We start from the raw sequence: 56,851 nt of genomic DNA, 5'->3' as shown, positions 1-56,851 counted from the left end.
TCAGCCTCACGCGTAGCGTCACGACCATCGCCATCGGCACCGCGACCGACGTCCCGGGCCCCGGCGCGCTCACCCTGTACAGGCTCGGCGGGCGCGCGGTCGGGTTCGTCCTCGTCTACGGGCTGCTCCTCGGCGTCGCGTACCGCGTCGGTCGACGCGGCGACGCGCTCGATGTCGGCCCCACGACGCTCGCCACCGGCCTCGTCGGGGGCGTCGCGTTCCTCCTCGGGACGGGCGCGATCCTCGCGTGGATCGGGCCTCAAAACGTGATCGTCGCCGTCGGAACGGTCGGCGCCGCCGTCGGCGTCGGGGTCGAACTGGCGGTCGTCGCGCTCGCGGGGCTCTCGCTCGGGCGGCTGCGAACGACCGGGTGAGCGCCGTGTTCGGACGGTTCCGCACGGAGCCGTCACTCTCCGAGTCGCGGTCGCGTCGAGAAGTTTTGCGAGGGAAGAACGCTCCGAGAGCGTCTTCCGCATCACGGGGGTGGACCCCGGCGATGCGAGGGGAGGGATTTGAACCCACGGACCTCTACAGGAGCGGAGCTTGAATCCGCCGCCGTTTCCGGGCTTGGCTACCCTCGCACGCAGTCGGCACCAAGCCCTCCGGGTGGTTTAACTCACCGGTTTCCGCGGCCGCGGCCCTTTCCGCGACCGCCGCCCTTCCCGCGTCCGCCCCCGTTTCCAGAGGATCCGGGCTTCACCGCGATGTCCGCCCACACGAGGCGGTGGTCCGAGGCGGTCGCGACGTCGTCCGCGAGCCCGCGCTTGTTCGCGTTCGGATTCGGCCACACGACCGACGAGGCGCGCTTCGAGAGGTCGGGCGAGGGGAGGACCCAGTCGACCTTCGACCCGTCGCCGCCGAAGTCCGCCGTCGCGTACTGGTTCCCCAGCGTGGCGCCGCCCGGACTCGTCGGGAGGCTGCGGCTGTTGAAGTCGTCGTTGTCGACGAAGTACTTCGTCGCCGGGTCGAGGGGCTCGTCGCCCGGGCCGGCGTTCATGTCGCCGATCAGCACGTAGGAGGCCTCGTCGTCGAGGCCGCCGTGCGTTCCGGAGTCGTCGTAGATGTAGTCGGCTCCGTCGACGTAGTCGGCCCAGAACCGATTCTCGTCGTGGTTCCAGCGGCCGTTGAAGTTATTGACTCCGTCGAACCCGGTCGGCGTCGGATGGGAGAACAGCCCGTGGACGGTCTCGCCGTCGACGTCGAACGGCACGTCGATGTGCGTCTTCGAGGAGAGCCGAAAGGCGTCGAGCTCCTCGTCCGCCTCGGTCAGGTAGATCGCGGTCTCGTCTTCGCCCGGGTCGGTCACGACCCCTTCGTCGCCCGCGACGGGAATGAGGTTGCCCGGCATGTCCGCCCAGAGGAACTCTTGGAACGAGCGGATCGCGTCCTCGTCGAACGGGAACTTGCTCGCGATGCCGAACGCGTACTGGCCGGGATAGAACCCGAACCCGAACGCGTCGCCCGGCCGCGCGCCCGCGACGCCGTCCTTGTTGAAGTCGTAGTCCTCCTCGGGGAGGAGCCCGGTGTTGCTCTCCGGCTGGAGCGTGTACTCGTAGTCGGTTCCCTCGAGATGCGGGGCCTGCGGATCGCTGAGGTAGTTGTCGACGAACGCCTCGATGTTCGTCTGCTCTGTGGGAACGGTGTCGTCGACGGTCTCCTCCTGAATGTTGTTCGCGAGCTCGTTGACCACGAGCACGTCCGGATCGACCTCCTGTATCACGCGGGCGGCGGCCGCCGGCTGCGCGTTGTCCGGATTCTGTACCTGCTGCGTTTCGAGGTTGACGACGTTGAACGCCGCGTACCGCGGCGTCGGGGCGTTCCCGCGTCCCGCCGCGGTGCCGACGATCCCCGGCACCGCCGCCGTCGCGCCGATCGCCTTCAGTACGCTTCGTCGCGAGGTATCATGCGCCATGCGAATCCGAATATTGAGCACTATATATTAAATCTGAACAAATGTAATTTTATATATGATTCTCATCAGTAGTATGAAACTCGACGCCGGTGCCGATCCGTCGCGGTTCGTCCGCACAGAGAGGTCGCTACCGCGTCTCGGTCCGCCCGGCACCGACCAGCGTCGCCCGGAACCCGCCCTCGGCCGACTCGCCGATCTCGAGCGTCCAGTCGTGCGCGGCCGCGACGCGCTCGACGATGGCGAGCCCGATCCCGGTGCCGCCGCCGTGAGAGACGCCGAAGTCGGTCAGTTCCGCGCGCGCCTGCTCGTCGTTCGGAAGCCCCGGACCGTCGTCGGCCACGTACACCCCGCGGTCGTCGACGCCGACCCGGACCGTGGGCTCGTCGCCGCCGTGGTCGAAGGCGTTGCCGATGAGGTTCCCGACGGCGCGCCGGAGGAGGGTCGGATCGCCGGTTACCGGCCCGGGGTCCTCGACGACGAGGTCGGCGCCGGCCGGGCAGTCGCCGAAGTCGCCCGACTCCAAGCAGTCGGCGGCGAGCTCCGCGAGGTCGACCGCGGCGTCCGCGGTCTCGACGGCGTCCGGGTCGCGGGCCATCACCAGCGCCTCGTCGATCATCGCCTCGATCCGGTCGAGCGCCTCCTCGGCGGCCGCCAGCCGCTCGGTGTCGCCCGTCTCGCGGGCGAGGTCGACGTAGCCGCTGACGACCGACAGGGGATTCCGGAGGTCGTGCGAGAGGAAGCCGGCGAGCCGTTCGAGCCGCTCGTTGAGCCGCTCCAGCTCGCGTTCGCGCTCGACGCGGTCCGTGACGTCGCGGATGACGCCGACCGCGCCGACGACCGCGCCGTCGCGCTCGATCGGCGTCAGCCGGGTCTCGGTGGTCACCTCGCCGCCGTCCGCGAGCGTCGTCGTGAGCTGGACGCGCTCGTCGTCGGCCTCGCCTGCGAGGACGCGCTCGACGGCCGCCCGGTGGCGGTCTCCCGCCTCCTCGCTCCAGTACCCCTCCTCGACGAGTCGCTCGGGGTGTTTCGCGTGGAGCACGTCCTCGTCGAAGCCGGTCACCTCGCGGAGCCGGTCGTTGACGAACACGCGGTTCCGGTCGGCGTCGAGGACGTACGCGCCGTCGCCGAGGGCGTTCACGATCGACTCGGCGTGGTCGATCGCGCTTGACTCCGGCGAGGAGTTCATACGAATGGTACGGGCCGAACGGTCAAGTGTCTCTCGGGTAGCGGCAGACGTGACGGGGGAGGCGGGGGGCGGCTCGTCCCGCGCACCGCCTCGTCTCGCGCGCCGCCTCGTCTCACGCACCGTCTCCCCTCACGTGCGGTCTCCCCTCATGCGCCGTCTCCCCTCACGCGCCGTCCGCCCCACGCGCCGCCTCAGCCCGCGATCATCGCGACGCCGACGACCGCGAGGACGGCCGCGACGAGCCGGAGCCGGAAGTGGCGCTCGCCGAGCAGCACGCCCCCGAGGACGACCGCGACGATCGCCTGCGTGTTGATCACCGGGGAGGCGACGCTCGCGGGCAGCGCCGCGAACGCGACCGTCGTCAGGTGCTCGCCCAGCGCGACGAGCGCGCCGGCCGCGAGGAACTTCGGGACGTCGTCGCGGCTCGCCTCGATCGGACTCCGGACCGCCGCGGGGAGCAGCACGACCGCGACGCCCGCGAGCAGCAGCGGCACCCAGAGCGTGCCGGGAATCGCGAGCTCCTGAAGCGCGACCCGCTTGCCCACGTCGGCGACCGCGTAGCAGGCCGCGCTCGCGAGCGCCAGCTGCGCGGGTCGCGATCGGGCGGCCCGCGCGAGCGGCGCGAAGAAGCTGCCCGGCTCGTAGTTCGCGACGTACACGGCGAGCGTGGTGACGACGACGCCGGCGACCTGGATCGGCGCTAACACCTGCCCGAGCAGCCCGACCTCCAGCGGGAGGACGAACATCGGGACGACCTTGTTGATCGGCGCGACGTACGACACCGCCCCGTTCTCGATGGCGCGCAGGAAGAGCACGAACGCCGCGGCCGTCGCGAGGCTCGTGACGGCGACGACGGCGAACCGCCGCGGGACGACGAGCCCGGCCAGCCCGGCCGCGGCGTCGCCGAAGCCGACCGTGAGCCCGGTCGCAGCGAGGAACCACCCGAGCGCCGCGGCGTTTATCGCCACCGTCAGCGCGGCGGGGGGATAGTCGGCGAAGGCGCGCTTCAGGACGAAGAGGTACGCCCCCCAGACGACGGCGGCGCCGAGCGCGGCGAGGAGTCCGGCGTCCATTCGTTCTCCCCGAGCGCGACCGGGGGAAAGAAGGGTTCGATCCGGTCCCGAGCCGGTTCGTCCCCCGCTCCCGCGAAACGGTTAGGTCGCTCCCGCGTGAACGGCCCGCACATGGACGACCACACCCGCGACCCGGGCGTCGCCCCGCCGCTCGGGAACCCGACCGGGTGGCACGCGGGCGACGCCGGCCCCGACGAGTCCGGGGCGGGCGACGAGGACGAGTCGTCGGGCGGGCCGCCCGACGCGCACGCAGTCGGCGGCTACTGGGAGCACGCGACGCTGCGGCGCGCGACCGAACACGGCGTGCGGCTGTTCAACGACGGCGCCTACCACGAGAGCCACGACTGCTTCGAGAGCGAGTGGTACAACTACGGCAGCGGCACGGTCGAGAGCGCCTTCCTCCACGGGATGGTCCAGGTCGCGGCCGGCGCGTACAAGCGCGTCGACTTCGAGAACGACGCCGGGATGCGGTCGCTGTTCGAGACCGCGCTCCAGTACCTCGACGGCGTCCCCGGCGACTTCTACGGCGTCGACGTCGACGACGTCCGGGAGACCCTCCGCGCCGCGCTCGACGATCCGAGCGCGGTCGACGGCTGGCGGATCGCCCTCGACGACGCGCGGCCCCCCGCCTACCCCGCGGACTACGAGTACGCGGAGCGGGTGGACGAGGGGCACTGAGATCCCTCGGTGCGGGCGGCGGGGTCGCCTCCGGGGCGTCGCGGATCCGAACGCCACTTATCCGCCGCCCGCCTGGAAGTCGTATGGAAGTTTACGATCTGGGCGACGGGGAGCCCGAGGTCGCCGTGGTCGGCGCCATTCACGGCGACGAGCCCTGCGGCGCCCGCGCCGTCGAGCGCCTGCTCGACGCCGACCTCGCCCCCGAGCGCCCGGTGCGGCTGATCGTCGCCAACGAGGAGGCGCTCGCGGCCGGCGAGCGGTACCTCGACGCCGACCTGAATCGGGTGTTCCCGGGCAACCGCGACGCGGCGGCCCACGAGGTGCGGCTCGCGGCCGAGCTCGTCGACGCGCTGGAGGGGTGTACGACCCTCGCGATCCACTCGACGCAGTCGTACGCCGAGCCGTTCGCCGTCATCGACTCGATGGACGAGGTGACGCGCGCCGTCGCGCCGCACCTCCCCGTCGACGCCGTGATCCAGACGGACGCGTTCACCGAGGGCCGGCTCATCGAACACCCGCACACGCTCGAAGTGGAGGCGGGGCTCCAGGGCTCCGACGCCGCCGCCGACAACGCCTACTGGCTCGCCCGCGCGTTCCTCGCCGCGACCGGGGCCGTCTCCGCGCCCGGCGCCGACGACGTACTCGACGTCGGCGGCCGCGAGGACGTCCCGGTGTTCCGGCTCCGCGAGCGGATCCCGAAGCCCGCGGCAGACACCTACGAGGTGTTCGCGCGCAACTTCGAGCGCGTCGAGGCCGGCGAGCGGTTCGCGGCCGCCGACGGCGAGCCGCTGCTGGCCGACGAGGCGTTCTACCCCGTGCTGCTGTCGCCGAACGGCTACCGCGACCAGTTCGGCTACGTCGCCGACCGCGTCGGGACGCTGGAGTAGCCGGCGCGCCTCCCGCTCCGACCCCGGCGAGCGCGGTCGGCCTCGGCTTCCTACTCGACGAGCTCGATGGTGTCGTCGCCGTTCGGCACCGCGCAGATGAACGCGCCGGGCTCGTCGCCCTCGTTGCGGTACCAGTGTTCGACGCCCGCGGGGATGAGGAGCGCGTCGCCGGGAGACACCCGACGCTCCTCGTCGCCGATCCCGACGACGTACTCGCCGGCGAGGACGTACTGCTCGTGTTCGACCGCGTTGGTATGGCGGGGGACCGCGGCGCCCGGCGCGAGCTCGAACCGGCGCATCGCGAAGGTCGGGGCGCCGTCGGACTCGTCGAGGAGGACGCCCTTCGAGAGCCCCTCGGCGGCGTCGACGGGCTCGTAGTCGACGTCTTCGCCGCGCTTCACGACCGGACCGGAACCGCGTGCGTCGGTCATGGCCGACACTGAGGGGAGCCGTGTATTTAACCGATCACCGACCGAACGCCGTGGTATGCGTGGAATCAAGGTCGGGAGCGCGTTCGGCATCCCCATCCGGCTCAACTGGACCTTTCTGATCGTCTTACCGCTGTTCGCGTACCTCATCGGCGGGCAGGTGGGAGAGATCGCCGAGGTGATGAACGAGGTCGCCGGACTCGGGATCGACGCGGGCGCGGTCGCGGCCGGGAACACCCCGTGGCTGCTCGGGCTGGCGGCCGCGGTGGGGCTGTTCGTCGGCGTGTTGCTCCACGAGTTCGGGCACTCGCTGGTCGCGATGCGCTACGGGTACGAGATCGAGTCGATCACCCTGTGGCTGCTCGGCGGGCTGGCCAGCTTCAAGGAGTTCCCCGAGGACTGGAAACACGAGTTCTGGATCGCGATCGCCGGCCCGCTCGTCAGCGTCGCGGTCGGGGTCGCCTGCTACGGGGTCGTCCTCGTCGGCGCTGGCGGCTCCGACGCCCTCCGCTTCGTGTTCGGCTACCTCGCGCTGCTGAACGTCGTCCTCGCCGGCTTCAACATGCTCCCTGCGTTCCCGATGGACGGCGGCCGAGTCCTCCGGGCGCTGCTCGCGCGGAACCAGCCGCACGCGCAGGCGACCCAGCGAGCCGCCGCCGTCGGGAAGGTGTTCGCGTTCCTGATGGGGATTATCGGCCTGTTCACGTTCCAGCTGCTGCTCATCGTCCTCGCCTTCTTCGTCTACATCGCCGCCTCGGGCGAGGCGCAGCAGACGACCCTGAAGGCCGCCTTCGAGGGCGTCACCGTCACCGACATCATGACGCCTCGCGGGGACCTCCACACGGTGTCGGAGGACACCTCCGTCGCCGACCTGATGGGCCGGATGTTCGAGGAGCGCCACACGGGCTACCCCGTCCTCGACGGCGGCGAGCTCGTCGGGATGGTCACCTTAGAGGACGCCCGCTCGGTCCGCGAGGTCGAGCGCGACGCCTACCGCGTCGACGACGTGATGGCGACGGACATCGTCGCCGCCGACCCGAACGCCGACGCCCTGACCGCGCTCCAGACGATGCAGGAGCACGGCGTCGGGCGGCTCCCCGTGGTCGACGCCGACGGCGAGCTCGTCGGCCTCATCTCCCGGTCGGACCTGATGACCGCGTTCAACATCATCCAGACCGGCGGCACGCCCGGGATCATCAGCGGGCGGCAGCAGGGGGCGGGCGACGAGCCGCGAATCCTCTGAGGACTCGGCGGCTCGGCGCCGAGCGGTCGTCTCCCCCGGCGTGGGGTATATACGCGGCAACGACCTACCTCGGCCCGTGACAACCCGGACCATCCGCGCCCGCGACCGGCCGGTGTTCGGCGTCGACGTCCACAGCGGCGACGTCCGCGGCGACAGCCCCTCCTACGCGCTCGTTATCCTCGATCCCGTCGACGAGGACGACCCGGACGCGCCCGACGCCGAGGGCCCGATGGCCCGGGTCACCCGCGACGTGGTCTCCTTCCGAAAGCTCTGCCGCCTGATCGACGACCGCGAACCGCTCTACGTCGCCACGGACAACGCCTACGAGCTGGCGGCGGACAAGGGAGAGCTCGTCAACTTCCTCCGGTCGCTCCCGGACGGCACCAGGCTCGTCCAGGTGACCGGCGCGGAGCGCCCGGAGCCGCTCTCGCGGGTCGCCTCCCGGCACGGGATCCCCTACGGGAAGGAACCGATGAAGGAGGCGGAAGCGTCGGCGCGGCTCGCCGCGGCCAACGTCGGCCACGAGGTGACCGCGTTCACCGACGAGACGCGGGTGAAGGTGTCTCGCGGGCGCTCGACGGGCAAAGGCGGGTGGAGCCAGGACCGCTACACCCGGCGCATCCACGGCAACGTGAAGAAGCGGACGCGGCAGGTCCAGTCGAAGCTACAGGAGGCGAACCTCTCGTTCGAGCGGGACGTGACCGAGAAGTACGGCGGCTACGCGAACGCGACGTTCACCGTCGAGGCGCGCCCCGAGGACATTCCGGTCTCGGACTCGCGGGCCGGCGACGTGCGCGTCGAGGTCGAGCGCGAGCGCCGCGACGGCATCGAGTACGAGCCCCTCGTGAAGCGGCGCGACCGCGTCATCGTCGGGATCGATCCCGGCACCACCACCGCGGCCGCGGTCGTCGGGCTCGACGGCACCGTCCACGCCCTCTACTCCTCGCGGACCGGCGACACCGCCGCGGTGACCGAGTGGATCGTCGAGCAGGGCCGACCGATCATCGTCGCGGCCGACGTCGAGCCGATGCCGGAGACCGTCGAGAAGTTCCGGCGATCGTTCGACGCCGCCGGCTGGCGCCCCACCACCGACCTCCCGGTCGACGAGAAGCTCCACCGCACCCGCGAGGCGAGCTACGACAACGACCACGAGCGCGACGCGCTCGCGGCCGCGCTGTACGCCTACGACGACCACGAGGACCAGTTCGAGCGGATCGCGGCGAAGACCCCGCCGCGGCTCGACCGCGGGGCGGTGATCGCCGGCGTCGTCGCGGGCGGTTCGTCGGTCGAGGCCGTCATCGACGACCTGAGCGAGGACGACGGGAGCGGCGGTGGCGGGAGCGGCGACGGCGACGGCGACGAGGCGGACCCCACCGAGCCCGAGCGCACCGAGGAGGAGGAGACGATCCGCCGGCTCCGCGAGCGCGTCGACCGGCTGGAGTCGCACGCCGAGTCGCTGGAGGAGGACCTCGACGAGCGCGACGATCGGATCGCGGAGCTGGAGTCGGAGCTGGAGGAGGCGAAACGCGAGGAGCGCATCGAGGCGCGCGAGCGGCGGGCGGTCTCGCGGCTGGAGCGCGAGACGGACCGGTTGGAGCGCGAGCGCGACGAGGCCCAAGAGCGCGTCGAGGATCTCGAACGGAAGGTGGAGACGTTAAAGGAGCTGTGGCGGCTCGACCACTCGAACTTCGGCGACGTCGCGGAGGGACGGGGGCTCGTGAGCGTGAAGGTCGTCGAGCAGTTCACGCTCGACGCGCTCGACGCCGCCGACGAGGCGTACGGGCTCGTCGCCGGCGACGTGGTGTTCCTCCGGGACGCGTCGGGAGCCGGGCGTCGAACCGCCGAGCGGCTCGCGGAGACGGAGCCGCGGGCGGTGATCCGCGGCGAGGGGAACCTCTCGGACGTCGCGGACGCGGTGCTGTTCGACCGAGGGGTTCCGGTGGTGCCCGCGGACGCGGTGCCGGTCCGCGAGGTGGACGAGCTGGCGGTCGCGAGCGAGGAGGCACTCGCTGACGCCGTCGACGACTGGGAGGAGCGCGCCGAGGAGCGCCGGCGCGACGAGAAGGCCGAGCGGATCGACCGGATCATCTCCGAACACCGGGCGGGGCGGACGCTGCCCGAGACCGAGGAGAGCGACTGAGGCGCACCGCCGCCTCGTTCGGGACGCGATCGCACGCATCCAGAAGTCATATGTCCGGGAACGCACACTCGGAGGTATGGACGCTCACGAGCTGATCACCCGGAACGCGGCCGAGGTGGTCACCGAAGAGGAGATCGAGGCGCTGGCCGACGACCCCGAGGGCAAGCGGGCGTACGTCGGCTACGAGCCCTCGGGAGTCCTCCACATCGGTCACATGCTCACCGCGAACAAGCTGATCGACCTCCAGAAGGCGGGATTCGAGGTGACGGTCCTTTTGGCCGACGTACACGCCTACCTCAACGACAAGGGGTCGTTCGAGGAGATCCGCCACACCGCCGAGCGCATGCGCGACCAGTTCATCGCCTACGGGCTCGACGAGTCGAACACCCAGTTCGTCCTCGGCTCCGATTTCCAGCTCGACGACGACTACACCCTCGACCTCCACGCCTTAGAGCTGGAGACGACGCTCGCCCGCGCCGAGCGGGCGATGGCCGAGATCACCTCCGGCGACTCCGTGAAGGTGTCGCAGGCCGTCTACCCGCTGATGCAGGCGCTCGACATCCCGTACCTCGGCGTCGACCTCGCGGTCGGCGGGATGGAGCAGCGCAAGGTCCACATGCTCGCGCGCGACGTGCTGCCGAGCATCGACCGCGAGCCGCCGACGAGCCTCCACACGCCACTCATCGCCGACCTCGGGACCGGCCGCGGGAAGATGTCCTCCAGCGAGGGCGTCACCATCTCGATGGAGGACTCCCGCGAGGACATCGAGTCGAAGGTGAACGACGCCTACTGCCCGCCGACGGCCGACCCCGAGCCGACCGACGAGGGGGAGTCGCGCGAGAACCCCGTCCTCCAGGTGTTCGAGTACCACGTGTTCCCGCGCTTCGACGCGGTGACCGTCGAGCGCCCGGAGGAGTACGGCGGCGACTTGGAGTACGACGCCTACGACGACCTGGAGGCCGACTTGGAGTCCGGCGAGCTCCACCCCGCGGACGCGAAGGGCGCGCTCGCGGAGTACCTCGACCGCCTCATCGCGCCGGGCCGCCAGCAGCTCGCGGAGTAGTCGACGCGACGCTATCCGGTGTTCGGATCCGGCGTTTCCGCCGTTCCGTTCTCCGTCTTTTCGCCGTCTATCGTGTGCCCGTCGAGCGGACAGGTGCCGTCCAGACAGCCCAGCCCGGCCGCCGTCTCGAAGACGGGGAGCCCGCAGTCGCACTCGTCGACGACGACGCCCGCCGGGAACGAGAAGGTGGTCTCGCAGTCGGGGTCGTTCTCGCAGGCGAGGTAGACGCGGCCGGGCGCGAATCGGACGCGGAGGTCGCCATCGCAGTCGGGACAGTCCCAAACTCCGTCGAACCGGTCGCTGACGGCGTCCTCCATCGGGTCGCAGGCGGGGTCGAGACAGAGGTGGAACGGCTCGCCGCGCTCGACCCGGATCTTCGGGAGCCCGCAGTCGTCGCAGGTCGCGTCCGTCACGCTCGCGCCGGCCGGGAGCCCCCAGCGTTCCTCGCAGTCGAGGCACACCACATCGCCCCGCGAGCGGACGAGCGGCCCGCCGTCCTCGGGGCAGGTCCCGACCGGAACGCCCGCCTCGGTGACCGGGAGCGCGCGGCTCGCGGTCGCCTCCTCCGCGACCACCCGGAGTCGGCGGGAGCCGTCGCGGGCGGTGACGGTGAACCCGTCGCCGTCGCCCTCGACGACGACGCTCTCGGGGCGGGTGAGCCACGCGACGGGCTGGTAGCCGTCGGCGTCGTGGACGAGCGTCGTGTCGTCCGGTTTGATCAGGACGACGACGCGCCCGCGGTGGGTGCGGGTGCGGTCGCCGCGGTCGGTCACTACGCAGTCGCCGGCCAGCACGCGGAGTCGTTGCGGCATGGGGCGGGTGGCCGCGGTATGGGTGAAAAGCGCTCGTTGCGGGGGTTTATGTGGGATACGTGGCGGGTCGCGGTGAACACTAATGGAGGGACGAGGTGGCGAATCGCTCTGACGCTCCGGTCGTTTATTTATAAATGGCTGATACCAGAGTAACGGTGGACACCACCAAAGCCCCAGCCGCTCGTTTATAAGTAGATGACTGCGGATCGGCGCCGAACACCGCCAAAGCCCCAGCCGTGAGGGCTCGCGCGCCTTGCTGCGCGCCTCACTCGGTCGCTGGCGCTCCCTCGTTGCGGTGCTTACTGCGGCGTGCTTCGCCCTCACGGCTGCCCCTTTGAGCCCCGCCCCGCAAGCACCGCCGGAAGACGCGGCGCCTCGCTTCGCTTGGCGCCGCGTCTTCCGTGCTCCCGCTCGCTCCCTCCGGTCGCTCGCGGGACCGCAGCCTCACGCCTCCCCAGCCTCGTCGCTGGCGCCGTCGGCGCCAGCGACTCCCTCGCGCGTGCTCCTCGCGCCCAAGGGGCGCTCGGAGGCGCACGCCACCGCCTCGTTTATTTATAAACTATCGACGCCACCGGTGGTGGTATTTAAATACCCGATTGCTGGTGACAGTTCGCAAAATCGGGGTCAGACGCCGGCTCGCCTACGCCACCCGAACCGTCCGGGTCGCGGTGACGGGCAGCAGCGGCAGGTCCGGGAAGACGACCTCGACGACGAACTCCAGTTCGTCGGCGTCCGGTGGGCCGAACACGCCCACCGGGACCGTCGCCTCGCCGTCGAGGTACGTCGTCGTCGCGGTCATCTCCACGTCGTTGACGGTGACCCGGATCCCGGCGCGAGCGCTCCCGGAGACGGCGGTCACGGCGACCTCGCACATCTCGTTTTCGCCGACCGCGATGGCCTCCGGGAACTCTCCCCAGTCGACGTCGATCCGGGGGCAGTCGCGCGCGGCGTCGACGATGCGCTCCGCGACGGAGCCGCTCATCCCGGCGTTTTCGAGGTCTTTCGCGCCGGCGTCGACCACGTCGGCGGGCGAGGTGAGACCGGCGTCCGCGAGGCGCTCGGCGCGGCCGGAGCCGACGCCCTCGATCGCCGTGAGCGCGACCGCCTCGCGGGAGACGCCGTGCTCGACGCGCGCCTCGACGCGGCGGGCGAGGTTGGCGGCGCGCGGGCCGGCGAAGCGGTCGAGGAACTCCGCGAGCGCGGCGAGCAGGCGCAGCGCGTTCTGCCGGATCACCCACGCGTCCGACCGGAGGTCCGAGGGGATCGAGTCCGCCATCCCGGCGAGCAGGATGGCGAACACCTTGCGGTGGCCGTCCTCCAAGTCCGTGTCGCGCCCGTCGAGAATTCGGTCGATCGCGTCCGACTCGGCCGAGCGCGCCGAGACGGAGTCGAACTCGCCGGCCGAGGCGACGGTCTCCAACACGGAGTCGACCGTCAGCGTCTCGCGGTCGGCGAGGCGCCGGAAGCGGCGCGCGGTGTCCAGGCGGAGGTAGTACTTCGAGGCGAGGCGCCCGAGTCCGGTCGGCTCGATCGCGAGGTCGTCGTCGGCCGCGACGAACCCGTCGTCGACGAGCGATTCGAGCGTGTCGCGCACGCGGTCCCGGAGCGTCGGGAAGTCGTACGCCTCGGGCTCGGACTGCGCGCGGACGTAGTAGAAGGTGGTCTCCAGCCACGCCATCACGTCCTCCAGCCCGCGGATCGTCCCCATCGCGATCTCGGCGTTGAGGTGCGACTCGAGGTCGGCCGCGAGCCGCGACTCGATCTCTTTGCCCTCGCGCAGCAGCTTCCGGTACTTGTCCGCGTCGGCGCGGTCGCAGACCACCCAGCCGTACCCCACGTCGTCGTACTCCGGGCGCCCGGCGCGGCCGAGCATCTGGAGCACGTCGAGCGGCGAGATGTCCGTCTCCCCCTCCAGCGGGTCGTGGTACTTCGTGTCCCGGATGACGACGCAGCGGGCGGGGAGGTTCACCCCCCACGCGAGCGTCGACGTCGAGAAGAGGAACTTGATCTTCCCCCGCTTGAACCACTCCTCGACGCGGTCGCGGTCCGCTTTCCCGAGCCCGGCGTGGTGGAAGCCGACGCCGTCGGTGACCGACTGGCGGAGCGTGTCGTTGGTCAGCTCCTTGGCCTCGTTGTGGAAGTCGTAGTCGTCCCGCGAGTCGATCGGGATGTCGCGCTCGGTGATCTCGTCGCGCGCCTTCTTGGCCGCCTGGACCGTGTCCTGCCGCGAGGAGACGAACACCAAGGCCTGCCCGTCCTCGCGGACGTGCGGCTCGGCTAAGTCGAGCGCGCGGTAGAGCCGGCGGTACTTGTCGGCGAACGCGTTCGACCCGTGCGAGTACGTCTTCACCCCGGTCTCTAAGTCGACCGGGCGGTACTCGTCGCCGAACGCGTACGTCGTCTCCGCGGGGGCGTCGAGCCACTCCGCGACGTCGTCGATGTTCGGCATCGTCGCCGACAGCGCGACGACGCGCGGGTCCTGGAGCCGGCGGAGCCGCGAGACGGTGACTTCGAGGACCGCGCCGCGCTTCTCGGAGTCGAGCAGGTGGACCTCGTCGATGACGACGCAGTCCACGTCGGTGATGAACGAGTAGCGCGCGGAGTCGTGCTTCCGCGTCGCGCTGTCGGCCTTCTCGGGCGTCGTCACCAGCACGTCCGCGCGCTCGGCGCGCCGGGGGTTGAGGTCGCGCTCGCCCGAGACGACGTAGACGGAGTAGCCGAGTTCCTCGAACCGCTCCCACTCGCTCTCCTTCTCGTTGGTGAGCGCCCGCAGCGGCGCGATGAAGAGAGCGGTCCCGCCCGCCGCGAGGGTCCGGCAGATCGCGAGCTCGGCGAGCGCCGTCTTTCCGGAGGCCGTCGGCGCCGACGCGACGACGTTGTGGTCGGTCTCCAGGATGCCCGGGAGCGCCTCCCGTTGCATCCGGTTGAACTCGTCGAACCCGAAGGCGTCGGCGAACTCCGGCACCGCGTCCGCGACCTTCACGGCACACCACACCCGTGCGCGAGCCGTCGGGAACCGCGGCTGTGTCGCATCGGATCGAGAGGGGGGCTTCGAGGGCAAAGGCGTTTCTCATGCGGGCGCGGCGGGACCGGGCCGGTCGCGAGTGGGCGGCGACGGCGTCGCGAGGTACCGCCATCGACCGTCGAAACGTCGCCGCCGACCCACACCGTTTAGGTGGTCCCGGTCGACCGCCCGGGTATGATTCCCACCTCGCCGCTCGTCGTCGGCCTCGCCGTCGCGGTCGCGCTGATCGCGCTGTTCGTGCTCGCCCGACGGCTCCGCGGCCCCTCCGCCGACGCGCGCGAGTCCAAGCGCGCCCACGACGCGGCTCAGGAGCGCGACCCGCCGGTCGAGATCGGCGAGACGTACGAGTTCGGCGTCACCGAGCTCACCGACCACCACTCCGGCGAGGAGGTCGCCGTCGGCAAGGTCGAGGGGTTCGTTCTCTTCACCGAGGACATCCCGGGCGGGCTCGAAACGGGCGACGTGATCCGCGCGAAGGTACTCTCGTTCAACGAGGGGCGCACCTCCGCCGACGCGACGTTCGTCGGGCGCGCGTAATCGGAGGCGCGGCGAGAGCGTGCCGTGGCTTCCCACCCCCGCCACGCGACCACGTCCGCCCCGAACCGGAGGTTCATACGTGATGCCGACGAAGTGGTGTCGCAATGGCTCAGGCCGGCACCCAGGACCTCACGGAGCGGTTCATTCAGTTCTATCGCAACTACTATCGGGAGGAGATCGGGCAGCTCGCGCAGCGGTACCCCAACGAGCAGCGCTCGCTGTACGTCTCCTACGACGACCTCTTCCAGTTCGACCGCGACCTCGCCGAGGACTTCCTGAACAAGCCGGAGCAGATGCGCGAGTACGCCGAGGAGGCGCTGCGGCTCTACGACCTCCCCGCCGACGTCAGCCTCGGCCGCGCGCACGTCCGCATCGAGGACCTCCCCGAGAGCGTCGATATCCGGGGAATTCGCGTTCACGACGACCACATCGGCAAGCTCGTCTCGATCCAGGGCATCGTCCGCAAGGCCACGGACGTCCGCCCCAAGGTGACCGAGGCCGCCTTCGAGTGCCAGCGCTGCGGCACCATGACGTACATCCCCCAGAGCGACGGCGGCTTCCAAGAGCCCCACGAGTGCCAGGGCTGCGAGCGGCAGGGCCCGTTCCGCGTCAACTTCGACCAGTCCGAGTTCGTCGACTCCCAGAAGCTCCGCATCCAGGAGTCGCCCGAGGGGCTCCGCGGCGGCGAGACCCCCCAGTCGCTCGACGTCGACATCGTCGACGACATCACCGGCGAGGTGAGCCCCGGCGACCACGTCACCTGCGTCGGCGTCCTCCACATCGAGCAGGTCGAGCAGGGCAACGAGAAGTCCGCCATCTTCGACCTGTACATGGACGGCGTCTCCATCGCCATCGAGGACGAGGAGTTCGAGGACATGGACATCACCGAGGCGGACAAACGCGACATCATCGAGCTCTCCGAGCGCGACGACATCTACGAGGCGATGGTCGGCTCCATCGCCCCCGCCATCTACGGCTACGAGGAGGAGAAGCTCGCGATGATCCTCCAGCTGTTCTCCGGCGTGACGAAGCACCTCCCCGACGGGTCGCGGATCCGGGGCGACCTCCACATGCTCCTGATCGGTGACCCGGGTACTGGTAAGTGTTTGAAATATAACACAAAAGTGACACTTACAGACGGACGAGAGGTTCCGATAGGCGATCTCGTCGAGGAAAACCTCGATGATCCGAAACCGGTCGACGACGGCGTCTTCGACGAGGTCAATTTCGAGGTTCCATCGCTACAGTCGGACGGAACGATCGGATCCGCGCGAGCGACTAAAGTCTGGAAGCGCGAGGCTCCCGAAACGATGTATCGTATCGAGACTACCTCCGGCACGGAACTGGAGGTGACACCGTCGCATCCGCTTTTCGTCCAAGATGGTGCCAGACACGTTCCTCGGCGTGCGGATGAACTCAACGTCGGCGACTGTGTGGCCGTCGCACCGCGCGCTGCCACAGATGGTGGCGTCGCCGCGTCTGGTGGTCAGAACACCTCGGTCGTGGAAGAAGTTCGATTGGAGTCGATTGCGTCCATCAAGCAGGTCAAATCCGAGGATGACTGGGTCTACGACCTCGAAGTAGCGGAAACGCACAACTACGTCTCGAACGGGGTCGTCTCGCATAACTCCCAGATGATCTCGTACGTCGAGAACATCGCACCGCGGTCCGTCTACACGTCCGGGAAAGGCAGTTCTGCAGCCGGCCTTACTGCTGCAGCCGTAAGAGACGACTTCGGCGACGGGCAGCAGTGGTCGCTCGAAGCCGGCGCGCTCGTGCTCGCAGACAAGGGGATCGCAGCGGTCGACGAGCTCGACAAGATGGACTGCGTCACCGGCGACGCGCTGGTGACGCTCGCGGACGGCCGCGTCGAGCGCATCGACGAACTAGCGCGTGAAGCGGCCGAGGACGGCGACGTCGAGGAGCTCTCGAACGGGCGCCGCGTCCGCGACGTCGACCTCGACGTCTGGTCGATGGACGAGGACGGGAACCTCGTCGAGCGCCCCGTCTCCGCAGTCCACGAGTACGACGCGCCGTCGGAGCTGACCCGGGTGACGACCGAGACCGGCGAGTCATTGACCGCGACCGCCGACCACCCGTTCTTCGTCCTCGACGACGGGGAGCGCGTCGAGCGCGAGGCGGCCGCGCTCGACGACGGCGACTGGGTGTACGTGCCCCGAGAGATTCCGACGAAGGCCGCCGACGGCGCCGGAGCGGCAGCAATGGCGGGCGGCGTCGGGAGCGTCGAACCGCTCGACGATGGATCCGTCGACGCTGACGGCGTTGACGCCGCGATGGCGAGCGTCCTCGGATACCTCTCGGGCGACGGCAACGTCTTCTACGACCGCGACGAGGGCGTCTACGGCGTCCGGTTCACCAACGCGGACGACGAACTCTTAGACGACTTCGAGCGCGCGGCGCGGGCGGCGTTCGACGCGGAGCCGGTTCGACCGCCGAGCGAGAAGCGTGACGACGGCGTCGAGACGGTTCGCATCACGGGGAAGGAACACGCCGACGCCGTCCTCGACGCGGGGATGAACCTCGGTCGGTACGACGAGAAGTGCTTCCCGACCCCCGTTTCGGCCGGGAGCCGCGCGGCGAAGGCCGCGTTCGTCCGCGCGCTCGCCGACAGCGAGGGACACGTCGACGAGTCGGCGGGCAACGTCCGGATAGCGTCGGCGAGCCGGGACCTGCTGGAGGGCACGCGGAGCCTGCTCTTAGGGTTCAGCGTGTCGAGCCAGCTCCAGCACCGCGAACGAGACGGCGGCCGCGACGTGTACTACCTCACGGTGACCGACGCCGACTCGCTCGCGGCGTTCCGGCGGTACGTCGGATTCACGGCCACGCGGAAGGCGGCGGCGCTCGACCGCGTCGTCGACGCCGCGGACGGCGACCGAACGATCCTCGACGTGGTCCCGGAGGTCGACGACGTGCTCGCGCGGTGTCGCGACTCACTCCGGCTCTACCAAAGCGAGTGCGGGCTCGACGCGGTCACGTATCACGACTTCGAGACCGGGGCCGCGAACATCTCGCTCCACCGCGCCCGCCAAGTGCTCGCGGCGTTCGAGAACAGACTGGAGACGGCCGCCGCCGACCGGGACGCGCTCGACGAGACGCCGACGTGGGAGACGCTCTCGGAGCTACGGCGCCGATACCACGTCTCGCAGTCCGAGTTGGCCGAGGGAACGACGCTGTCCCAACAGCAGATTTCCCGCGAGTGGGGCGAACGCGACGAGGTCCGTCGGGCGGTGACTGAGCGGCTCCGAGAGATCCTTACCGAAGTCGCGGAGACCGACCTCGACGACCTCCGCGAGTTCGTCCGCGGCGACGTGAAGTGGCGACGTGTGGAGTCGGTCGAAACCGTTCCGCCGGAGTCGACCGAACACCGTGGTGAGGTGCTGCGACAGCGCCTCGCCGACGTGATCGGCGGGTCGGTCGACACGGCGGAAGAGCGCGCTCGCGAACTGCTCGACCGCGGTCCGGTCGGCGAGACGCGAGCGGAGCTGTCGGCGGCGCTCGACGCGTATGAGATCAGTCAGGCGGACGTGGCGTCGAGACTGGACGTGAGTCAGGCGACCGTGTCGCGCTGGTTGTCCGGCGCCGTCGAAACGGACCGTCTCGGTGACCTGCGCGAGGCCGTCGCGGCTGAGGTCGACGCCGTGAAGACGGAACTGCGGTCGATACTGGCGCGGATCGAGGACGGACGGCGGCCGAAGGTGTACGACCTGACCGTCGAGGGGACGCACAACTTCGTCGCGAACGGGCTCGTCGTCCACAACTCCTCCGACCGCTCCGCGATGCACGAGGGCCTCGAACAACAGAAGATCTCCGTCTCGAAGGCAGGGATCAACGCGACGCTGAAGGCGCGGTGTTCCCTGCTCGGTGCCGCGAACCCCAAGTACGGTCGATTCGACCAGTACGAGCCGATCGGCGAGCAGATCGACTTAGAGCCGGCGCTCATCTCGCGGTTCGACCTGATCTTCACGGTGACGGACAGCCCGGACCCGGAGCACGACTCCCGGCTGGCGAAACACATCATCAAGACGAACTACGCCGGCGAGCTCAACACCCAGCGCGAGGAGCTGGCGAGCTCGGAGTTCACCTCCGAGCAGGTGGCGGAGGTGACCGAGGAGGTCGCGCCCGAGATCGACTCGGAGCTGCTGCGCAAGTACATCGCCCACGCGAAGCGGTCCTGCTTCCCGACGATGACGGACGAGGCGAAGGAGCTCATCGAGGAGTTCTACGTCGACCTGCGCTCGAAGGGCGCGGACGAGGACGCGCCGGTGCCGGTGACGGCGCGGAAGCTGGAGGCGATGGTGCGCCTCTCGGAGGCGAGCGCGCGGGTGCGCCTCTCGGACACCGTCGAGCGCGAGGACGCCGACCGCGCGACCGACATCGTCGAGTCGTGTCTCAAGGACATCGGCGTCGACCCGGAGACGGGGCAGTTCGACGCCGACGTGGTCGAGACGGGCACCTCGAAGAGCCAGCGCGACCGCATCAAGAACATCAAGGCGCTGATCGCCGACATCGAGGAGGAGTACGAGGAGGGCGCGCCCGTCGACGAGGTAATCGATCGCGCCGGCGAGATCGGGATGGATCCGGGGAAGGCCGAACAGGAGATCGAGAAGCTCCGGACGAAAGGCGAGGTGTACGAGCCCAAGCAGGGCCACCTCAGGACGACGTAGATGGACCGCATCTCCGCGATACGGAACGTCGAGGACGCGCTCCGTGAGTTCGAGAACGGCGACGCCGACCTCGCGGCCACGGAGCGGCGCGTCGCGGCCGTGCTCCGGACGTACGCCACCGAGTTCGACGGCGACGGTGACGTGTTCCGCGCGGTCGGCGACGACCCGGTCGACGGCACCGTGGTCGTCGCGCCCTCCAAGCCGGCCGCGCGCGAGCGCGCCCTCGCGGCTAGCGGGATCGGCGGCGAGGGCGACGAAGACGGCGACGCCCGGATCGACGGCGACGCCGACCGGCCGGATTTCGACGTCGAGCGGTTCTGAGGACCCGACTTCGGAGCCAGGGATCCGCGTGTCGGGTCGGCGTCGCTGAAGGCGGCTGAAACGTTCCGGTCCGGAACGGCTAAATTGGAAAACCGACCACCGGCGGGCGTGCTGCTGGTCGTGACGTATTCGGCGGCCGCCCGAACCGGTCTCCGGAACCTGTGTCGCCGCCACGAGTCGGTCGTCTCCCGGCGGTTCGGCCGCGCCGCGCTGTTCGACGAGACGGTGTACGCCGCCTTCCTCGCGCTGCGGCTGCGGGAGTCGTACGGCGGCGACGTCCAGATAGAGCGCACCGAGCCGTTCAACGAGTTCGTCGCCGTCGACGAGCCGGTCCGAGAGGCCGCCGCGGCCTACGCGGACCGGTCCGCGAAGTCGACGCCGTACGCCGCCTTCGCGGCGGGGACGGAGCATCCGGACCCGGACGAAATGCGCGAGCGAGAGCTGTGACCGGGGCGAGGTCGACGGCGTCGGGATCGGACAACGAGGAGGACGAAGACGAGAGGGAAGACGAGACCACCGCCGTCGAGGAGCCGCCGGAACCGAGCGCGATGCTCGGGCGGCTCCCCACCGAGGCGGGACTCCGGCGGCAGCTCGCGGCGGCCGCGCGCTCGCGGGGCCGGACCGCGTCGGTCGCGGCGGAGATCGACGGGATCGAGGCGGAGCTCGCGGCGATCGAGATCGACCCGGTCGACCTGACGGCGGCGCGGCGACGGGTCGCCGAGACTACGGGGGAGACCGAGCGGCTGAAAGAACGGGTCGCGGCGCTGCGCGGCGACGCCCGGGCGCGACGCGCGGTCGACGCCGAGGCGGACGAGACGCTCGACGATCTGGAGGCGGCGGCCGCGGAGCTGTCGGCCGCGCAGACGGAGGCGATCGCCGCCGAGCAGGCGCTCGAACGGGCGCGGGCCGAGGCGGCCCGGAACCGCGACGAGCGGCGACGGCGGCTGCGGCTCCGCGACCGGCTCCGAAACCGGCGGCGGACCGCCCGCCGCGAACTCGGCGAGGCGGTCCATCCGGCGTTCCGGCGCGCGCTCGCGGTCGTCCCGGGCGGCGATCCGGACGCGGCCGGCCCGGCGCCGGGCGACTACGACGGAGACCCGGTCGCGGCGTCGCTCGCGGCGGTCAGGGTCGCGGCGCTCGACGGCGCTGTCGAACTGCGCGGCGACGCGGCTCGAGCGGTCGCGGCGTCCGAGCGGAGCGCGCGGTCGCTGCTCCGAGCGAGGGACGTTCGCCTCCGAGGCGCGTCCGACGGGCGGTGAGTCCGACGGCGGCGGCGCGCGGCGGGTCCGTCCCGAGACTTAAATACGATTCCGCGGCACTCGGCGCATGAAACTCGACTGGTCCGTCGACCGCGAGGGGGACGCGTCGCTCGTCGGCGTCCGGGTGCGCAACGACGGAGCGGTCCCGCGGCGCGTCCGAATCGAGAGCCGGCTGGACGGCCCCGTCCTCCCGCCGCGGCGCGGCGGCGTCCCCGAATCCGGGTGGGACGAAGACGGCGTGATCGCGGAGATCGATCCGGGCGACCGCGCGGCGTTCGGGTTCGCTGCGCTCGCCGATCCCGTCGAGCCGCCGGTCGAAATCGCGAACGTCGAGCCCGCGGACGCGGACGACGGTCGTACGGCGGCCGAGGGCGAGTCCGACCTCGCGCGGGCGGCGGTGCGCGACCTCGAATCACATCGCCCCCCGCGGCGCGCGGTCGCCGGGGCGGAAGCGGGTGACGCCGTCAACGGGGTGGACGGTGACTCGGTAATTGGCGACGGCGAGGAGGGCGACGGCGAAGAGGGCGACGGCGTCGACGGGGGAGCGAGGGACGGCAACGCGGACCAGTCGGCGGTCGCCGATCCGACGCCGAGCGCGGCGGACCCCGACGAGATCGACGCGTGGTTCGCGGCCGTCGAGGCGCGGATCGAGCGGGCGGAGCGACTCGACGACGCCGACCTCGCGACGGCGACGGCGGTCGTCGAGGAGGCCGGCGGCCTCGACGCAGTGGAGGGACTCGACGAGTGCGTCGCGGCCGACGCCGAGCGCCTGAAGGCGGTCCGCGACCGCGCCGCGGCGCTGGCAGAGCGCGCCGAGGAGAGCGAGGTCCCGACCGAGGCGCTGGAGGGACTGGCGTGATCCTCGCGGTCGCGGGCGGGAAGGGGGGCGTCGGGAAGACGACGCTCGCGTACAACGTCGCCGCCGCGCTCGGCGGGGTCGTCATCGACGCCGACCTCGGGATGGCCGACCTGCCGGACGGCCGCGGTCCAGATCTTCATGACGTGCTCGCCGGCGCGGCGGACCCGACAGAGACGGTCCGGTCGGGGCCGGTCGACGTCGTCCCGTGCGGGCGGACGCTGGCCGGCGCGCGGGCGGCCGACCTGACGCGGTTGGCGGGGGCGGTCGCCGCGGTCGAGCGCGAGTTCGGGACCGTCGTCCTCGACTGTCCCGCGGGGCGCCGCGCCGACGCCGGCGTGCCGCTCGCGGTCGCGGACGCCTGCCTCCTCGTCGTCTCTCCCCGGGCGTTCGCGCTGGCCGACGCGATCCGCACCCGGGAGCTCGCTCGCGAGCTCGACGCCGGACTGGTCGGCTGCGCGGTCAACCGCGTGACGGAGGAGCCGCCGGTCGGACCGATCGGCGACGCGCTCGGCGCGCCGATCGAGGTGGTCCCGGCCGACCCCCGTGTCGGGCGGTCCGTGGCGACGGAGCGCCCGATCGTGAGCGCCGCACCCGACAGCGAGGCCGCGGCGGCGGTTCGGGCGCTCGCGCGGCGCGTTCCGGAGTGAGGAGCGAGACGGGTGAGGTGTGCGAGACGAGAAGAGCGGAAACGCGTCGCGACACCGCGCCTTTTTACTCCGGTCGTCCCGTCGGCGAGAGCGATGATCAGGGTCGCGCTCGTCGTCGGCGTCGGCGTCCTCGCCGCGCTCGCGGTCTCGGTGGGACCGCTGTACGCGGCCGACCGCTACCGGGAGTTACGGGAGCCGACGGACGCGGAGCGGGCACAGATCGCGGCGCTGGCCGACCCCGGCGGACTCGACCTCGACCGGGTCGCGATCGAGTCCGTCGACGGGGAGGGCGACGACCGCGGGGACGACCACGGCGGCGACGGCGACGAGGGCGGAGGATCCGCGGCCGCCGGCCCCGCAGAGGTCTCGGTCCGGGGGCCGCCCGGCCGTCGGGTGCTGTTCCTCACGGCGGACGTGTTGACCGACCTCGACGAGGACGTGGCGGTCGGGCTGCTCGCGGCGGAGGCGGGGCGGGCGGCGACGTACTACGCCGAGTTCCGCGCCGTCGCAGTCGGGGCCGTGCTGGCGACGTTGGCAGCGGTCGTCACGGCGCTCGTCCCGTTCGAGTCCGGCTTCGCCGCCCTCGTCGCCGTGGGGGTCGCCTCCTTCTGGGCCGGCCGACGGGTCCAGTACGCGGCTGACGCCCGCGCCGCGGACGCGGTGGGCGCTGAGCGGGTCGCGGACGCGTTCGAACGGGTCGCGGAGCGCCGCGGGGTCGAGCCGGAGACCGGCGACTGGTCGACGTGGTTCGAGGTCCAGCCGCCGCTCGGGGACCGGATCGCGCGGCTCCGCGAGCGGGCGGGCGGCGAGAAGTAGACGCGTCGCCGATCGGTTCAGTTGCCGTCTCGACGGGCGACCGCGGTGTCGGGGCCGACGCGGACGTCGTAGCCCGCGACCGTGAGCGAGACGTCGACGTCGCTGTCGGACCGACCGGCGACGAGCGCGTTCAGCGCGTCCGGGTCGACGTGGTCGTACAGCACCACGCCCGCCTCGGGGAGGTCGGTCGGGTCGACGCCGGCGAGTTCGGCGATCGCCTCGACGACGGCGAGGCTGGGCGCGGGGCCGTCGCCGCCGTGGCGGACGCGGGTCGTCTCCGGGGCAGAACCGGAATCGCTCGATCCGGCCGTTGCGCTGCTCATAGCTCCCCTACACCGATACAGTATATAACTCGTCCGTTCAATTTATTAGAAACGATTCTCTTCCGGCGTCCCGGTCCCGGAACCGTTACCAACCAGCCGCACGCGTGTAGAGACAACTCGAATGCGACTCCCGGAACGACAGCTCGCGGTCCTCGAGGCCGCGAGCGCGACGGACGAACGAACGGTGGCGGAGATAGCTGCGGAGACGGACCTGAAGCCGGAGACGGTCGCCGGCGCGGCGTTCGACCTAGCCGACGAGGGGCTCGTCGAGGTCGGGTCGGCGACCGACGAGACGCTCGAACTCACCGACGAGGGACGGACCTACGTCGACGCGGGGCTCCCCGAGACGCGGCTCTACCGGGCCGGGCTCGACGCGGGCGCCGACGCCGAGCCGGCCTCGATGGGCGAAGTCATCGGCGGAGCGGGCCTGGAGGGCCCCGAGGTCGACATCGCCTTGGCGAACTTCGCACGGAAGGGGTTCGGGAGCGTCGACGGCGGCGAGCTCTCGGTCGACCCGGACGCCGACCCGAACGCCGACCCCGAGGCGACGGCGCTCGCCGCGCTCGCTGGCGCGGGCGGTGAGGGTGAGGGGCTCGACGCCGACGCCCTCAGCGTCGACGAGTCGGTGATCGACCAGCTGGACTCGCGCGGGTTAGTGGCGGTCGGCGAGTCGGTCACGCGGACGGTGACGCTGACCGACGACGGCGTCGACGCGCTGATGACCGGCGTGGAGGCGACCGAGACGGTCGGGGCGCTCACGCCCGAGCTCCTCGCCAGCGGCGAGTGGCGCGACGCCGAGTTCGCCGAGTACAACGTCGAGGCCGAGGCGGAGACGGCCCGCGGCGGCCGGAAACACGTCCTCCGTCGGACCGCCGACCGCGTGAAGGACGTGCTGGTCGGGATGGGGTTCCAGGAGATGGAGGGTCCCCACGCGGACGCCGACTTCTGGATCAACGACTGCCTGTTCATGCCCCAGGACCACCCGGCGCGGACCCACTGGGACCGGTTCGCGCTCGACGTGGACCCGATGGAGGGAATTCCCGACGAGCTGATGGCCCGCGTCGAGGCCGCCCACCGCGACGGCTGGGGGCTCGACGGCGACGGCTACCACTCGCCGTGGTCGGCCGACTTCGCCCGCGAGGTCGCCTTACGCGGTCACACCACGTCGCTGTCGATGCGCTACCTCTCCGGGATCGCGGGCGCGGAGCTGGAGCCGCCGCAGCGCTACTTCTCGGTCGAGAAGGTGTACCGCAACGACACGCTCGACCCGACGCACCTGCTGGAGTTCTTCCAGATCGAGGGGTGGGTGATGGCGGAGGACCTCTCGGTGCGCGACCTGATGGGCACCTTCGAGGAGTTCTACCGGCAGTTCGGGATCACCGACATCCGGTTCAAGCCGCACTACAACCCCTACACCGAGCCCTCCTTCGAGCTGTTCGGCGAGCACCCGGAGACGGGCGAGGAGATCGAGATCGGCAACTCCGGCGTCTTCCGCGAGGAGGTCACCGGCCCGCTCGGCGTCGACTGCGATGTGATGGCGTGGGGGCTCGCCTTGGAGCGACTGGCGATGCTCACGACCGGGGCGGAGGACATCCGCGACCTCCACGGCACCCTCGCCGACATCGACTTCCTGCGGAACGCGGAGGTGAGCTACTGATGCCCGTCGTCGACATCGACACCGACGAGCTGCGCGGATTGACGGGTCGCACCGACACGAGCGACGAGGAGTTCAAGGAGGACCTGTTCGGGCTCGGCTTGGAGTTCGAGGGCGAGACCGACGACGGGCTCCTCCAGTTCGAGTTCGCGCCCGACCGGCTCGACCGGCTCTCCGTCGAGGGGGTCGCGCGCTCGCTCCGCTACCACTACGGCGACGACCGCGGCGTCTACGTCCCCGACACGAACGACCCCGAGTGGACGATCGAGGTCGACGAGTCGGTGCCCGACGAGCGGCCGTACGTCACCGGCGCCGTGGTCCGCGGCCTCGACCTCGACGAGGGCGCGCTCGACTCGCTGATCCAGCTCCAAGAGAAGCTCCACGCGACGATGGGCCGCGGCCGCGCGAAGGGCGCCATCGGCATCCACGACCTCGCGATGGTGAAGGGCGCGCCCCTCCAGGAGGGCTCGGAGCCGTCGATCGCCTACCGCGGCGTCGACCCCGACGGCGATACCTTCGTTCCGCTCGACGCGAACGACGAGCTGACCCCGAACGAGGTCTTGGCGGAACACGACACGGGGACGACCTACGCCGACCTCGTCGAAGGGCTCGACCGCTACCCGGCGATCTACGACGAGCTCGGGCTGTTCTCGTTCCCGCCCGTCATCAACGGGAAGCGCACCGAGGTGACGACCGGCTCCCGCGAGCTGTTCGTCGAGCTCACCGGCACCGACCAGTGGACGATCGACCGGATGTGTACGATTATCTGTTACGCGCTGTCGGCCCGCGGCGCGACGATCGAGGAGGTCGAGGTGAACTACGCCGACGGCGCGACCCACCCGAGCGAGTACGGCCGCGAGCTCGTCCGCCCGAACCTCGACGTCGACGAGAAGACGGTTTCGCACGACCGGATCGAGACGCTGCTCGGCGTCGAGTTCGAGCCGGAGGAGGTCGTCGACTGCTTCGAGCGCGCCGGCCTCGACGCCTCCTACACCCTCGACGAGGACGTGTCTTACGAGGTGGAGATTCCGCCGTACCGCGTCGACGTACTCCATCCGCTCGACCTCGTCGACGACGTGGGGCGCGCGTACGGCTTCGACAACTTGGAGCCGCGCTACCCCGACGTGGGCACCGTCGGCGGGCGCCACGAGCGCTCGCGGTTAGAGGACGCGGTCCGGACGAGCCTCGTCGGCCTCGGCTTCGAGGACCTCCTGAACTTCCACATGACGAGCGGGACGGAGAACTACGACCGGATGAACGTCGAGCCGGGCACTGGCGGCGCCGCGGTCGCCGGGGCGGACGAACCGAACGCGAGCGCCGGCGTCTTCGGCGGCGGCGACCCCGTGGAGATCACGGAGCCGTACAGCGAGGAGTACACCCAGCTCCGCACCTGGGCGCTCCCGTCGCTCGTGATGCTGTTAGAGCGGAACACCCACAACGCCTACCCGCAGGACGTCGCCGAGGTCGGCTTCGTCGCCGAGCGCGACGACGACGAGGACGCGAACGTCGCCGAGTCCCGCCACGTCGCCGGGGCGGTCGCCCGTCGCGACGCCTCTTACGAGGCCGCGAAGGGGCGCCTCCAGGCGCTCTGTGACGACTTCGACGCCGAGCTGGCGACCCCGCGGACCGAACACCCCTCATTCATCGAGGGCCGCGCCGCCGCCGTCGAGGTCGACGGCGAGCGCGTCGGCGTGATCGGCGAGCTCCACCCCGCGGTGCTCGTCGAACACGACTTGGAGGTGCCGGTCGCGGCCTTCGAGTTCGAGCTCGACGCGCTGCGATAGGCGGCCGCGCTCGGAGAAACCGAGCTGAATCTCCGTTCCGTCGGTTTTCTACCGAATTATCACGGATGCGACCGCGAGCAGAAGACATATATCCGTCTTGGCGTAGTTCCCGGCCATGAACTGCGAGAGGTGTGGTATCGACGCCTCGCTCACGCATCGAGACGTCGACGGGTTCGCGTACTACCTCTGTGAGGCCTGTATCAGCGGGTGGGACGCGGTTCGGTCCCCGTCTCCCGACTCCGCCGACGAGACTCGGTCGCCAGCGCGGTAGGGGCGTCGCGCACGGCGGCGGCACCGAGTCGGACCGCCGAACGAGTCACTCCCGCGCGGCGGAGACGGCCTCGACGACCGCGCGCGCGTTCGCCCGGATCGCGTCGAAGTCGCCGGCGGCGACCGCCTCGTCGTCGACGATCGAACTGCCGACCCCGACCGCGACCGCGCCCGCCCGGACGTACTCGCCCGCGTTGTCCGCGCCGACGCCGCCGGTCGGCACGAGCGGAATCTGCGGGAGCGGGCCGCCGATCGCCGCGACGTGGTCCGGTCCGCCGGTCTTCGCGGGGAACACCTTCACCGCGTCGGCGCCGGCCTCGTAGGCCTCGATCGCCTCGGTCGGCGTGTACGCGCCGACGACGACGGGCGTCCCGTAGCGGTTCGCCGTCCGGATCACGTCGGGGTTCACCGTCGGCGTCACGAGGAACTCCGCGCCGGCGAGCTGCGCCGCGCGCGCGGTCTCCGCGTCGAGGACGGTGCCGGCGCCGACTACGGCGTCGTCGGTGCGCTCGGCTATCGCCTCGATGGAGGCCATCGCGTTCGGCGTGTCCGCCGTCACCTCCAGCGCCGTCACGCCGGCGTCGACGACGGCGTCCGCGACCGCCACGGCGTCGTCCCATTCGACGCCGCGGAGGATCGCGATCACGCCGCCCTCCGTGATCCGGTCGAGTCGGTCGGTTCGCATGCGTGGTACCTGCCCGCGGGGGGTCTTAAATCGGCCGTGTGGGGGTCGGGCGCGGACGACCGCACCCGCCCGCTATTTAACGGACGGACGGGCAAGTACGACCGTGGCGACGGACCGGTCCGGGTCGGACGCCGGCGGCGACTACGGACGCCCGCCGCGACGGACGAAGCCCGAGTCCCGCGACCGGCGGACCGGTTCGGAGTTACCCCAACACACCATGCACATCACCGACTACGAGCTGTTCGAAGTGCCGCCCCGCTGGCTGTTCCTGAAGCTCACGACGAGCGACGGGAGGGTCGGCTGGGGGGAGCCCGTCGTGGAGGGCCGCGCCAAGACGGTCGCCGCGGCGGTGGAGGAGCTGCTCGACAACTACCTGCTCGGCGAGGACCCGACGCGGATCGAGGACCACTGGCAGACGATGTACCGCGGCGGCTTCTACCGCGGCGGGCCGGTCCTGATGAGCGCCATCGCCGGGATCGACCAGGCGCTGTGGGACCTCAAGGGGAAGCGGCTCGGCGCGCCCGTCCACGAGCTGCTCGGCGGCCGCGCGCGCGACCGGGTCCGCGTCTATCAGTGGATCGGCGGGGACCGCCCGGCGGACGTCGGCGAGGCCGCCCGCGAGAAGGTCGATGCGGGCTTCTCGGCGCTGAAGATGAACGCGACCCCGGAGCTGGAGTCGATCGACGCGCCGGCGGCGGTGGACGCCGCGGCCGACCGGATCGCGGCCGTCCGGGAGGCGGTCGGCGACGAGGTCGACATCGGGGTCGACTTCCACGGGCGCGTGGCGAAGCCGATGGCCCGCCGGCTCGCGGCGGCGCTGGAGCCGTACGACCCGATGTTCATCGAGGAGCCGGTGTTACCCGAGAACAACGACGCGCTCTCGGCGATCCGGGCGTCGACGACGATCCCGATCGCGACCGGCGAGCGGATGTACTCGCGGTGGGACTTCAAGGAGGTGCTGGAGGCGGACGCGGTGGACCTGATCCAGCCGGACGTCTCCCACGCCGGCGGGATCACCGAGCTGAAGAAGATCGCGTCGATGGCCGAGGCGTACGACGTGTCGGTCGCCCCGCACTGTCCGCTCGGGCCGATCGCGCTCGCCTCCTGTATCCAGGTCGACGCCTGTACGCCGAACGCGCTCATTCAGGAGCAGTCCCTCGACATCCACTACAACGAGACGAGCGACGTGCTGGACTACCTCGCCGACCCGTCGGTGTTCGAGTATCACGACGGGTTCGTCGAGGTTCCCGACGGCGACGGCCTGGGGATCGAGATGGACGAGGCACACGTCCGCGAGCAGGCCGAGAAAGACGTCGACTGGCACAACCCCGTCTGGCGCCACGACGACGGCTCCGTCGCGGAGTGGTGATCCCGATGGCGACCGAATTCCGACGACTGCGGAGGAACCGATGACCCGCCGTCCCGAGTCGCCGACCGAGGGGGCGGTCCCCGGACGGTTCGCCGGCGAGACCGCGATCGTCACGGGATCGACCCGCGGGATCGGCGCCGGGATCGCGGAGCGACTGGCCGCCGAGGGGGCGAACGTCGTCGTCAGCGGGCGCTCCGAAGAGGCGGGGGAGGCCGTCGCCGAGCGGATCGCGGATCGGAACGGCGGCGAGTCGGGCGACGACCCGGAGACCGGAGACGCGACGTTCGTCCGCGCCGACATGCGCGACCCGGACGACGTTGCCGCGCTCGCGGAGGCGGCCGCCGAGCGCTACGGCTCGGTCGACGTGCTGGTGAACAACGCCGGGGTCCAGACGGAGACGGCCGCCGACGAGGCGACGCTCGACGACTGGGCGTTCGTCGTCGAGACGGACTTCCGGGCGTACTGGCTCGCCGCGCGGGCGGCCCTCGAACACATGGACCGCGGCGCGATCGTGAACGTCTCCTCGAACCACGCGTACGCGACGATGCCGGCGCACTTCCCGTACAACGCCGTGAAGGCGGGGATCAACGGGATGACGCGGTCGCTCGCGGTCGACTTCGGTCCCCGCGTCCGAGTGAACACGGTCGTCCCGGGGTGGGTGGAGATCGAGCGGACGCGCGAGGAGCTGCCGGAGGGGCGGTTCGAGGAGGTCGAGTCGATCCACCCGACCGGGCGGATCGGCACGCCCGCGGACGTCGCCGGCGCCGTCTCCTTCCTCGCGAGCGAGGACGCCGCCTTCGTCACGGGCGCCGCGCTGCTCGTCGACGGCGGCCGCGGCGCGGTGATGCAGGACGACACGCTCCCGGACTACCGGGCTCGGGAGGACGCGAAGTAGCCGGGCGGCCGGGCGCAGTGCGGAGCGAGCGCGGTGCGGAGCGGGCGGGCCCCGCGAGGCGGGGGACGCGCGAGTCCCCGTTCTCGCCGGCCGACGGCGATCACCGTTTCTTATAAGCGACCGAGGCCAGCAACGAGTATGAACTCGTTCGAGGCCCGCAGCGCGGGGTGGCGCCGGTGACCGACCTCGTCACGTTCGGCGAGACGATGCTCCGGCTGTCGCCGCCGCGCGGCGAGCGGCTGGAGACGACGCGCGACCTGACCGTCCAGGCCGGCGGCGCGGAGAGCAACGTCGCGGTCGGGGCCGCGCGGCTCGGCGCCGACGCCCGCTGGCTCTCGAAGCTCCCCGACTCGCCGCTCGGCCGGCGGATCGTGACCGAGCTACGGAGCCACGGCGTCCGGCCGGGCGTCGCGTGGGCGGACCCGGACGAAAGTCGGGTAGGGACCTACTACCTCGAACACGGCGGCGAGCCGCGCGGGACGAACGTGATCTACGACCGCGCCGACGCGGCGATCACGACCGTCGAGCCCGACGAGCTGCCGACGGACGCGGTCGCCGAGGCGGAGTGGTTCCACACGACGGGGATCACGCCCGCCCTCTCGGAGGCGACCGCGGCGACGACGACCGCGCTGTTGCGAACCGCCGGCGAGGCGGGGACCACGCGCTCGTTCGACCTGAACTACCGGGCGAAGCTCTGGGACCCGGAGACGGCGCGGGCGGCCTACGAGGACCTGTTCGAGCACGTCGACACCCTGTTCGTCCCGCGGCGGGACGCCCGCGAGGTGCTCGACCGCGAGGGCGGCGCCGTCGAGATCGCGCACGGGCTCGCCACGGAGTTCGGCTTCGACACGGTCGTCGTCACCCGCGGGCTGGAGGGGGCGGTCGCGCTCCACGACGGCTCGGTGTACGAGCAGGACGTGTACGAGGCGGAGACGTTCGACGCGATCGGCACCGGTGACGCGTTCGTCGCCGGCTACGTCGCGGAGCGGCTGCGCGGCGGGGACCTCCCCGCGGCGCTCCGGTGGGGGTCTGCGACCGCGGCGCTGAAACGCACCACCGACGGCGACCTCGCGGTGACGAACCTGGCGGAGGTCCGCGACGTCATCGACGGCGAGGGCGGGATCGACCGGTGAGCCGCGCGGCGGCGCGCGTACCGTAGTAACGGAATCCGGAGGCTGCGATCCGGTTCCCGCGGTCAGAGGTCGACCGGGCCGCCGTCGGCGGCGCTCGCGGCGAGCGCGTCGATGACCTCCATGTTCGCTATCGCCTCCGCCCCATCCGTCAGGGGGGCGGTCCCGTCGGCGACGCGCTCGGCGAAGTGGTCGACCTGGAGCCGGTACTGGTCGACCGCGGGGAACGTCTCGACGCCGTGCCGGCCGTCGATCTCGTACTCCAGCTCGACGGGCTCGTCGGTCGGGGCGTCGAACGCGCGCTCGACTTCGACCCAGCCGTCGGGCGCGTCGACGCGGTACCGCTGGACCAGTTGGGTGTCGAAACCGGACGCGACCCGCGCCGAGCGGCCGTCGTCGTACGCGAGCACGCCCGCGAGCTCCGTGTCGACGCCGGCGTCCCGGGTGTCGCCGGCGTGGGCGTACGCGCGGTCCGGCTCCCCGAGAATCGTCCGAGCGAGCGAGACGGGGTAGCAGCCGACGTCCATCAGCGACCCGCCCGCGAGGTCGGGGTCGAGCCGCACGTCGTTCGGGCGGTCGTACAGCGGGAACCGGAAGGTGGCCGTCACCGTGCGGACGTCGTCGAGCTCGTCGGCCGCGAGCGCGACGGCGCGCTCGGTGCGCGGATGGTACCGGTACATGAACGCCTCCATCAGCGTGACGCCCCGTTCCTCGCAGTGGTCGACCACCGCCCGCGCCTCGTCGGCGTCGGCGGCCAGCGGCTTCTCGCAGAGGACGTCCAGGCCGGCGTCCGCGGCGCGTTTCGTCCACTCGGCGTGGCTTCCGTTCGGGAGCGGGACGTACACCGCGTCGAGCGCGTCGTCGTCGAGCAGCGCCTCGTAGGAGCCGTAGCTGCGGGGGATCGAGTTCTCGGCGGCGAACCGCTCCGCGCGGGCGGCGTCGCGGGACGCCACCGCGCCGACGGCGTGGTCGCTGGCGGCGATCGCCGGGATCACCGCTTTCCGGGCGATCGACGCGGTGCCGAGGACGCCGAATTCGAGGCTCGTCGAGCCGTTCGATGAAGCTGGCATGAGCGGGGGGACGCGCCCGCCGGGCAAGTCGGTTTGGGTCGGCGGGCTCGACGGCGGCCGCTATCGGTTCGTCGCTACCGGTCGACGGCCAACTCCCGGATGCGGTCCGTCCCCGCGGCGACGTGGCCGCCGTGGAAGCAGAACGTCTCCGTCACGGCCAGATCGGCGAGCGTCTCGACGCTCTCCCACGCGGTTTCGAGGTCCTGCGTCACCTCGGGGCGGGGCCCGACGAGCGCGCCGTCGACGACGTTGAGCGCGTCGGCGCTGACGAGGAGCTCCGCGTCGGGGAAGTGCGCCGACACGTGCCCCGGACTGTGGCCGGGCGTCGCGATCACCTCCATCGGCCCCGCGGCGGTCGCGAACGTCTCGCCCCCCGTCAGGCGGACGTCGACCGTCGTCGGGTCGATCGACAGCGGTCGCTCTTCGCTGGATTTGACGAGCTCCTCGTCGCCCTCCAGGTACGGCGCCTCCGTCTCGTGGGCGAAGACGACGGCGTCGGTCCGGTCGACGACGGTCGCCAGACAGCCGGCGTGGTCCGGATCCTGATGGGTGACGAGGATCCCCCAGGTGTCGGCGAGGGCCAGTCCCTCGTCGTCGAGCGCGGCCTCGAGGACGTCCGCGGTGTCGGGGAGGCCGACGTCGATCAGGAGGAGTCCCCGCGGCGTCTCGACGGCGGTCGCGTTGAACGTCGCCTCGCGGTCGTCCATCGATACCCGTAACGGGAGCCCGTGTACGCCCGGCGTCAGTTCCATACGAACGACACGCCGGCGAGCGCCTTGAAACGGACGGGGTCGGCCGAGGTTCCCCGCGGTAGTCGACCTGGACACGTTGCCGAGAAAATCCACCCGGAGCGCCCGTCGCCGCGACGTCCGGTAGCTCCCGTTCGAACGGTTCGCGGCGACGGCGACCGGCGACACTGGTTTGCCCGCTGAGCGTCTACCCCGAGTAATGGCACAACGGTCCCTGCTCGTTCGGGCGCTGTGGTTCCTGTTCGTCGGCTGGTGGGCGACGCCGATCGTCGTCAACGTCGCGTGGCTGCTCAACGTCACCGTCGTTCTGCTCCCCGTCGGGATCAAGCTGATCAACCTCGTGCCGACGGTGCTCACGCTCGCGGAGCCGCGGTCGCTGTCGGACCCCGACTCGGCCCGGGGGCAGCGGTCGCTCGTCGTTCGAGCGGTCTACTTCGTCCTCGTCGGGTGGTGGCTGAGCCTGCTGTGGGCGAACGTGGCGTCTGCGCTCGCGATCACGGTCGTGGGGCTACCGATCGCGATCTGGATGCTCAACCGGCTCCCGTACGTCACGTCGCTGTTCCGGTTCCACGGGTAGTCCCGCCGGGCACGCGGGGCGGACGGTTCGAACTCAGTTGACTTCGAGAATTTCGACGTCGAACGTCAGCGTCTCACCGGCGAGCGGCGGGTTGAAGTCCGCCCGAACGGTGTCGTCGTCGACGTGGACGACTTCGCCCTGACTACCGTCTTGGGCCTCGAGGTACGCGCCCTCCTCGGGCAGCTGGCCGCCGAGCAGCTCCCGGAGTTCGTCGGTGTCGAACTCCTCGACGTTCTCGTCGCTGGGCTGTCCGTAGGCCTGCTCCGGCGGAATCGTCAGCGTGTCCGTCTCGCCGGCTTCCAACCCGATGAGTCCCTCCTCCATCCCCTCGATGACCTGTCCGGCCCCCACGTCGACCGTTAGCGGCGTGTACTCGCGGTCGGGCTGGGCCTCGGCGAGGCCCGCCTCCTCGGCGACCGATTCCTGGGACGTGTCGAAGACGGTGCCGTCGTCGAGTCGGCCGGTGTACTCGAGCGTCACGGAGTCGCCAGTAGTTATCGACATACGGACACGAGGAGTGCCACACGGAAAGCCTGTGTCATCTGCGGACATCGGCCGCGCCGTGAGAACCGACGGCCGACGGCGTCACCCGGACGCCGGGTGCTCCTCGACCACCGCGACGTCGTGTCCGGCGGCGTAGCCGTTCAGCTTGGCGGCGATGGGTGACTCCCGCACCGCCTCGTCGTCGTATCCCGCCGCGTCGAACGCGTCCATGAGCGATGAGACCGACCGGAGCTTGTACTTCTGGTGATGACATCCTTCCACGGCTGAAGCCGTGGGATTCCTCTCGTGGGATAGTGGCTATGCCGTCTCCCCGGAGGCAAGGTTCCCGTGACTGTCGACGGTACTCCGGTCTGTGCGCGCTTCTTTGGGACTGTCGTGAGGGCGTGGTTGCCCCGACCAGTCGTGGTCGTCCCACTCGAATCGCACGGGCCGTGCCATCGGCCTGACCTCTTGCTCTGTCTGCCGCTCGAGGAACGTTTTCGACGCCGTGAGATCCGCGTGTCCCTCGAACCCGCACGGACACGTCAGCGTCTCCTGATGCCGCGTGGTTCGATCTGTCGACCCGCACTGCGGGCACTCCTGACTCGTCCACGCTTCCGACCGCACCTCAACCGAGATACCGTACTCTTCGGCGGTACAGACCAGTCGGTCCACGAATTTCCGGAACGCCCAGAAATTGTGTGTCTTGGCGTTTGCCTCAACGGACCAGTGCGTCTCTAACACGCCCGTCAGGTCACCGATATACACCGTGTCGACACCCTCGGCGTACAGCCGTTCGATCACGTCACGACACAGCGCTGCTTGCGCGTGATCGCGGCGCCGAGTACGCTTGCGATACAGCCGCCGGATGCGCTCGCTGCTGTGTCGACCCGCTTCGAGTTTGGCCTGTAACCGGGCAATCTCTTGTGTCGTCTCGCGGAAGCGGGCGAACAGGTCGCGTCCCTCGTATAGATACTGTTCGCCGGTCGTCGTGGTACAAGCAACCAGATTGTTCGCACCGATATCCAGAGCGGCCGTTTCTGCGGCCAGTGGAGTTGCCCGTGTCTCGTCAGAAACAGTCACGGGCTGCGAAGCTCGGAAGGTGCCGTCGGTCTCGTCGTACCACAGGTCTAGTCGGCCCTGTTTTTCGTAGTCGGGCCAGTTCGGCTCGCCGGCGACTTCGAGTCGGAGACGTCCAGTGTGGTCGTATCTGTCTTTCAATTCACTCCCGACCAGTATCTCGAGCCGGGAGCGGTCACCCCATTCGATGGTATATGATGTGTTGCGAATAACGGTCTTGAGCTGACGCCCCTCGGCCTCATTGCCACGGAAGCCCGGCGGTTCAGGGTGATCCGTGACGGACGTGTTCGAGGCGTCGTGATACTGCTCTTTCAGCCGGAAGAACGCTCGCCACGCCTCGCTGTTCTTCCGGATTACCTGTTGGGCGGTGGATGCGCCGAGAACGCCTTTGTATGTGCCTTCAAGCTGGCCCGTATCGGCATCCCACACCCCGCCTTCGAATCTGTCTTCGTCGTTGTACCGCATGAGCCGCTGATAAGTGACTTCGTTCCAGAGAGCGGCGGAAGCGTCCAACAGGTCCCGTAGCAGCTGCTCTCCGTCCTCGGAGAGCGGACGTACTGCGAACGTGTTGGTACGCCTCACGACGATAGACCCTTATACTTTTAGTCTTAAAGACTTTTCGTTGTGCGCCCGAACATAGACATTTCACACACGCTCGGTGGTCGAATCAAAGACTACGCAGAAGCAAACGATCTGGAGCTCTCAGAGGCATACACCGAAGTGCTAGAGGCGGGGTTGGATGAATTGAATAGTTAAATATTCAATAATATTAGCGACAAACCGGAATGCACAGAACGCCGCGCGTTGAACTCAGGCATCCTCCGTTGGCTGCCGGATATCGACGCGTGGGCGTCAGTCGTCGCCGAGCTATTGAATCCGGGCGGCGTCTTCTACCTGGCCGAACACCACCTAGTCGCTACGGCGCTCTCGAATACCCTCGGTACCGACGGCGACCCGATTACGATCGAACACCCGCACTTTTCGGCCGAGATATCGGCCACACCGGGAGATGGACCGCCGCACAAGTAGACGCACAGGCTGGGTGAGTTCCATGGGGGTTACTTTCCTGTAGAGCCGTCGGAGGGCGGTTCGTGGGTCGGCCCGTATCTACCGACGGTCGGGCTCGCAGACGTATATGTCGTGTGTTGGCGTGTCTCGGTTCTGGACGGAACGAGGGTCGCCTTCCGGTCGCCGTCAGTCGAGCCCGAGCGCGGCCGTGAGCGCCGCCGTCGCGCCCTCGTGGATGCTCGTGCCGTGGCCGACGAGGACGTGGTCGGGGTCCCACTCCGCGAGCTCTTCCGGCGACGCCTCGACTGCGGGGTGAACGCCGAGCGCGTCGCCGTCGTCTCGGAACGCCGGGAGCGTCCCGAGCGTCTCGGGGACGAGCAGCGTCTCGCGCTCGTCGTTCCACAGGACGGCCTCCTCCCAGTCGTCGTCCAGTCGGAGCTCGTGAACCTCGTACGCCGACCTGGAAAGCGCCGAGCCGGTCGGTTCCGCGTCCGCGTCGAGCTTCTCACGGGTGAGCGTCATTCCCTCCGGCACGGATACGGCGACGTCGTGTCGACGCGCCACCGCCGCGGCGTCGCGCGTGTGTCGGTCCTGAAGGACGACGACGCCGGCGACGTCCCCAGCCTCGCGGAGGTGCTCGTCGAGACCCTCGACGTCGACCGGGTCGACGAGCCAGACGCCGGCGTCCGTCGTCAGCGCGTGGCTCGTTCGGCGCGCGTCCTCGTCGGGGTACGCGATCCAACTGAACCCGCCGTCCCACTCGGCCGTCTCAGCGGGTGTCGTGTCGTCTGCGGCATCGGTGTCGGCCATACGATCCATTGCTGGGCCAGAAGCTTACGTCTGTGCCCTGAAGGATCAGTAGCCAGCGCCGGCAGGCGGCAATTGAGTTGGATTTCCGGCTGAATCTGGCTAGATTACGCCTCTAACCGCGACGATCCTGCCACAACACAGGTTCGGAACGGGCGCTGTCTGATGACTCGGACTACTTCCACCGTGCTTGGCGCAGTTTTTATTCATATTAGTCGGTTGCCACTACCATGGACGAAGTTACGGCGAACATCTCATTCGACAAGTACCCGGATATGCCGGAGTTCTACGGGTCAGGGGCGGCGAAATATCGCTTAGCGATGGTGAAAGATCGGAGTGACTTTCTGGATTTGTTCGAAGGCGCTCGCCACGTGGATGCGGTAACGTACGCAGAAACGCCGGATCTGATGGTGAAAATGCTGACCGAGTATGATATCGGTTCGTTAGACGTTCTCATCGGCAATTCTGACGACTACGCGGAGCGGGTGAACGAGGTTGCGACCGCGAAATCGCTCGTTCAACTTCGGCAAGACGACCGCCTGACAATCCGATTGAAGAACCAGAAGACCGTTCATTCGAAGATCTACCGGATTGTCATGCCGGATGAGACGGTAAAGCTCGTCCACGGGTCAGCGAATCTCTCGCGGAACTCCTGGGAATACCACACGAACCAGATTGCTGTACTGACGACCGAGGTGGGCACTGAATTGGATTCGGAATTCAAGCGGTTCATCGACGAATACCGGGAGGGATACAGCGATCAAACACTCTTGGAAGGGTTAGTCGACGCATTAGAGCAAGCCGATTCGCCAGAGGAACGGGAGAATCGAATTGAGTACTGGGTCGGGGCCGGCGATCTCGACGTCAGCGACACAGCCGCGCTGAATCAGGATGCCGTCGAGGATCTAAAAGACGTCGCTGATCAGGTCACTGCGGTTGTCGATGATCCAGATGAGGCAGACGAAACTGTCGCATTCGTCGACGAGCCTGACAACGCGGATCGTAGTATTGTGGAGTCAAGTGATACCGACGAATCAGGTGACGAAGGCGACGGTACAGGGGATGAATCACCAGATGTCGGACTCGTCGAATCAGACCATGAGACAGGCCTGACTGCCAGCCTAGATCGACCTCGCGTTCGAGCCCCAGATGAGAAGATCCGAATGGGGACCAGCAAAGTCGATAAAGACACCGCAGACAAGTTTGGATCGCGACTTCGCGATAGCGGTGCCACCATCGAAGATCACAGTATCACGGCCCCGATGAGTGCGTACACCAGCGAAGTCAAGGAGTCAACATCGATTCCGACGATGTCTGTGCTTCCAGAGGCCGAGCAGGTTGTCATCGGTGAGGACGATGAGATGATCCTTGTTGCGACTGAGGACCCAACCCCCGAAGTCCTTGACCACTGTCTCGAGACAATTGAAGACTACATACTGACCGTCAGGAACCACGGCCACACCCAATCTGAGGAGGCTGTGATGGCGCAGATGTACGAAGCCTTTCTCTACGGGTTCTGGGCACCGTTCGCAAATCAGTACGCAGAGGCGCTATCGTCACCATCTCGAACGCTCGATAACGTCCTCCAACATCTGTACATCGAAGGCAAAAGCGACGCAGGGAAGGATAAGCTCACCGAGTATATTTTGCGACTCGTCTCTGATAACACGGTCATTTCCGGAGTTGACGCTGATGAGATTGGCGTCAAAGAGGTCCGTGGGATTCGTGAGTGGGATACGTGTTTCCCGTACGCCATCATTGACGCCGAAAAGGAGAAGATTCAGCGTTGGAGTCCGATTCGGAACTACTGGAGCGATTGGACCCCGACAAGTGTCGATCAACCGTGTCTCATTTTCACCACGAATGACGCGCTTCCAAAGTCGGAATTCCGGAACCGGATGAAGATTCTTAGCATGGACGTCTCGTTCCCGTCAAATCCAGAAGATCCCGGTTTCAGGGAAGCACAAGAGGACCTTTCTGAAGTGTTAGAGCGTCAAAATCCCATCTTCAGTTATGTGGCTCGGCGGATGGTAACCGAGAAACCGTGGACCGAGGGGGGTGGGACAGTTGAGGATGTCCGCCAGATCATGTGTGAGTTCTACGAGAAGGCCGGCCGAAAGCAGCCAGACTACTTCCCGACAGATGAGCCAGCGGAGAAAGAGTACAACACGGGCCGGCTGATGTGGCAGCGGGATATTCAGGGTGGTCGCGTCACGTTCAAGTCAGAACCGGGGGCAATCACAGCGAATTTCGACCGGGAAGGGTACGAAGTGTACGATTACGAAAAGCGGCTTCCAAAACGGTTCATGTCAGAGAAGTCAGCGACGAGCGTGTATATTGGGGCTCCTGAGGAGTTTGCGGAGTGGGTCGGATTCTCAGTTGAGGAACTGTTGAGTGACGAGACAGCAGCCGAGAGAGGTGGAGATGGCTCCGACTCTGATGATGGTGAGGCCACCGAAGCAGAAGACGAATCCAAGGGATTCCTGTCCAAGTTGCTCGGACGGTAAGCCAAGCCGTCGGAAAGTATATCAAGCGATTCCCACACAGAACGGGCTGATGGCGAACCCGGAGGCCCCGCAGGACGCGTACATCGAAGCAAACCGGACCCACTGGGAGCAGCTGGTCGCGGACCACCCAGACATCGAGTCGGCAGAGTCCGTCGAGGCGTTCTTGGACGGCGACGCGGCGTTGCTTCCGGTCCAGCGCGACGAGATGGGCTCCGTCGCGGGGAAAGTCCCTCATCGACCTCCAGTCGCATCTCGGCGTCCGCACGCTCTCGTGGGCCCGGGCGGGCGCGACGGTGACCGGCGTCGACATCGCCGCCGAGTCCGTCGCCGTCGCGCGGGACCTCGCCGCCGAAGCCGGACTGGCGGACCGCGCGGAGTTCATCCAAGCGAACGTCCTCGATCTGCCGGCCGCCCACGACGAGCGCTACGATATCGTCGTCACGAACTTCGGCGTCCTCTGTTGGCTGCCGGACCTCAACGCGTGGGCGTCGGTCGTCGCCGAGCTGTTGGAGCCGGGCGGCGTCGTCTACCTGGCCGAACACCACCCGGTCGCGACGGCGCTCTCGGATAGTCTCGGTGCCGACGGCGACCCGATTACGGTCGAACATCCGTACTTTTCGACCGAGACGCCGGCCACATCGGGCGATGCGCGGCCGCACAAGTGGACGCACGGACTGGGTGAGATCCTGACCGCGCTCATCGAGGCAGGTATCGAGCTCGAGTTCGTCCACGAACACCCGTTTTCGGTGATCCAGCGCGCACCCGAGATGGTGCAAGCCGACAATGGCACCTGGCAATTCGACTCCGACGTCGATCTCCCGCTGCTCGTGACCGTGAAAGGCACGCGACGCGCTGACGGCACCTGAACGAACGCAGGAGCGAAACAGCCAGCCTGTGAGGTCACCGGTATGTTTCCACAGAGACACCAGGAATCGTAGCGAAGTGACTGTCGGCGGCCAGGACGGATTCATCGCGTTCCACCGCGGTTGCGGCGATCACTGCGTCGCCTTTCCCGATACCGGGTCCATCACCTTCGTCTGCCGCTGCCATCCGTTCACCGAGGAGCTGCCCAGCCCGCCGAGAAACACTCGGAGTCATGTCTACGATCGGGTACGACGCAAGCACAGCATCGACTGCTTGCCGCTCCGCACGTGTGTTTGCCACCTTCCCAACGCCAATGTACAGCTCGAGAGCGGTCATCGAGGGGATCACCAAGGGAATACTCTCAGCTTCGAGTTCCCGCTCTTTCGTGACAGCCGCATCAACGTCGCCGATAACGTCTAAGACAAAACTTGTGTCAACAATCATTCGAACCGCTCCGCAACTTCACGGACCTCATCGCGGTCCGCCCGGTCAGCAGCTTCGACTGCGGTCCGCATCTCGCTCACTTGCTCCTCGTCAAAGACGCCGCGGAGATCACGAAGGGAGCGCCCCCCAATGAGTCGCCCGACAGCGTCGCTAAACGATTCATCATCTCGTTTGTTTGCCTTGATGCGCTCGTACACATCGTCCTCGAGCCGCACTTGACGTGACATCCTTGTTGACAGCGTTGACACTCTACGGGAATGAAGATTTGGGGACTTCTCACGCCGAGTTGAGTCGTTGAACCGCAAGTATGTGCTCATCGGGGGTAGGCTGTGGTAAGCTGTCACGCCAGCCGGAATTGCGTCGCTGACAATCTCTTCGCTTCCTTTCCCAGTATAGAGAAGAACCGGCAGGTCCGGATACCGCTCGGAGCTCTTTGAGAAGCTCAATACGGTTCATGACGCGCAAGTGGCTGGTTGGATACGACCGCTGAAGCCACTACAGAACCGAGCGCTCCAGTTGACGACTCAGTGGGTGCTATCCGGCGAGCCCTGATTTGTCGGGGCGCAGCGACCGCCCAACAGGCTAGTTCGGGCAGCCACAACACGTTCGAAGGCGAATCGAGCGAGCGGTTCGACGGGTCTTTCGTTGTTGGCGGCGACCTCCGCGTGAATGAGTCGCTCCCGGACAGCCGGCCGCTTCCTGTTGCTGTGCGCAGTGTGGGGGACGGCGTTCATGGCGACGGACGTCGGCCTCGCGGACCTCCCCGCAGTCCCGTTCGCCGCCGTGCGCTTCGACGTCGCTGCAGTACTGTTGTTCGCCGCCGTGCTCGTCGCCGGCGTGGAGATCCGCCCCCGGACGCGGGACGACTACGTCTACGTGCTCGTCGGCGGGGCCCTCATCATCGGCGCCCACCACGCGTTCCTGTTCGCCGGCCAGCGGTACGTCACGGGCGGCGTCGCCGCCGTGCTGTTGGGGCTCGTCCCCGTGGTGACCCCGGCACTCACGCGGCTCGTCTCGACCGACGAGGAGTTCACCGCCGCCACCGCGCTCGGCGTCGCGCTCGGGTTCGTCGGCGTCGTCGTCATCGCGAATCCCGACCCGGCGAACCTGGCGGACAGCGTCCTCGGCGTCGCGCTCGTGCTCGCCGCCGCGCTCGCGTTCGCCGTCGCCGCGGTCGTCACCCACAGCCGGTCGCCGTCGATGCCGTTCCTCGCGACGCAGGCCTGGATGATGGCCGTCGGCGCGGTCGTCCTCCACGCCGCCGTGCTCGCGCTCCCTGGCCAGTCGTTCGCGGCCGCCACGTGGACGCTGTCCGCGCTCGCCGCCGTCGCGTACCTCTCTGCGGTCGCCGGCGTCGGCGGCTTCCTGCTGTACTTCACGCTGCTGGACGACCTCGGACCGATCGAGATGAGCTTCATCGAGTACGTGATTCCCGTGTTCGCGGCGCTCGCGGGCTGGCTCGTGCTCGGGCAGGAGGTGACGCCTGCGACGGTTGGCGGCTTCGTGTTCATCCTCGCGGGGTTCGTTGCCGCGAAGTGGCGGGCGCTCCGTGGGACGTAGCGGCGCACGGAACACCCCCGCGTTAGCCGGCGTCCTCTCGCAGCCGTCTGCTCCGCGACGCGACGACCGACGAGGCGGTGCGACACGGGTCGGTCTCGCAGCTGAAACGCGACCGGGCTCACCGGGCGGGACCGCGAGGGCGGCGACCTGTACCGCGACGCCGCCGGCGAACTCGCGCACGAGGGCGCGATCGGATTCGTCGACGAGGACGGCCGCCCGTGGGACGTGAAGAGATCAATGGTCAACGGCAGCGACCGACGTTCGAGTTCTGGGAGCACGAGACGCTCGCGGACGCTGACGGTGGCTACGCGCTCGTGTTGCGGTCGAGATCGTCGCGAACCCGCCGGTCGACGAGAGTGTGAGACGGGACGCAAAAGGGCGCGACGGGATCCCCGCGAGCGACCAAAGGGAGCGAGCGGGGGTCAGTCGCGCCCGTGACTGAGCGAAGCGAAGGAACGGGCGCGACGGGATTTGAACCCGCGGCATCTTGGTCCGGAACCAAGTGCTCTGTCCGCTGAGCTACGCGCCCTTACGAGCCGGTACCCGTGGCGAGCGTTTAACGCTTCTGACTCGGATCCTCGGCGGGCGACCGCGGGTCAGTCTGCCACTCGAACGCGTCGGCGCCGGAATCGCCGTCCCCGGCCGACTCGTCCGTGCCGCCGTCGGTGCGAGCCCGGTCGCTCGCGTCGCCCTCGCCGACCGCGATCACGTCGGCGGCGTCGAGCAAGCGCCCGACGAACAGGAGTCCGGGGCGGCGCTCGACGACGGCGACCCAGATGACGAGCGCCGGCGGCAACACGATCAGCGACGCCAGGTACGCGAGGGTGATGCTGGCGGCCGTGAGCAGCCCGAACTGGCCGAGGATCGGGGTGATGGCCAAGACGAGCACGCCCATGCCGAGCGCGGTCGTCGCCCACGTGCCGGTGAGCGCGCCGCCGGTGCCGCGGAGCGTGGTGACGACCGCGGCGTCGACGTCGCCCCCGCGGGGGTACTCGTCGTGGAAGCGGTGCGCGACGTGGACGGTGTAGTCTACCCCGAGCCCGATGGTGATCGCGAGGATCGTCGCGGTGATCGCGTTGAACGGGATGCCCGCGAGCCGCATCGTGGCGGTGAGCGTCGCGACGGCGACGGTGACGGGAACGAGCGTGACGAGGCCCAGCGTCGGGCTGCCGAGCAGCAGCCAGAATAAGATTACGAGGAACACGGCGGAGAGCCCGAGCGCGGCCGCCAGCGAGACGATCGCGGAGTCGAATATCGTGTCGGCGACCGCCTGAAACACGACGATCTGGCCGGTCGCGGTCGCGTCCCCGCGGTAGCGGTCGGCGACGCGCCGGGCGTCGGCGGTGATCTCGGCGTCGCTGGCGTCGGACTCGACGGCGTACACGATCCGGGTCGACCGGCTGTCGTCCGCGAGGTACTCACCTGTGAAGTCGTCGTACGGCGAGTTCCGCAGCTCGGTGTAGATCCGTTCGAGGTTCCGGTTCGGCCGCCCGCCGTCGAGCGAGGAGTCCTCGACGAGCTGCTCGAACTCTGGGTCCTCGGCGGCGTACGCGTCGATCGCGCTCTGGACGCTCTCGGCGCTGGCGCGGCCGTCGACCGCCACGAACGTGTCGGGCGGGTCGCGCTCGGCGCGCGCAAGGCTGCGGAGGGCACTGTCGCTGGTCATGCGCCGCTCCACGTAGATCGTGACGGTGTCGTCCTCGCTCGTGGCGAAGTTCTCGGAGAGGAAGTTGATCGTCTCCGTCGCGGTGTACTCGCCGGGCTGGAGCGGGCCAGGGAAGTAGTCGATGTACGCCGGCTCCTCGCTCGGCGGCAGGAAGTCGTCGTCCTCGAAGGTGGTGTCCACGCCCGCGCCGTAACCCGCGGCGCCCGCGGTGATCAGGAGGACGACGACGAGGAAGACGGCGGGCGCGGGCCGCGAGATCGCGGACAGCCGGGGGAGGAGACGCCCGAGCGCGGATTCCTCGGCGCCGAGGGGGCGCGAGCCGAACTCGGGCAGGTCGTGCTCGGCGCGCCAGCGGTCGAGGATCAGCTTGGCGGCCGGGAGGAAGCCGACGAAGATGACGAGGGTGAAACAGATGCCGAGCCCGGCGACGACGCCGAACTCCCGGAGCGGGGGGAGCGAGCTGGTGAGGTTCGCGAGGAAGCCGATGATCGTCGTTCCGGCGATGATCGAGTACGCCACCACGAGCTGGCCGAGCGCGCCGCGCATCGCGGTCTCCGGCGGCGCGCCCGCCGCGCGGTCCTCGCGGTAGCGGTTCACCGTGTGGATCCCGAAGTCGATCCCGATCGCTAAGAGGAGGACCGGCACCGCGATCAGCACCTCCGAGAAGGCGATCCCCGCGTACCCCGTGAAGCCGAACGTCCACACGACCGTCATCAACAGCGCGACCCCGCCGAGCACGAAGTCGAACGGGTCGCGGTAGGCGTACGCCAAGAGGCCGAGGATGACCGCGAGCGCGGCTGGCACGACGATGGCGAGCGAGTCGAAGATGACGCGCTGGAACTCGGCGTCGACGATTCCACCCCCGAACGCGGTCACGTCGCCGGGGGCCTCCTCGGCGACGGTGCGGGCCTCCTGCTGGATCGCCTGCGTGTCCGCCGAGGCCGGGAACGAGTGGGAGACGACGCCGAGCGACGCGGAGGCCGTCCCGGACTCGCGGTTGAAGTCGTCGGAGAGCAGCGTGGCGAAGCCGGGGTCCTCGGCCGCGGCGTCGACCGCGTCCTCGATTTCGCCGTCGCTGGCGCGCTCGATCGCGTCCCGGGCCGCCGCGGGCGTGTCGGCGTCCGCGTCGATCTCGGCCGCGACGTCCATCGCGGGCGCGGAGACGTCGGTCACCCGCAGCCCGTCGCGCTCGGCGAGCCGCTCGGCGGTCGCCAGCATGTCGAGCAGGCCGCGGCGGTCGAGCACGTTCACGTCGCGCTGGATCAGCTGCGTCGTCGGGTCGTCACCCCCGAACGCCGGCTCGAACCGCTCGTTCACGCGGTCGAGCGCGTCCGCCTCCTCGATTCCGTCCGTGAACTGGTCGCTGCCCGCGCTCGCCTCCAACAGCGCCATGCCGGGCGCGAACAGGGCGGTGACGACGAGGCAGGCGATCACGACCCGGCGCGGCTGCTCGATGACCCGGTCGGTGATCGCGCCGAACAGCCGGGTGACTGGGTCCATCTATCGGGAGCGGAGCCGGCTGCGGAACTCGGAGATCGCCCGGCTCACCCGGCCGCGCTGCCACACCAGAGCGCCGCCGACGGCGACGACGCCGAGTAGGGCGACGATCCCGAGCGGCGAGGAGAGCGCCCCGCCCTCGTCGTCTTCGACCACCTCGACCGGGAGCTGGTAGGTGTCGGAGAGCTGTTCGTCGCCGTCGGCGTCGTCGTACCGGAAGTCGACCGTGGCCGCATACGTCTTCGGCGTCGCGCCGCCGTCGACCGCGACCTCGAAGCTGACCGTCGTCTCCTCGCCCGGGTCGAGCGAGGTGACGAACGCCTCGTCGGACGACGAGGAGAGCGGCGAGTCGACGAACAGCTTCGCCTGGACGTTCGAGATCGGTTCGGGCCCGGTGTTCCGGACGACCGCGTCGTACCGGACCGTCGACCCCGGCGTCACCGACGACGGGTCGGTCGCGTTCGGCTCGGCGGGCGACACGGCGAAGACGTCCGCCTCGGGCGCGACGTCGACGACGACGTCGAGCGTGTCGGAGACGATGACGTCGCCGGCCGACCCCGTCGAGACGAGCGAGACGGTCCCGTCGTCGCCCTCGCTCGCGCTCACCCCCTCGTCGGTGCCGAGCCCGCGGTAGCGGACCGCCACGGTGACCGTCCGGGGGCCGGGGTTCGCGTCCGTGCGGAGTCCGGCGTCGAACGTCGCGGTGGCCGTCTCGCCGACCGCGAGGTTGCCGACCGTGTCCCGCGTCGAGCGGGGGACGATGTTCGGGTCGGACTGGATCGTCTCCTGACCGACGCCGTCGGGCGCGGGCGCCTCGTTGCTGAACAGGACGACCGCGTTCTCGATGTCTCGGGGCCCGCGGTTGCGGACCTCGACGGTGAACGAGCCGTCCTCGCCGACGCGCAGCGTGCTGTTCAGCCCCTTCGCGGTGAACGCCTGTCGCGAGAGCGGCGTCACGCCCGTCCGGACCGTCCGCGCGGCCGCGTTCGCGCGCTCGGCGTCGCGGTAGTCGACCTCGAACTCCAGCGTCGACGCCCGCGCGGTGGCCTGGCCGGCGGCGGCGAACCGGTAGGCGAACGTGCGGTTCTCGCCCGGCGCCCACGCACCGACGTACGTCTCGGTCGTTCCCGCGTCGGTGGCGAACGAGAGGTCGGGGTCGATCGGGTTCGCGGCGACGCTCGCCTCGTAGGCCGTCTCGTTCCGGACGTTCCGCATCGTCACCTCGACAATCCCGCTGTCCCCGGCCTGGACGACGCCGTCGACGTCGACGACCGCGAACTGCGCGCGGTCGGTGATCTCCACGGAGACGTACACCGTCTCCGTCACGACCTCCTGGTCGCGAACGGTGGCGCCGTCGTCCACCTCGGCGCTCTCGACGTTCCGGTACTCCAGTCGGATCGGGACGCGGTAGACGCCGGGATCGGCGTCTTTGTCGGGGACGACGGTGAACTCGATCGGCCCGGTGACGCCGCGCGTAACGTCGCCGACGGCCTGCTCGCCGGTCCGCACGTCGAAGGGGACCTCGCGGTTGGCCTCGTCGCCCGTGAGGATCCGCGCGGTCGTCTCGTGGGCGGTCACCACCTCGCTCTCGAGGTTGTCCGCCCCCTGCGCGTCGATGTCGCCGCGGTTGTTCAGGCTCACCTGGAGCGTCGACTCCTCACCGGGGACGAACGCCGTCTCCGGCGCGAACGCCTCGATGTCGGGGTCGCCGCGCACCGTGTCGTTGGCCGACTGCGCGACCGCCGTGCCGGTCGCGAGCAGGGACGCGACGAGGAGGAGGACGACGGCCGTCCGGATTCGACTCATGTTGGTTGCGAACGCGTACGGGACTGCGACGTAATACCCTTCGGGAACCCGTGACAACAACGTGTCTGTTTCCGTAGAGTACCTGTTGAGACGGGCGGCGGAACAGGTTGTACCAAAGTCGTCTTTTCATCGGTTCTAACGGCGTTGAGTCGGTATTATCCAATTCGCGAGCGGGACACCGGAGGCGAACGACGAAACGATCGGGCGTTGTGCGTCCGCTCTTTTATATATTGACGCGAGCGAGAGCGCCGACGCTTTGTGTGGGACCCGCTTACCGGGACTCATGGAGTCGCTCCGCGACCTCGGGCTGTCGAGCTACGAGGACCGGGCGTACCGCGCGCTGCTCGCGCTGGGCACCGGGACCGCCGCGGCCGCCGCCGAGGAGAGCGGCGTACCGAAGGGCCGGATCTACGACGCGCTCGGCGGCCTGGAGTCGCGCGGGCTGGTCCGCGTCCAGACCGACCGCGAGCCGAAGCGGTACGCCCCCGTCGAGCCCGCCGTCGCCGTCGACCGCCTCGTCGAGGCGAAGCGCCGGGAACTCCGACAGCGGATCGAGACGTACGAGTCCGGCAAGTCGGAGCTGATCGACCGGCTGGCCGACGCCGAGGCGACCGACGACGAGTTCTGGACCGCCGCGGTCGGCGCCGACGACTCGCTCGACCTCCTCTTCGAGCGGATCGACGCCGCCGAGGAGTCGATCGTCGTCGTCGCCACCGACGTCTCCGCGCAGTTCGACGTCGACCGCGAGGGGCCGGAGCTGCTCGACCGGCTCCTCGCGGCGATCCGAAGCGGCGTCGACGTCTCCGTGCTGCTGTCGCCGGGCGTGTTCGACGACGCCCGCGCCGCCGTCGACGAGGACCGCGCGACGCTGACGATCGCGCAGGGGCCCTTCGAGCTGCGGATCACGGAGGACGCGTACGGGAACTTCTACCTCATCGACGGCGAGGAGGTGTGCCTGGAGGTGGCCGACCCGCTCGCGCCCGACCGGCTGTTCGGCATGCTCGACCTGCGCGACCGCGGGTTCGCCGCCCGGGTGCGGGACGGCTTCGAGGCCGCGTGGGCGAACGCGGCCGTCGTGGACGAGGTGTGACCGCTCGCGGGGTCGTTCTCGCGGAGCGCGAACCGCCGACCGGACGCGGCGGGCGAGCCGGGGGCGCCCTCGGCGCTCGTCGAAGCGTGTGTTATCAAAACTGATTTTCTCAGCGCGCGGTTTTATATTCCCGCGTCCGTACGGGCGATAGAACTCACAGTGACCCTCCGGAGATCCGACACGCCGACGCCCGCCCGCGGCGCCGACGAGGGCGACGCCCCAGAGGGCGACGACGACGCGCCGGTCGACGCGCCGACCCGACCCCCGGAGCGGCGGGGCCGGTCAGGCGACCGCGCCCGTGCCGAGCGCACCGACGCCCGCCGGACCGCGAACGCTCCCGACGGCGGCCCGACCGCGGGCGGCGACGACGCTAGGCCGGTTCGGACCGGTGTGCGCCCGCCCGAGCCCGACCGGTTCCTCCTCGCGGTCGCCGTCGACGGCGAGGTGCTGTTCGCCGGGCCGTCCGTCCCGGACGTCGTCGGCGTCGAGCGCGACGCGCTCGTCGGGAGCGACCTCCTCGACCGCGTCCACCCGAGCGACCGCGAACCGGTCGCCGACGCGCTGTCCGCGGTCGCGACGAGCCGGACGGTCACCCACCGCATCCGCCGCGCGAGCGGGGGGTACGCGTGGGTCGAGTCCGTCGTCGACGAGGAGCTCGCGCCGGAGTTCGCCGGCCGGATCGTCACGGTCCGCCGGATCGACGCCGACCGCACCTTCCCGGAGCGCTACCGCGCGTTCTTAGAGTACGGCAGCGACCTCGTCACCGTCGTCGACGACGACGGGCTCGTCGTCTACGAGAGCCCCTCCGTCGAGGAGGTGCTCGGCTACGAGCAGGGGTCGACGGTCGGGCGCTCCCCGCTCGGCTACGTCCACCCGGACGACCGGGACCGCGTGACGGAGCGGTTCTACCGCGCACTGGGCGAGCCCGACGCGGCGCCGACGCTGGAGTACCGCTACCGCGCCGCCGACGGCGACTGGGTCTGGCTGGAGTCGCGGACGCGGTCGCTGCCGGCCGACAGCCCGGTCGGCGAACTGCTCATCAACTCCCGCGACGTGAGCGAGCGGAAGGCGCGCGAGCGGCGCCTCACCGACCGCAACGAGCGGCTCGACCGCTTCGCGAGCATCGTCTCGCACGACCTCCGGAACCCGCTGTCGGTGATCCGGGGGTCGATCGAGATGGCGCGGCTGCGCGGCGAGACGGAGCCCCTCGACCGCGGCGAGCGCGCGGTCGACCGGATCGATCAGCTCGTCTCGGAGCTGCTCACCCTCGCGCGGCAGGGGACCGGGATGGACGAGCCCACGGAGTTCGACCTCGCGAGCGTCGCCCGCGACGCCTGGGAGACCGCCGCCGGGGGCGACGACGCGGAGCTGGTCGTCGCCGGCGACGCGCGGGTGTACGGCGACCGCGGCCGGATGCGACAGGCCTTAGAGAACCTGTTCCGCAACGCGACGGAACACGCGACGACGGACGCGTCAGAGGCGAGCGGGGACGAGTCCGCCGGCGACGCGTCGGGCGACGACGCGCTCGCCGGCGACGACCTCACCGTCCTCGTCACCGCCACCGACGAGGGGTTCCTCGTCGCCGACGACGGGACGGGGATCGACCCCGACCACCGGGAGTCGGTGTTCGAGTCGGGGTTCACCACCCGAGCGGACGGGACGGGGTACGGGCTCGACATCGTCCGCGAGGTCGTCGAGTCGCACGGGTGGCGAGTGGAGCTGCGAGCGGCCACGGACGGTCCCGTCGACCTCGCCGACGGGCGGCGGCTCCGACCGCCGGACGGCGCCTGCTTCGAGGTGTGCGCCCCCGACCCCGCCGACGCCGACCCGGACGAGCCCTGGATCGACGCGTGAGGGAGGCCGCGCGTCGCCGCCGCGGCCCTCGTCGACCCGGCGCGTTCCTTCTCAGCACCCCTCCGCCGACCCGGGGCGTTTATTCTCCGCGGCCCGCAAGCCGACCCGTGAGCGTCCCCGACGTCGCGGTCCGGCGGGCCGAGCGCGCCGACCTCCTCGCGGTGGTCCGGATCGAGCGCGCCTGCTTCTCGGACCCGTGGCCGCACGACGCCTTCGAGCGGCTGCTCGACGAGCCGGCGTTCCTCGTGGCGGAGCGAGCGGGCGCGGTCGTCGGGTTCGTCGTCGCCGACCGGACGCCGAACCACGGCCGCGACATCGGCCATATCAAGGACTTGGCCGTCCACCCCGACGCCCGCGGCGAGGGGATCGGTCGGACCCTCCTCCGGTCCGCGCTGGCCCGACTCCGCGCGACCGGCGTGGCGGTCGCTCGGCTGGAGGTGCGCGAGGGGAACGACCCCGCCCGGTCGCTGTACGCCGACGAGGGGTTCGATCCGATCCGGCGGGTCGGCGGCTACTACCGCGACGGCGAGGACGCGATCGTGCTCGTCGTCGACCTCGCGGACTGGGCCGAGGGGGAGGCGGCGGGCGGTCGCGGCGAGTCCGGCGCGGACGGCGACGCGTCGGGGACGGACGGCGACGACACAGCGAAGCGGTAACGCACCGCACGCATATCGGTCCGCCGCGCGGGGTTTGCCAAGGCTTAGTGTGCGCGAGGCCGACCCGAAGGGTATGAGTTCGGTTCCCGAGCGGTCCGAGATCGACGCCGAGTACAAGTGGGACCTCGACGGCATCTACGCCGCCGACGAGGCGTGGGAGTCCGCCTACGAGGCGGTCGCCGACCGGATCGACGAGCTGGCCGCCTACGAGGGGCGCGCGACCGAGGACGCCGCGACCCTCTTCGAACTGCTCGAACTGCGCGAGGAGATCTTCCGCGAGCTCCAGCAGGTGATGACCTACGCCCGGCTCCGCAGCGCGGAGGACACGCGGAACCAGGAGTACCAGGCGATGTCCGCGAGGGCGTCGTCGCTGGGCTCCGAGGCGTCGAGCGCGGTCTCGTACCTCGAACCGGAGATCCAGTCGCTGACGGAGGGCGACGTCGAGGCCTTCCTCGACGAGGAACCCGCGCTCGCCGAGTACGAGCACTACCTCGACGACGTCCTGCGGAAGAAGCCCCACACGCGGTCGAGCGAGGTCGAGGAGGTGCTGGCGGACCTCTCGGAGGTCACCGACGCGCCGAGCGAGATCTACTCGATGCTGACGAACGCCGACATGACGTACGGCGTCGTCGAGGACCCCGACGGCGAGGAGGTGGAGATCACGCAGGCGAACTTCACGAAGCTCCAGACGAACCCGGACCGCGAGTTCCGCGAGCGCGTCCACGAGACGTTCTACGACGAGTGGGAAGACGTCCGCAACACGGTCGGCACGTCGCTGGAGAAGGCCGTCCGCGAGCACGTGACGAGCGCCGAGATCCGCGACTACGACTCCGCGCGCGCCGCCGCGCTCGACGGCTCGAACGTTCCCGTCGAGGTGTACGACACCCTCGTCGACACGGTCGACGACAACCTCGACGTGCTCCACCGCCACGCGGCGCTGAAGGAGGCGGCGCTCGGCGTCGACCAGCTGCGGAGCCACGACCTCTACATGTCGCTGACGGGCGACCAGGGCCCCGACGTGGAGTACGAGCAGGCCCGCGAGTGGGTGATCGAGGCGGTCGCGCCGCTCGGCGACGCCTACCAGGAGCGGCTGGCCGAGGGGCTCGACTCGCGGTGGGTCGACGTGTACGAGAACCGCGGGAAGCGCTCCGGCGCGTTCTCCTCGGGCACGTACGACACCCAGCCGTACATCATGATGAACTACCAGGACGACATCGCCTCGATGTTCACCTTAGCCCACGAGCTGGGCCACTCGATGCACTCCGAGCTGGCGGGCGACGCGCAGCCGTGGCACGACGCGAGCTACGAGATCTTCGTGGCCGAGATCGCCTCCACCGTCAACGAGACGCTACTCACCCACCACCTGCTCGACACCGTCGAGGACGACGAGCTCCGCACCCACGTCCTCGACGAGTACCTCGAACGCTTCCGCTCCACCCTCTTCCGCCAGACGATGTTCGCGACGTTCGAACAGCGGATCCACGAGCGCGTGGAGGCCGGCGACGCGCTCACCCCCGACGCGTTCGACGAGATGTACGGCGAGCTGAAGGGCGACTTCTACGCGCCCGCCGAGCTGACGGGCGGCATCGAGCGCGAGTGGCAGCGGATCCCCCACTTCTACTACGACTTCTACGTCTACCAGTACGCGACCGGCATCTCCGTCGCGGCCGCCATCGTCGAGCGCGTGCTCGACGAGGGGGAGGAGGCCGCCGCCGACTACCGCGAGATGCTGAAGGCGGGCGGCTCCGAGTACCCGCTCGACGTCGTCGAACTCGCCGGGATCGACATGGCCTCGCCCGACCCGATCGAGTCCGCCGTCGGCGTCTACGACGACTACCTCGACGAGATCGCGGCGCTGCTCGACCTGGAGTGACGGCCCCCGGCCCACACAAAGCATATAGTTCGCTCGGGGCTATCCGCCCGGCGCGATGGACCGCAGGCTCCTCGCCGTCCCGGGCGCCCTCCTCCTGCTCGTCCTGATCGCGGACGTGAGCGTCGTCGGCTGGGAGGCGACGTTTCGGGCGGGCGCGGGGCTCGACCAGCACTCGGCCGTGAACGCCAGCGACCTCCCCGCGCGGTGCGCCGACACCGCGGTCGCCCTCGCGGACGGCCGCACCGTCTCGATCCGCGGGTATCGGGTCGCGCCCGGATCGATCGACCTCCTGTTCGAACGCGCCTCGACCTCCGGAGAGTGGGCCCTCGGCGACGCGAACTGCGCGGACCGGCTCGCCGGCCTCGACAACCTGCGCGTCGACGGGGAGTCGTACAGGGTCCTCGGAAGCTACTCGCGCGACCGGCTGGACCGGACCCCGGCGGCCGGGCTGGCGAGGCTCGGCAGCGGGCTCGTCGGCGTCGCGCTGCTCGCGATCGGGCTCTTCGCGGCCGTCCACCGAGACACCGGGTGACGACCGCGGTGGGAAGGTGCGATCGCCCGCTCGACCGGGACGCGACGCCGGCCACCGGCCGATTTTAATACCTCCCTGTCCCGATGGCGACGGCATGGAGTGGCACGACCGGGTGGACGACGGAGCGGACATGCTGCGCCGACAGGCGGTCCGAATTCCCCTCCCCGATGCGGAGGCGGAGCGGGACCTCCACGAGAATATGAGCCGGATCGCGGACGCCGGCGAGCGAAAGAGCCGGCTGCTCGACGATCCGGACGTCCCGCTGACGGAGGTGTACGAGGACGAGCTAAAGGAGATGCGACGGAGCTTCGAGCACCGCCTCCAGCAGGTCGCCGGCGAGGAGTACTACGACGTCGCGACCGCCTACCTCGACGGGGAACGCGACGACTGGATCGGGGCGCTCGCGGCGTACTACCTGGAGTGTTACTACCGCTTACAGGAGCGCTACACCGTCGACGACCAGATCTTCTTTCTGTTGATCCTGCGGTACCCCGACAGTTTCACGGTGAACCTCAGTTTCCTCAGCGGTGAGATCGGCGCGGACGCGGTTCGGTACGAGTCCGCCGCGCTCGCGGACGCGGACCTCACGGATCGCGGTCGGGAACAGTACTACGCGGACAGCCAGTACTCCCAGCATGAGGCCGCGGAGTATCTCCGCGAGAGGGTCGGCTGTATTCGCGAGGCGTTCCCGGACCCGGACACGACGCCGATCGAGCGGCGGCGTTACGGCGGGTTCATCCATCTCACCGGACGACAGGGACCGACGTTCGCGGAGCTACTCGACTCCCGCACTCCGGACCCGGACCGATTCGACGAGCCGGCCACGACGCCAAGCATCGTCTCGGAGGGGTCGGAGGCGAAACGAGCGAAACGAACCCTCCTCACCGACGCCGAGGTGTTGATCTGACCGGCCGGGGGTGACCGGTTCGACCGTCCCGGCACCGATTTACCGCTCCCCCGCCACACACCGGATAATGGACGAACGCGTACGCGAGCACGCCGAAGTGCTCGTCGACTGGAGCGCGCGGGTCGAGGCCGGCGACGACGTCGTCGTCAGCGTGGCGGAGGACGCCCACGAGCTGGGCGTCGCGGTCGCCGAGGCGCTCGGCGAGCGCGGGGCGAACGTCACGGCCCTGTACGGGTCGAGCGAGGTCTCCCGCGCTTATTTAAAAGGGGTCGAGGCGAGGGTCGAGGGCGAGGCCGACGACGACGACGCCGAAACCGGAGCCGACGCCGCGGTCGAGGCCGACGACTTCGACGCGGACCCCGAGGTCGAGCGCGCGATGTTCGAGGCGGCCGACGCGTACCTCCGGATCGGGGGCGGGCGCAACACCACCGCGACCGCGGACGTCGGCCGGAAGACACGGCAGGCGTACGCGAAAGCGCGGCAGGGCGTCCGCGAGGCGCGAATGGACACCGACTGGGTGTCGACGGTCCACCCCACCCGCTCCCTCGCCCAGCAGGCGGGGATGGCCTACGAGGAGTACCGCGACTTCGTCTACGACGCGGTCCTCCGCGACTGGGAGTCGCTCGCCGAGGAGATGGCGCAGATGAAGGAGATCCTCGACGCGGGTGAGGAGGTCCGGATCGTCACCGAGCGCGACGGCGCGCCCGACACCGACGTGACGATGTCGATCGCGGGCCGCACCGCGGTCAACTCCGCCGCCTCCGTCGCGTACGACTCCCACAACCTCCCGAGCGGCGAGGTGTTCACGGCGCCGTACGACACCGAGGGCGAGGCGTTCTTCGACGTGCCGATGACCATCGACGCGACCCGCGTTCGGAACGTCCACCTCGTCTTCGAGGGCGGGCAGGTCGTCGACTTCGCGGCCGAGGCGGGCGAGGACGCGCTGGCCGACATCCTCGACACCGACCCGGGCGCCCGGCGGCTGGGCGAGCTCGGCATCGGGATGAACCGCGGTATCGACCGGTTCACCGACTCGATCCTCTTCGACGAGAAGATGGGCGACACCGTCCACCTCGCGGTCGGCCGCGCCTACGACGCCTGCCTGTCCGAGGGGGAGTCGGGCAACGACAGCGCGGTCCACGTCGACATGATCACGGACGTGAGCGCCGACTCCCGGATGGAGGTCGACGGCGAGGTCGTCCAGCGGAACGGGACGTTCCGGTGGGAAGAGGGGTTCGAGGAGTAAGTCGGGAGGACGATAGCTCGACGGGAGAAACACCGGTTGGCTCTGTTGGAATCCTCAACTGGTGATATGTTCATAAAGGCGTGTTGAACGTAGAGCGCGTATCGGTCTCAAGATGAAGCGTATCTCACGAAACGTTTTCCGCGACGCTACTCCTAGGTCAGCTATGTCCACGACTGTGGCGACCCCGAATGCGAACGAACCTCGCGCGTACTGTGACTCCCAAATTTTCGACCACGATCCAATCTGTGTCCGTGATTGTGACGACAACTGCGGGTCCCCCCAGTACTTCTGTAACTACGCGTGTCTGGCGGCATATATCGATGAAAATGGCCTGACGACGGGAAATGCATGTGCGTGGAACCCCGATGAAAGCAACTGCTGCTAATCAGCTGTACTGCTAACAGAGATTGATGACTACATTCTCTATATTCATCACTCCGCACATTCCCATATCACACTTCAGACAGTTGTTTCACCAAATTAGGCAAGAGCCTGAGATTTTAGTGTACCTGATTCGGTCGGTCTGTAAACCGGTCTCTCCCCGGGTAAATAGCGTGGCGGGATTGTCACCCAATCTCAGCGAGGTCGGTCGGTGTCATCCTCTCAAGAGTGGAGGAACTCTCACTGACAGTCCGGACACTCGAAGACTTGGCTGTGGTGCCCCCAATCGATCCACCGTTTCTGGGTTCCACAATCGCTGCAGTACTGAGCCATGTTACGCTGATCCTCACCACAGGCACAGCTCTGTCCGGGCATATTGTACATACCGAGAAACACGGGACGCCAGTCAAAAAGACTGCGTCAGACGATTTCGTCGGCCGTCGACACGTCATCGTCCGCTTACATTCTCCGAATGCGATGAGAATCGTTCTTGAGGGTTCGCCACGAGGATAT

At 69.4% G+C, this 56,851-nt stretch carries 50 protein-coding genes, 2 tRNA genes and 1 pseudogene (1 of these 53 running past the window's edge); 33 read left to right on the top strand and 20 right to left on the bottom strand.

Features of this window, described 5'->3' with window-relative positions; all coding sequences use genetic code 11:
* Nucleotides 1–374, top strand: the 3' portion of a protein-coding gene (locus tag CPZ01_RS08865) for a hypothetical protein (protein ID WP_096394385.1). The gene continues 52 nt to the left of window position 1, outside the view; the window shows 374 of its 426 coding nt (coding positions 53–426); its start codon lies off the left edge, out of view; its stop codon occupies nt 372–374.
* Between the two features lie 123 nt (nt 375–497).
* Here the strand turns inward: CPZ01_RS08865 and CPZ01_RS08860 are convergent.
* The 4 genes from CPZ01_RS08860 to CPZ01_RS08845 all read right to left on the bottom strand — a co-directional run bounded on the left by CPZ01_RS08860 (nt 498) and on the right by CPZ01_RS08845 (nt 4,171).
* A tRNA-Leu gene (locus CPZ01_RS08860) sits at nt 498–581 on the bottom strand.
* A gap of 35 nt (nt 582–616) precedes the next feature.
* Nucleotides 617–1,912, bottom strand: coding sequence for an endonuclease/exonuclease/phosphatase family protein (locus tag CPZ01_RS08855; RefSeq protein ID WP_096394384.1), 1,296 nt, complete (start codon nt 1,910–1,912; stop codon nt 617–619).
* Between the two features lie 127 nt (nt 1,913–2,039).
* On the bottom strand, nt 2,040–3,098 hold the full coding sequence (locus CPZ01_RS08850) for a PAS domain-containing sensor histidine kinase (RefSeq protein ID WP_096394383.1): 1,059 nt from the start codon (nt 3,096–3,098) through the stop codon (nt 2,040–2,042).
* Nucleotides 3,099–3,289: 191 nt separating this feature from the next.
* Nucleotides 3,290–4,171, bottom strand: coding sequence for an EamA family transporter (locus CPZ01_RS08845; RefSeq protein ID WP_096394382.1), 882 nt, complete (start codon nt 4,169–4,171; stop codon nt 3,290–3,292).
* Nucleotides 4,172–4,282: 111 nt separating this feature from the next.
* On the opposite strand from CPZ01_RS08845, the gene CPZ01_RS08840 reads away from it, so the two are divergent.
* Together CPZ01_RS08840 and CPZ01_RS08835 are read left to right on the top strand one after the other, a co-directional pair.
* On the top strand, nt 4,283–4,849 hold the full coding sequence (locus CPZ01_RS08840; protein ID WP_096394381.1) for a DUF309 domain-containing protein: 567 nt from the start codon (nt 4,283–4,285) through the stop codon (nt 4,847–4,849).
* 83 nt (nt 4,850–4,932) lie between these two features.
* Nucleotides 4,933–5,736 carry a M14 family metallopeptidase gene (locus CPZ01_RS08835; RefSeq protein ID WP_096394380.1) on the top strand — a complete coding sequence of 268 codons (804 nt, stop codon included), beginning with the start codon at nt 4,933–4,935 and terminating at the stop codon, nt 5,734–5,736.
* Nucleotides 5,737–5,786: 50 nt separating this feature from the next.
* On the opposite strand, the gene CPZ01_RS08830 is transcribed toward CPZ01_RS08835, so the two are convergent.
* Nucleotides 5,787–6,167, bottom strand: coding sequence for a cupin domain-containing protein (locus CPZ01_RS08830; RefSeq protein WP_096394379.1), 381 nt, complete (start codon nt 6,165–6,167; stop codon nt 5,787–5,789).
* 55 nt (nt 6,168–6,222) lie between these two features.
* On the opposite strand from CPZ01_RS08830, the gene CPZ01_RS08825 reads away from it, so the two are divergent.
* The 3 genes from CPZ01_RS08825 to CPZ01_RS08815 all read left to right on the top strand — a co-directional run bounded on the left by CPZ01_RS08825 (nt 6,223) and on the right by CPZ01_RS08815 (nt 10,610).
* A complete protein-coding gene (locus tag CPZ01_RS08825) occupies nt 6,223–7,407 on the top strand; it encodes a CBS domain-containing protein (RefSeq protein WP_096394378.1) in 1,185 nt (394 codons plus the stop codon).
* Nucleotides 7,408–7,483: 76 nt separating this feature from the next.
* Nucleotides 7,484–9,547 (top strand): DUF460 domain-containing protein, encoded by a 2,064-nt coding sequence (locus tag CPZ01_RS08820; protein ID WP_096394377.1) that lies wholly within the window; start codon nt 7,484–7,486, stop codon nt 9,545–9,547.
* Nucleotides 9,548–9,623: 76 nt separating this feature from the next.
* Nucleotides 9,624–10,610, top strand: coding sequence for a tyrosine--tRNA ligase (locus CPZ01_RS08815; RefSeq protein ID WP_096394376.1), 987 nt, complete (start codon nt 9,624–9,626; stop codon nt 10,608–10,610).
* Nucleotides 10,611–10,621: 11 nt separating this feature from the next.
* Here CPZ01_RS08815 and CPZ01_RS08810 read toward each other — a convergent pair whose 3' ends face one another.
* Entirely contained in the window at nt 10,622–11,422 is an 801-nt protein-coding gene (locus tag CPZ01_RS08810) for a PDDEXK family nuclease (RefSeq protein ID WP_172863948.1), read from the bottom strand.
* Nucleotides 11,423–12,062: 640 nt separating this feature from the next.
* Entirely contained in the window at nt 12,063–14,405 is a 2,343-nt protein-coding gene (locus CPZ01_RS08805) for a DEAD/DEAH box helicase (protein ID WP_096394375.1), read from the bottom strand.
* A gap of 216 nt (nt 14,406–14,621) precedes the next feature.
* On the opposite strand from CPZ01_RS08805, the gene CPZ01_RS08800 reads away from it, so the two are divergent.
* The 8 genes from CPZ01_RS08800 to CPZ01_RS08765 all read left to right on the top strand — a co-directional run bounded on the left by CPZ01_RS08800 (nt 14,622) and on the right by CPZ01_RS08765 (nt 23,571).
* Nucleotides 14,622–14,984: a TRAM domain-containing protein gene (locus tag CPZ01_RS08800; RefSeq protein WP_096394374.1), complete on the top strand. Its 363-nt coding sequence runs from the start codon at nt 14,622–14,624 to the stop codon at nt 14,982–14,984.
* Nucleotides 14,985–15,088: 104 nt separating this feature from the next.
* Nucleotides 15,089–19,669 carry an LAGLIDADG family homing endonuclease gene (locus CPZ01_RS08795; protein ID WP_096394373.1) on the top strand — a complete coding sequence of 1,527 codons (4,581 nt, stop codon included), beginning with the start codon at nt 15,089–15,091 and terminating at the stop codon, nt 19,667–19,669.
* Entirely contained in the window at nt 19,670–19,990 is a 321-nt protein-coding gene (locus tag CPZ01_RS08790) for a DUF7854 family protein (RefSeq protein ID WP_096394372.1), read from the top strand.
* A 108-nt stretch (nt 19,991–20,098) separates the two neighbouring features.
* On the top strand, nt 20,099–20,437 hold the full coding sequence (locus CPZ01_RS08785) for a DUF7855 family protein (protein WP_096394371.1): 339 nt from the start codon (nt 20,099–20,101) through the stop codon (nt 20,435–20,437).
* Nucleotides 20,434–21,249: a DUF7856 family protein gene (locus CPZ01_RS08780; RefSeq protein WP_096394370.1), complete on the top strand. Its 816-nt coding sequence runs from the start codon at nt 20,434–20,436 to the stop codon at nt 21,247–21,249. Before CPZ01_RS08785 ends, CPZ01_RS08780 begins: the two co-directional genes overlap by 4 nt.
* A 67-nt stretch (nt 21,250–21,316) precedes the next feature.
* A complete protein-coding gene (locus CPZ01_RS08775; protein ID WP_096394369.1) occupies nt 21,317–22,108 on the top strand; it encodes a DUF7857 domain-containing protein in 792 nt (263 codons plus the stop codon).
* Nucleotides 22,105–22,755 carry a nucleotide-binding protein gene (locus CPZ01_RS08770; protein WP_096394368.1) on the top strand — a complete coding sequence of 217 codons (651 nt, stop codon included), beginning with the start codon at nt 22,105–22,107 and terminating at the stop codon, nt 22,753–22,755. The genes CPZ01_RS08775 and CPZ01_RS08770 overlap by 4 nt, the downstream gene beginning before the upstream one ends.
* 93 nt (nt 22,756–22,848) lie before the next feature.
* Nucleotides 22,849–23,571, top strand: coding sequence for a peptidase (locus CPZ01_RS08765; RefSeq protein ID WP_096394367.1), 723 nt, complete (start codon nt 22,849–22,851; stop codon nt 23,569–23,571).
* A 17-nt stretch (nt 23,572–23,588) separates the two neighbouring features.
* Here the strand turns inward: CPZ01_RS08765 and CPZ01_RS08760 are convergent, their stop codons facing one another.
* On the bottom strand, nt 23,589–23,894 hold the full coding sequence (locus CPZ01_RS08760) for a HalOD1 output domain-containing protein (RefSeq protein ID WP_096394366.1): 306 nt from the start codon (nt 23,892–23,894) through the stop codon (nt 23,589–23,591).
* Between the two features lie 121 nt (nt 23,895–24,015).
* Here CPZ01_RS08760 and pheS point away from each other — a divergent pair, with 121 nt between their 5' ends.
* From pheS to CPZ01_RS15445, 3 genes are all read left to right on the top strand, one after another.
* On the top strand, nt 24,016–25,551 hold the full coding sequence (pheS, locus tag CPZ01_RS08755; RefSeq protein WP_096394365.1) for a phenylalanine--tRNA ligase subunit alpha: 1,536 nt from the start codon (nt 24,016–24,018) through the stop codon (nt 25,549–25,551).
* On the top strand, nt 25,551–27,332 hold the full coding sequence (pheT, locus tag CPZ01_RS08750; RefSeq protein WP_096394364.1) for a phenylalanine--tRNA ligase subunit beta: 1,782 nt from the start codon (nt 25,551–25,553) through the stop codon (nt 27,330–27,332). The genes pheS and pheT overlap by 1 nt, the downstream gene beginning before the upstream one ends.
* Before the next feature lie 115 nt (nt 27,333–27,447).
* Nucleotides 27,448–27,603 carry a hypothetical protein gene (locus tag CPZ01_RS15445; RefSeq protein WP_172863947.1) on the top strand — a complete coding sequence of 52 codons (156 nt, stop codon included), beginning with the start codon at nt 27,448–27,450 and terminating at the stop codon, nt 27,601–27,603.
* Nucleotides 27,604–27,648: 45 nt separating this feature from the next.
* Here CPZ01_RS15445 and CPZ01_RS08745 read toward each other — a convergent pair whose 3' ends face one another.
* Nucleotides 27,649–28,287 carry a bifunctional 4-hydroxy-2-oxoglutarate aldolase/2-dehydro-3-deoxy-phosphogluconate aldolase gene (locus CPZ01_RS08745; RefSeq protein WP_096394363.1) on the bottom strand — a complete coding sequence of 213 codons (639 nt, stop codon included), beginning with the start codon at nt 28,285–28,287 and terminating at the stop codon, nt 27,649–27,651.
* A 217-nt stretch (nt 28,288–28,504) separates the two neighbouring features.
* On the opposite strand from CPZ01_RS08745, the gene dgoD reads away from it, so the two are divergent.
* From dgoD to kdgK1, 3 genes are all read left to right on the top strand, one after another.
* On the top strand, nt 28,505–29,656 hold the full coding sequence (dgoD, locus tag CPZ01_RS08740) for a galactonate dehydratase (RefSeq protein ID WP_096396215.1): 1,152 nt from the start codon (nt 28,505–28,507) through the stop codon (nt 29,654–29,656).
* Between the two features lie 40 nt (nt 29,657–29,696).
* The gene (locus CPZ01_RS08735; protein WP_096394362.1) at nt 29,697–30,551 is read left to right on the top strand and encodes an SDR family NAD(P)-dependent oxidoreductase; all 855 of its coding nucleotides are present in this window, start codon (nt 29,697–29,699) and stop codon (nt 30,549–30,551) included.
* 167 nt (nt 30,552–30,718) lie between these two features.
* A complete protein-coding gene (kdgK1, locus tag CPZ01_RS08730) occupies nt 30,719–31,684 on the top strand; it encodes a bifunctional 2-dehydro-3-deoxygluconokinase/2-dehydro-3-deoxygalactonokinase (RefSeq protein ID WP_172863946.1) in 966 nt (321 codons plus the stop codon).
* 62 nt (nt 31,685–31,746) lie between these two features.
* Here kdgK1 and CPZ01_RS08725 read toward each other — a convergent pair whose 3' ends face one another.
* On the bottom strand, nt 31,747–32,751 hold the full coding sequence (locus CPZ01_RS08725) for a Gfo/Idh/MocA family protein (RefSeq protein WP_096394361.1): 1,005 nt from the start codon (nt 32,749–32,751) through the stop codon (nt 31,747–31,749).
* Between the two features lie 74 nt (nt 32,752–32,825).
* On the bottom strand, nt 32,826–33,503 hold the full coding sequence (locus CPZ01_RS08720) for an MBL fold metallo-hydrolase (protein ID WP_096394360.1): 678 nt from the start codon (nt 33,501–33,503) through the stop codon (nt 32,826–32,828).
* Nucleotides 33,504–33,699: 196 nt separating this feature from the next.
* Here CPZ01_RS08720 and CPZ01_RS08715 point away from each other — a divergent pair, with 196 nt between their 5' ends.
* The gene (locus CPZ01_RS08715; protein WP_096394359.1) at nt 33,700–34,077 is read left to right on the top strand and encodes a YccF domain-containing protein; all 378 of its coding nucleotides are present in this window, start codon (nt 33,700–33,702) and stop codon (nt 34,075–34,077) included.
* 33 nt (nt 34,078–34,110) lie between these two features.
* Here CPZ01_RS08715 and CPZ01_RS08710 read toward each other — a convergent pair whose 3' ends face one another.
* From CPZ01_RS08710 to CPZ01_RS08700, 3 genes and pseudogenes are all read right to left on the bottom strand, one after another.
* Nucleotides 34,111–34,557 (bottom strand): FKBP-type peptidyl-prolyl cis-trans isomerase, encoded by a 447-nt coding sequence (locus CPZ01_RS08710; protein ID WP_231899240.1) that lies wholly within the window; start codon nt 34,555–34,557, stop codon nt 34,111–34,113.
* Between the two features lie 105 nt (nt 34,558–34,662).
* A pseudogene (locus CPZ01_RS15685) lies at nt 34,663–34,830 on the bottom strand (peptide methionine sulfoxide reductase); the annotation flags it as partial.
* A gap of 48 nt (nt 34,831–34,878) precedes the next feature.
* Nucleotides 34,879–36,222 carry an RNA-guided endonuclease InsQ/TnpB family protein gene (locus CPZ01_RS08700; RefSeq protein ID WP_096394357.1) on the bottom strand — a complete coding sequence of 448 codons (1,344 nt, stop codon included), beginning with the start codon at nt 36,220–36,222 and terminating at the stop codon, nt 34,879–34,881.
* Between the two features lie 222 nt (nt 36,223–36,444).
* Here CPZ01_RS08700 and CPZ01_RS15000 point away from each other — a divergent pair, with 222 nt between their 5' ends.
* Nucleotides 36,445–36,669, top strand: a complete 225-nt coding sequence (locus CPZ01_RS15000; RefSeq protein WP_157745945.1) for a class I SAM-dependent methyltransferase — start codon at nt 36,445–36,447, stop codon at nt 36,667–36,669.
* Nucleotides 36,670–36,834: 165 nt separating this feature from the next.
* Here the strand turns inward: CPZ01_RS15000 and CPZ01_RS08695 are convergent, their stop codons facing one another.
* On the bottom strand, nt 36,835–37,458 hold the full coding sequence (locus CPZ01_RS08695) for a hypothetical protein (protein WP_096394356.1): 624 nt from the start codon (nt 37,456–37,458) through the stop codon (nt 36,835–36,837).
* A 227-nt stretch (nt 37,459–37,685) separates the two neighbouring features.
* On the opposite strand from CPZ01_RS08695, the gene CPZ01_RS08690 reads away from it, so the two are divergent.
* Both CPZ01_RS08690 and CPZ01_RS08685 read left to right on the top strand, forming a co-directional pair.
* Nucleotides 37,686–39,962, top strand: a complete 2,277-nt coding sequence (locus CPZ01_RS08690) for a phospholipase D-like domain-containing protein (RefSeq protein ID WP_096394355.1) — start codon at nt 37,686–37,688, stop codon at nt 39,960–39,962.
* A 233-nt stretch (nt 39,963–40,195) separates the two neighbouring features.
* Nucleotides 40,196–40,828 (top strand): class I SAM-dependent methyltransferase, encoded by a 633-nt coding sequence (locus CPZ01_RS08685; protein WP_096394354.1) that lies wholly within the window; start codon nt 40,196–40,198, stop codon nt 40,826–40,828.
* A 34-nt stretch (nt 40,829–40,862) separates the two neighbouring features.
* On the opposite strand, the gene CPZ01_RS08680 is transcribed toward CPZ01_RS08685, so the two are convergent.
* Both CPZ01_RS08680 and CPZ01_RS08675 read right to left on the bottom strand, forming a co-directional pair.
* Nucleotides 40,863–41,270, bottom strand: a complete 408-nt coding sequence (locus CPZ01_RS08680) for a PIN domain-containing protein (RefSeq protein ID WP_096394353.1) — start codon at nt 41,268–41,270, stop codon at nt 40,863–40,865.
* Nucleotides 41,267–41,497, bottom strand: a complete 231-nt coding sequence (locus tag CPZ01_RS08675; RefSeq protein WP_096394352.1) for an antitoxin VapB family protein — start codon at nt 41,495–41,497, stop codon at nt 41,267–41,269. The genes CPZ01_RS08680 and CPZ01_RS08675 overlap by 4 nt, the downstream gene beginning before the upstream one ends.
* A gap of 442 nt (nt 41,498–41,939) precedes the next feature.
* Between CPZ01_RS08675 and CPZ01_RS08670 the strand changes: the two genes are divergently transcribed.
* The gene (locus tag CPZ01_RS08670) at nt 41,940–42,830 is read left to right on the top strand and encodes a DMT family transporter (protein WP_096394351.1); all 891 of its coding nucleotides are present in this window, start codon (nt 41,940–41,942) and stop codon (nt 42,828–42,830) included.
* Between the two features lie 456 nt (nt 42,831–43,286).
* Here CPZ01_RS08670 and CPZ01_RS08665 read toward each other — a convergent pair.
* The 3 genes from CPZ01_RS08665 to CPZ01_RS08655 form a co-directional block, all read right to left on the bottom strand.
* A tRNA-Arg gene (locus CPZ01_RS08665) sits at nt 43,287–43,359 on the bottom strand.
* Between the two features lie 27 nt (nt 43,360–43,386).
* Complete coding sequence (locus CPZ01_RS08660) at nt 43,387–45,996, bottom strand: efflux RND transporter permease subunit (RefSeq protein WP_096394350.1); 2,610 nt, start codon at nt 45,994–45,996, stop codon at nt 43,387–43,389.
* Nucleotides 45,997–47,799: a COG1361 S-layer family protein gene (locus CPZ01_RS08655; protein WP_096394349.1), complete on the bottom strand. Its 1,803-nt coding sequence runs from the start codon at nt 47,797–47,799 to the stop codon at nt 45,997–45,999.
* A 283-nt stretch (nt 47,800–48,082) separates the two neighbouring features.
* On the opposite strand from CPZ01_RS08655, the gene CPZ01_RS08650 reads away from it, so the two are divergent.
* The 8 genes from CPZ01_RS08650 (at nt 48,083) to CPZ01_RS15620 (ending at nt 56,342) form a co-directional block, all read left to right on the top strand.
* The gene (locus tag CPZ01_RS08650; RefSeq protein WP_096394348.1) at nt 48,083–48,889 is read left to right on the top strand and encodes a TrmB family transcriptional regulator; all 807 of its coding nucleotides are present in this window, start codon (nt 48,083–48,085) and stop codon (nt 48,887–48,889) included.
* A gap of 159 nt (nt 48,890–49,048) precedes the next feature.
* Nucleotides 49,049–50,743: a PAS domain-containing protein gene (locus CPZ01_RS08645; protein WP_096394347.1), complete on the top strand. Its 1,695-nt coding sequence runs from the start codon at nt 49,049–49,051 to the stop codon at nt 50,741–50,743.
* 107 nt (nt 50,744–50,850) lie between these two features.
* Nucleotides 50,851–51,399 carry a ribosomal protein S18-alanine N-acetyltransferase gene (rimI, locus tag CPZ01_RS08640; RefSeq protein WP_096394346.1) on the top strand — a complete coding sequence of 183 codons (549 nt, stop codon included), beginning with the start codon at nt 50,851–50,853 and terminating at the stop codon, nt 51,397–51,399.
* 73 nt (nt 51,400–51,472) lie between these two features.
* A complete protein-coding gene (pepF, locus tag CPZ01_RS08635) occupies nt 51,473–53,272 on the top strand; it encodes an oligoendopeptidase F (protein ID WP_096394345.1) in 1,800 nt (599 codons plus the stop codon).
* A gap of 55 nt (nt 53,273–53,327) precedes the next feature.
* Nucleotides 53,328–53,804, top strand: coding sequence for a hypothetical protein (locus tag CPZ01_RS08630; protein ID WP_096394344.1), 477 nt, complete (start codon nt 53,328–53,330; stop codon nt 53,802–53,804).
* 94 nt (nt 53,805–53,898) lie between these two features.
* Nucleotides 53,899–54,711 (top strand): hypothetical protein, encoded by an 813-nt coding sequence (locus CPZ01_RS08625; protein WP_096394343.1) that lies wholly within the window; start codon nt 53,899–53,901, stop codon nt 54,709–54,711.
* Nucleotides 54,712–54,778: 67 nt separating this feature from the next.
* The gene (locus tag CPZ01_RS08620) at nt 54,779–55,957 is read left to right on the top strand and encodes an aminopeptidase (protein WP_096394342.1); all 1,179 of its coding nucleotides are present in this window, start codon (nt 54,779–54,781) and stop codon (nt 55,955–55,957) included.
* Between the two features lie 163 nt (nt 55,958–56,120).
* Nucleotides 56,121–56,342, top strand: coding sequence for a hypothetical protein (locus CPZ01_RS15620; protein ID WP_096394341.1), 222 nt, complete (start codon nt 56,121–56,123; stop codon nt 56,340–56,342).
* Nucleotides 56,343–56,851 lie beyond the last annotated feature (509 nt).

The organism is Halorubrum trapanicum, assembly GCF_002355655.1.
GTDB classification, from domain to species: domain Archaea; phylum Halobacteriota; class Halobacteria; order Halobacteriales; family Haloferacaceae; genus Halorubrum; species Halorubrum trapanicum_A.
This window is presented reverse-complemented; position numbering and strand designations above follow the sequence as displayed.

Excerpts from the sequence above, each read along its gene's own strand:
- CPZ01_RS08790 (WP_096394372.1), top strand. The coding sequence starts at position 19,670 with ATGGACCGCATCTCCGCGATACGGAACGTCGAGGACGCGCTCCGTGAG.
- CPZ01_RS08845 (WP_096394382.1), bottom strand. The coding sequence starts at position 4,171 with ATGGACGCCGGACTCCTCGCCGCGCTCGGCGCCGCCGTCGTCTGGGGG.
- CPZ01_RS08835 (WP_096394380.1), top strand. The coding sequence starts at position 4,933 with ATGGAAGTTTACGATCTGGGCGACGGGGAGCCCGAGGTCGCCGTGGTC.
- CPZ01_RS08745 (WP_096394363.1), bottom strand. The coding sequence starts at position 28,287 with ATGCGAACCGACCGACTCGACCGGATCACGGAGGGCGGCGTGATCGCG.
- CPZ01_RS08815 (WP_096394376.1), top strand. The coding sequence starts at position 9,624 with ATGGACGCTCACGAGCTGATCACCCGGAACGCGGCCGAGGTGGTCACC.
- CPZ01_RS08775 (WP_096394369.1), top strand. The coding sequence starts at position 21,317 with ATGAAACTCGACTGGTCCGTCGACCGCGAGGGGGACGCGTCGCTCGTC.
- CPZ01_RS08655 (WP_096394349.1), bottom strand. The coding sequence starts at position 47,799 with ATGAGTCGAATCCGGACGGCCGTCGTCCTCCTCCTCGTCGCGTCCCTG.
- CPZ01_RS08830 (WP_096394379.1), bottom strand. The coding sequence starts at position 6,167 with ATGACCGACGCACGCGGTTCCGGTCCGGTCGTGAAGCGCGGCGAAGAC.
- CPZ01_RS08650 (WP_096394348.1), top strand. The coding sequence starts at position 48,083 with ATGGAGTCGCTCCGCGACCTCGGGCTGTCGAGCTACGAGGACCGGGCG.
- CPZ01_RS08725 (WP_096394361.1), bottom strand. The coding sequence starts at position 32,751 with ATGCCAGCTTCATCGAACGGCTCGACGAGCCTCGAATTCGGCGTCCTC.
- CPZ01_RS08620 (WP_096394342.1), top strand. The coding sequence starts at position 54,779 with ATGGACGAACGCGTACGCGAGCACGCCGAAGTGCTCGTCGACTGGAGC.
- CPZ01_RS08795 (WP_096394373.1), top strand. The coding sequence starts at position 15,089 with ATGGCTCAGGCCGGCACCCAGGACCTCACGGAGCGGTTCATTCAGTTC.
- CPZ01_RS08670 (WP_096394351.1), top strand. The coding sequence starts at position 41,940 with ATGAGTCGCTCCCGGACAGCCGGCCGCTTCCTGTTGCTGTGCGCAGTG.
- CPZ01_RS15620 (WP_096394341.1), top strand. The coding sequence starts at position 56,121 with ATGTCCACGACTGTGGCGACCCCGAATGCGAACGAACCTCGCGCGTAC.
- CPZ01_RS08690 (WP_096394355.1), top strand. The coding sequence starts at position 37,686 with ATGGACGAAGTTACGGCGAACATCTCATTCGACAAGTACCCGGATATG.
- CPZ01_RS08680 (WP_096394353.1), bottom strand. The coding sequence starts at position 41,270 with ATGATTGTTGACACAAGTTTTGTCTTAGACGTTATCGGCGACGTTGAT.
- pepF (WP_096394345.1), top strand. The coding sequence starts at position 51,473 with ATGAGTTCGGTTCCCGAGCGGTCCGAGATCGACGCCGAGTACAAGTGG.
- pheT (WP_096394364.1), top strand. The coding sequence starts at position 25,551 with ATGCCCGTCGTCGACATCGACACCGACGAGCTGCGCGGATTGACGGGT.
- CPZ01_RS08630 (WP_096394344.1), top strand. The coding sequence starts at position 53,328 with ATGGACCGCAGGCTCCTCGCCGTCCCGGGCGCCCTCCTCCTGCTCGTC.
- CPZ01_RS08625 (WP_096394343.1), top strand. The coding sequence starts at position 53,899 with ATGGAGTGGCACGACCGGGTGGACGACGGAGCGGACATGCTGCGCCGA.
- CPZ01_RS08695 (WP_096394356.1), bottom strand. The coding sequence starts at position 37,458 with ATGGCCGACACCGATGCCGCAGACGACACGACACCCGCTGAGACGGCC.
- CPZ01_RS08715 (WP_096394359.1), top strand. The coding sequence starts at position 33,700 with ATGGCACAACGGTCCCTGCTCGTTCGGGCGCTGTGGTTCCTGTTCGTC.
- CPZ01_RS08825 (WP_096394378.1), top strand. The coding sequence starts at position 6,223 with ATGCGTGGAATCAAGGTCGGGAGCGCGTTCGGCATCCCCATCCGGCTC.
- CPZ01_RS08735 (WP_096394362.1), top strand. The coding sequence starts at position 29,697 with ATGACCCGCCGTCCCGAGTCGCCGACCGAGGGGGCGGTCCCCGGACGG.
- CPZ01_RS08850 (WP_096394383.1), bottom strand. The coding sequence starts at position 3,098 with ATGAACTCCTCGCCGGAGTCAAGCGCGATCGACCACGCCGAGTCGATC.
- CPZ01_RS08840 (WP_096394381.1), top strand. The coding sequence starts at position 4,283 with ATGGACGACCACACCCGCGACCCGGGCGTCGCCCCGCCGCTCGGGAAC.
- CPZ01_RS15445 (WP_172863947.1), top strand. The coding sequence starts at position 27,448 with ATGAACTGCGAGAGGTGTGGTATCGACGCCTCGCTCACGCATCGAGAC.
- CPZ01_RS08765 (WP_096394367.1), top strand. The coding sequence starts at position 22,849 with ATGATCAGGGTCGCGCTCGTCGTCGGCGTCGGCGTCCTCGCCGCGCTC.
- CPZ01_RS08720 (WP_096394360.1), bottom strand. The coding sequence starts at position 33,503 with ATGGAACTGACGCCGGGCGTACACGGGCTCCCGTTACGGGTATCGATG.
- CPZ01_RS08800 (WP_096394374.1), top strand. The coding sequence starts at position 14,622 with ATGATTCCCACCTCGCCGCTCGTCGTCGGCCTCGCCGTCGCGGTCGCG.
- CPZ01_RS08675 (WP_096394352.1), bottom strand. The coding sequence starts at position 41,497 with ATGTCACGTCAAGTGCGGCTCGAGGACGATGTGTACGAGCGCATCAAG.
- CPZ01_RS08855 (WP_096394384.1), bottom strand. The coding sequence starts at position 1,912 with ATGGCGCATGATACCTCGCGACGAAGCGTACTGAAGGCGATCGGCGCG.
- pheS (WP_096394365.1), top strand. The coding sequence starts at position 24,016 with ATGCGACTCCCGGAACGACAGCTCGCGGTCCTCGAGGCCGCGAGCGCG.
- CPZ01_RS08660 (WP_096394350.1), bottom strand. The coding sequence starts at position 45,996 with ATGGACCCAGTCACCCGGCTGTTCGGCGCGATCACCGACCGGGTCATC.
- dgoD (WP_096396215.1), top strand. The coding sequence starts at position 28,505 with ATGCACATCACCGACTACGAGCTGTTCGAAGTGCCGCCCCGCTGGCTG.
- CPZ01_RS08810 (WP_172863948.1), bottom strand. The coding sequence starts at position 11,422 with ATGCCGCAACGACTCCGCGTGCTGGCCGGCGACTGCGTAGTGACCGAC.
- CPZ01_RS08760 (WP_096394366.1), bottom strand. The coding sequence starts at position 23,894 with ATGAGCAGCGCAACGGCCGGATCGAGCGATTCCGGTTCTGCCCCGGAG.